We start from the raw sequence: 40740 nt of genomic DNA on the forward strand, positions 1-40740 counted from the left end.
GGTCCACGCCGACCGTTTAGCACAAAGCCACCCGCGCCCGACCCGACCAAGACGCGACCGCCGGCTGCGCACGCCCGACCCACTCGAAAAGGCTCCCCGGCGGACCCGACGAAAACACCCTGACCTGCTTCCAGGCACTGTTGGACGCCGTTGGGAGCCTCGTTCGAAAGCTCGACGGGCCAGCGCCGAGCCCGTTCCTGCCGGCGGCGCCGACGTGCCTCCAGGACGGCGGCCTCGTTATCCGAGCTGCCGCCGGCGCCGAGGTGCTTGGCGGGGTGACCTGCCTGAACCTGAACAGCATGGGCGGCCCGCCGTGCCCGTTGGCCTCTACATCACGCGGTAGTTCTCGACCATTGGGTGATTACAACGGGTGCGGGCGACCCGGGCGTCGTAGGAGTGGGATGCCATTGCGCACTTGCGGCACTCTTGGGCCGGCTCGGCGACCCCGTCCACGACGTTGGTGAAAAGCATGTCGCGGTTCGTGAGGGCACCCGGGGCGATGGATAGGGATTCCTCGACGGTCACCCGGACATGCGGTGCTTCGGGAGTTGGGCTGTGGCAGGCGTTTGCCGACAACCGGCACCGATGGCTGCAAACACGACCGTGCCCGTGACAGGCCGAACGCGTGGGGTCGTGACACCGGTGAGCTGGAGGCCTCCGAAGACATGGCCGTCGGTGCCCCGCGTGTCTGTTGGATTGGCGAAAGCACGAAGAACCGACCGGATGGCCTCGTATTTTGCCGAGGACCCGTCGCTCCGACCCGGGAATGTGCCGGGTGGGCCGTCCGGGCGCCATGGCCACACGGGGGCGGCCTCGGCAACACCCCGGTTGCCGAGGCGCCGGTATGGCACCCGACCTGCGTGGGGGCTTCATCCCGATTCGGTGGTGGCAGCCCGGCGGCCTGGGTCACGCCCCACGCGTAGGAACTTCCGTCGGAGAGGCCCGGGTTCCGACGCTCGGGCCGGGTTTTGGCTCACCTGTGTGTGGACTTCGCCTGCTCGTGTGAGGGCGAGGGGGCTGGGCTCGCCGCGACGTGCGCGGGGGCTTCGGTTGGTGGTTGGTGGGTTTGCCGTCGGCTGGGTTGGGCCGGTTCCCGGGCCGGTGTTCTTGTCGGCTCATTCTCGGGGTGTGAGGTTGGTGACGAAGGTGCGGAAGGCGGTGCGGTAGGTGGTGGGGGTGGTGCCGGTTTGGCGTTGGAAGTGCCGGCGGAGGTTGGCGGGGGTGCCGAGGCCGGTGAGGGTGGCGATGCGTTCCACCGGGTCCTCGGTGCGTTCCAGGAGCCATTGGGCTCGTTGGATTCGGGCGCGCAGGAGGTATTGGAGGGGAGTGAGGCCGGTTTCGGCGTGGAAGCGGCGGGTGAGGTGGCGGGCGCCGAGGCCGGCGTGGGCGGCGATGTCGTCGAGGGTCAGCGGGTGGCGGAGGTTGGCCTCCATCCATGCGGTGGTGGGGGCGAGGCTGCTGCCGGGTGGGGTGTAGGCGGCGCAGGTCGTGGCGGGGGTCGTGGGGTCGTGGAGTTGTAGGAACAGCTGGCGTTCGGTTTCGATGGCCACGGCCATGCCGTGGTCCAGGGTGATCAGGTCGAGGCAGAGGTCGATGCCGCCGAGGACGCCCGCGGCGCTGTGGAAGGGACCGTCCGCGACCACCGAACCCTCGGGGTCGACATCGATCCGCGGGTGGAGCCGGGCCAGTTCCGCGGTGTTGCGGCGGCTGGTCGCGGCGCGCCGGCCGTCGAGCAGGCCGGTGGCCGCGAGGGTGAACGTGCCGGTGCCGACGGCGCCGATCCGGCAGCCACGCGCGGCGGCGGCGCGGAGGGCGGCGGCGACGTCCGGTGGCGGTGGGTCCCGGAAACGCTCGTGTCCCGGCAGCAGCACCGTGTCCGTGTCGTCGAGATCGGCCAATCCGTCCAATCCCCAAGGGGTTTCGACCCGGAAGGAGGCGAGGCCGCCGGTCGCCTCGAAGCCCGGAGCGGTACAGATCCGCACGTCGTAGGCGACCGGAGGATGATGCCGGGCGGCGGTGCCGAACGCGAGGCCGGGTGCGGTGAGCTGGTGCCCGGGGACCCCGTCGAGAACGAGGACGGCGATCACTGGCATGACCGGAATCTAGCCGAGGAAGCCACTGGAACGGCCATTTCCGCGTGTGGCGCGGCGCGGAGGATGGCTGGGACGGGGACGGACACGGGGGCGTCCGGCCCTCGATGCCCGCCCCGAGCGCCCGCGCTCGCCGCCTGCTCGCGAAATCGATCGCTGCGGTCGGCGCGGCGATCGTGCTCGGTACCACGGCGACGGCCGGCAGCGCGGCGCACGGCGCCGACACCGCCGGTCTGCCGATCGTGCCGGACGGGATGGTGCGGATCGGCAGCCCGAACCGCACCGGCCCCGGCGGCACGGTCCGCAGAGTCGACAGGATTGTGATGCACCCGGGCCGCAAGCAGGACGGCCCCACCCGCACCCACACCCGCCCCTGCCCACCCCGGCGCCCCCTTCGCCCGCAACGCCCACGGCTACCGGCTCGGCCCGAGCGGACGTGACGCGAGTGGGCGGCACCGCCCCGACCCGACCCGGGTGTCCCAGGACCGACCCGACCCGGTGGCCCGGAACCGCTCGGCCTGCGTGTCCCGGGACCGCCCCGCCCGAGAGGCCCGACGCGACTGCGATCCGGCCCAGCGCACCCGGTGGCCCGGTGCAGAGCCCGCACCGGCTCGGCGCAAGCGAGCGCACGGCCGGTACCGGCACCACGCGCCACCGCACACCTCGATGCGGTCCCGTCGGACGCGGCGCGCCGATGCCGGCCGTCACCCAGTAGGGGATTCCGGCAAGGCGGTACTAGATTCCGGATATGTCAGTGATCGCCGTCCTCGCCCTCGACGGAGTCCCGGGGCATCAACTCACCACTCCCGGGCTGGTGTTCGGGGCCGCCTGCCGCGACCACCCGGGCTTGACCTACGAGATCAGGATCTGCGCGGCTCGCGGTCTGCGGGCCACCGGCGCTCCGGCCGTGCTCCGGATCGACACGCCGTTCGATCTCGACGGCCTCGCGGACGCGGACGTCGTCCTGGTTCCCGGCCACGACGGCCATCGCGACGAGCCGCCGCCCGGCGTCTCGGCCGCGCTGCGGGCGGCGGCGGCGCGCGGGAGCCGGATCGCCGCCGTCGGCACCGGGACGTTCACCCTCGCCGCGAGCGGACTTCTCGACGGGTGCCGCGCCACCACCGGATGGCGGTACCTGGAGGAACTGGCGGACCGGTATCCCGAGATCGAGGTGGACCCGCTCGGCACAGTGGTCGAGGACGGGCACTTCCTGACGGCTGCGGGCGTGTTCGGCGGCCTGGACCTCTGCCTGTACCTGCTGCGCAGCGACCACGGCCGCCGGGTGGCCGAGGAGACCGGCCGCGAACTGATCACGCCGCTGCACACGTATGCAGACGACGTCCGGGACACCATCGATCGGGAAGTCACCGAAAGTGTGGGCCTCGAACCCACCCTGCGCTGGGTGGAGGCCAACCTGCAGCACCCCCTGACCCCGGCCGCCATCGCGGACCACGCGCGAACCAGCGTCAGCAGCATTACCCGCCGCTTCCACGCCCACACCGGTCTCAGCCCGCTCCAGTACCTGCTCCGCGCCCGTCTCCACGAGGCCCGCCGCCTGTTGACCGAAACGGACGTCCCCGTCGAGCGCATCGCCGCCCGCACCGGATTCAACTCACCCGCCGCCCTGCGCCGACACTTCCGCGCCTTCACCGACACCACCCCCCGCGCCTACCGCCGAGCGCATCGCGGTTAGCGCCGACATCTCCGGCCTCCGGGCCGATGCCCTCCGGTGGCAATCAGCCGGAGGCGTCGGCCCGGTTTCCCGCTCACCCGGCGCACCCGGCCACCCGCGTCGCCGGTCGCCCGCCCGCCCGGCCGCTGGATCAGGTGGCGATCGTGGCCACAGGTTCGAGGCCGTAGGTTCGGGCGTAGCCGTTTTCGGTGCCGACCAGGAGGTCGACGATCTCGAAGTAGCGGTCCCAGAACGGGGTTTCGCGCAGTGCGTCGATCAGGAGCTGGTAGGAGTGGTGGTCTTCGGCCTCCCACACCCAGACGTCGGTGACGCGCACGGAGTAGAACTCCGTGTCGTAGAAGCGTGACCGGACGCCGGTGGTCTTGGCCTCGATGGCGGGCAGGACCTGGGTGGTGAAGGCGTGCACGCGTTCCTCGACGGTCAGGGCGAGCCACTCGGGCGTGGTCTTGACCAGCATGAACGCGGTGACCGGCGGTTCGGTCGTGGCAGTGGACATCGGGGTGCCTCCAAGGTGGCGGGTGGTTCGGATGCGCCGGGCTCGGTGTTCCGGCGCCGGGTACGGGACTTCAGGACAGGACGGCGGGCTTGAGGTGCTGCGCGCACCACTGCTCGAAGTCGGTGGGGGAGGCGGTCTCCGGGGTGCGGGCGACGCCGGCGTCCAGGCCCTCGTCCTTGGCCCGCTTCATGTCGACGATGCCCTGCACGAATGCCTCGTTGAGGCCGTAGCCGACAAGGGTGGTGTACATCTCGTCGAGCGGCTGACGTTCGTAGCGCACGGGGCGGCCGAACTGTTCGGTCATGATCCGGGCCAGGTCGTTGGGAGACAGGTCCTGCGGCCCGAGGACCGGGACGCTGCCGGTGCCGGTCCACGAGCGGTCCAGCAGCAGGCCGGCCGCGGCGGCCGCGATGTCGGCGACGGCGACGAGGGGGGCCTTGCGGTCGGCGTCGACGGAGTCGGTGAAGAAGCCGTTCTCGCGGATCGAGTCGGCCTCCTCCAGGAAGTTCTCGAAGAAGGACGGGCAGGCCAGGGCTCGGTAGGCGACGCCGCTGTCGGCGATCAGGTCGTCCATGGCGAGGGAGGTGGTGACCACGCCGGCCCGGTCGGCGAGCGGGGTGCCGCGGCCGAGTGCGGAGACGCCGACGACGTGGCCGACGCGGTGGGCGGCGAGCGCCTCGACGGCGGGGCGGCTGAAACCGAGGTAGGCGTCCTGCGGGGTCAGGGCGGCGTCCGGGGGGACGAGCCAGAAGACGGCGTCCGCGCCCTCGAAGGCCCGGTCGAGGACCTCGGCGTTCGAGTGCGAGCCGGTGACCACGTCGACGCGTCCGCGCGCCGCGTCCGGGAGCCGGGCCGGATCGCGCACGATCACGCGCAGTTCCTCGCCCGCGGCGGGGGCGGATTCCAGGAGCCGGGCGAGCAGGTGACGGCCGATGTTCCCGGTGGGAGCAGTGATGACGATCATGAAAACCTCATGGGGTCGTGCCGATTGGGTACGTCCCCGATCCTGCTCGGGGTCCGCGTACTGCCACAATGGGAACTTCGGCACGGAATCATTGACTGAAATGGAATAATGCTGGTGAGCAGCCCGGATCCGGTCATCGACGCCAATCTCGCCATCGCGCTCGAGGCCCTGCTGACCGAGCACAGCGTGACTCGTGCCGCGGCGCGTCTGCACACCTCGCCCGCCGCGATGAGCCGCAATCTCGCCCGCCTGCGCCGCATCCTCCAGGACCCCCTGCTGGTCCGGGCCGGCCAGACCATGGTCCCCACTCCACGCGCCCAGGCCCTGCGCGAGGAGGCCGTCTCCGTGGTCCGCAGCCTCGGCGCCTTGCTGAGCCCCGGTGCCAGCGTCGACCCCGCCGGTCTGCGCAGCACCTTCACCATCCAGGCCGCCGACCTGGTCGGCGCGGCACTGGCCCCCGGACTGTTGCAACTGGCCCGGCGGGAGGCGCCGGGGGTCTCGTTCCGGATCCGGGCCGAGGAGTTCGAGGCCGGGCCCGCCCTGCGCGACGGCCGGATCGACCTGGAGATCGGATCCATCGACCACGTCGACCCCGAAACCCGGGTCGACGAACTGGTCGACCTCCGCATGGTGGCCGCCGTCCGGCCCGGCCATCCGCTCACCGAAGGCACGCTGACCCCGGCCCGGCTCGCCGCCGCCCAACACGTCTCGGTCAGCCGTCGCGGCCGGTTCACCGGCCCCCTCGACACCGCCCTGGCCGAGCACAACCTCCAGCGGCGGGTCAGCGTCGTTCTGCCCAGCCATCTGGCCGCGATGACCCTCGCCGCCCGCAGCGACATCGTCTGCCTCGTACCCGCCGCACTCCCCGGCGCCGCCCCCTCGCCCCTCACCCACGATGCCGGGGCCCTCGGACTGCACCTCCTGGAGATCCCCCTGGCACTGCCGCCCGTGACCATCGGGATGGCCTGGCACCCGCGGCACACGGCCGACGGAGCCCACCGTTGGCTCCGCGACACCGTGCGCCGGACCCTGTGCGCACCGACGGAAGCCTCCGGGTGAGGATCTCGCCGGCGTCGGCTCAGGCGTCGGGGACGTCCAGTGCCGTGCCGTACAGGCGGGTGACGGCCAGTCGGATCACCACCCGGCGCTCCGCGACGGCGCCCGCGAGGAACGTCGCCTCGTCGGCCGGCCGGAACTCGGCCGGGACCATGGCCAGCAACTCGCGGCCCGTGGCGTCGCCGGGGATCGTGGTCGGCTCGGTGACCTCGGCGTCCCCCTCGGCCACCGCGAACGACCAGACGTTGCCGCCGGACACGTGCAGCGCGGCGTTGGCGTTGCGCCGGACGTGGTGCGGCTTGGCGCGGTCGGCGGTGGTGGAGAAGCGGATCACCCGGGCGGCCGGATCCCACGCGAAGAGCATGTTGGACAGGTGCGGCCGACCGTCCCGCTTGATCGTCGCGAGCGTGCCGATGCGTTCGCGGGCCAGGATCTCCAGCACCTCGTCCTCGGTGAGCGGTCGGGGCGGGGGACCGGCGGGGGCCTCCTCGGCGGGGCCGGCGGGCTCCGCGGGATCGACCGGAGTCGTTGCGGCATCGGTCGGCGCGGCTTCGTCACGGGGCGTTTCGTCGCGGGGCGTTTCGTCGGTGTTCATGGTGTCTCGTTCTCGCCTTCGTGGGTGCCTCGTTGTTCGCTGGGTCGATTCTTTGTGACCATGGCGGTTCGCGTAAGGAGGCACCTTGACGTTCCGCAGTAACACCGATGTACCCGTCCAGGTCGGCGGCGTTCCGGCCGGCCCGAATGTTGCCGAGGGCGACGGGGAGCGGGAGCCCGACGCCGATTCGGGACGCGTCACGTGGGCGAACGCGTGTCAGGTGGTCGGCACGCTCGACCACGTCGCGGGCAAGTGGAGCATCGGCATCCTGGTGTCGGTCGCCGAGGGCCCGATCCGGTTCACCGAGTTGGAACGCGCGGTACCCGGGATCAGCCGACGCGTGCTCACCCTCAACCTGCGCCGGCTGGAGCGTGACGGGCTGTTGACGCGCACCGTGTATCCGACCGTGCCGCCGAAGGTCGAGTACACGCTCACCGACGTGGCGCGCGAGTTGACCGCGTCGCTCACCGGCCTGGTCCGTTGGGCCGAGCGACACGGCCCGACCATCGAGGCGGCTCGGCAGGTGTACGACCGGGAGCAGGCTGGGCAGGAGTAGCAGGGTCGATGGGCGGGCGTACCGGACATCGAGCGGACGAGCGCAACGAAACGAGGGGTTGTTCGATGAACAGCGCGGAGCTACTGGTCGACGCGTTCGGCCGGGTGCGCGAGGTGGTGCACGAGGCGGTCGAGGGGCTGACCCCCGCACAACTGGCCGAGCGACTCGACGACGACGCGAACTCGATCGCCTGGCTGATCTGGCATCTGGCCCGGGTCCAGGACGACCACGTGTCGGACGTCGCGGCGCTGGAGCAGGTGTGGACGGCGCAGGACTGGCACGGCCGCTTCGAACTGCCCTTCCCGGTCCGGGCGATCGGATACGGGCAGGACGCCGAGGCGGTGGGCGCGGTCCGGGTCGACTCGGCGGCGCTGCTCACCGACTACTACGACGCGGTCCACGAGCAGACCATCGCCTTCGTCCGTGAACTGTCGGCCGCCGACCTGGATCGGGTGGTCGACGAGAACTGGACGCCGGCGGTCACCCTGGGCGCACGGCTGGTCAGTGTGATCGCCGACGACCTGCAACACGCGGGGCAGGCGGCGTTCATCCGGGGCATCCTGCTGCGTCGGTAGCCGCCGCCGGCCCGCTTCCGTTGCCCGTTCCGGGGTCTAGCCGCCTGTTTCGGTTCTCCGCTCCCCGGCCCAAGCCCCGCCCCCGCTCCGCGCTCCATCGTTTCCCGTGCCACCGTTTCGTGTTCCGCCGGTGAAAGGACGCCCTCCTCCATGAGCCCCGAATCCGCCTCGCACTCTCCGCTGGCACACGGCCCGGAGTCCCCGGCCGCCGCCCTGTTCGATGCCGTCGGCGCCGCGTACGAGACCGCGTTCGCGGACTTGCCCGAGCAACTGGCCGCGCTGGACTGGCTGATCGCCGAACTCCGGCCCGGCTCGAAGGTGCTCGACATCGGGTCCGGCACCGGCCGGCCGACCGCCGAAAGGCTGGTCGCGGCCGGTCATCGGGTCACCGGGATCGACGTTTCGGCAACCATGGTCGAGCTGGCTCGGGAACGGGTGGCGGGCGCCACGTTCGAGCAGTTGGACGTACGCGATCTGCTCGACGACGACGGCGCGTGGGACGCGGTGTGCGCGTTCTTCCCGTTCCTTCAGCTGCCCAGGGCCGATCTGGACGCCCAACTGGACCGGCTCGGCGCGCGCCTGGCGCCGGGCGGCCTGCTCGCGTTCGCGACGGTGCCGGCCGAGGCGGACGGCGTGGAGATCGAATGGTTGGGCCACCGGGCCCGGGTGACCAGCCACAGCACCGAGGAACTGCTCGTGCGGCTGCGCGCGGCGGGCCTGGAGATCGTCCACCACGGCGTCAGCGTGTTCCAGCCGAACCACCCGGCTGCGGGCCCCGAGGAGCAACTCTTCGTACACGCACGCAAGTCCGTGACGGGCTGAGCACGCGGGCCGGCCAAGGAGCCCTCCGGGCGACCGGTCCGGGCGGGCCGGCCGCTCGTGTCCGGTGCGGCCTCGGTAACGTGGTCCGCGAAGCGGAATGCCGTACTCGTCCGGCCCCGCGTGCCTTGTCCGTTCCCCTCGTCTCGTTCGGGATCCTGTGATGACCATGACCGAACACGACGATCCCGACGACGGCGAGCGCGCCGACGGTGCCGCCCGATCGGGCCGGCTCGCGCCGCCCGAGTGGCTCACCCTGACGCTGCGGGCCAACCCCGGCCCGGTGCCGAAGGCGGCCGCGGTGCGCGCGGCGATCGGTATCGCGACGCCGCTCGCGGTCGGGGTGGCGATCGGGGACAGCGCCTCCGGCGCGTTGGTGGCCATCGGCGCGCTCGGCGCGGTGTTCGGGGACACCGCCGACGCCTACCGGCTGCGGGTGCTCAACATCGCCGTACCGCAGATCGTCGGCGCGATCGGACTCGCGCTCGGCAGTTGGCAGTTCGGCCACGGTTGGTCGGCCGTCGCGCTGTTGACGGTGGTCGCCCTGGTCGCCGGGATGATCAGCACGATCGGCGCGGTGGCCTCCGCGTCCGGCCTGAACCTGTTGTTGATGGCGGTGATCGGGGCGGGCCTGCCGATGCCCTCGCCGTGGTGGCGGGCGCCGATGCTGACCCTGCTGGGTGCCGGGTTCGTACTGCTGCTCGCGCTGCTCGCGTGGCCCGCGCGTTCGCGCATTCCGGAGCGGGTCGCGGTGGCCGACGCGTACGACGCGACCGCGGACCTGCTGGCCTCGGCCGGTACCGCCGAGTGGGAGACGGCTCGGGCCGAGGTGACGCTGACCCTCAACCACGCGTACGACCTGCTGCTCGGCCGGCGGGCGGTGGCGCCGGGGCGCAGTCGCGGTATGTCCCGCCTGGTGGCGCTGTTGAACTCGGTCGGCCCGCTGGTCGAGGCGGCCACCGCGGTGCAGGCCGAGGACCGGTCGGTGGGCGAGCGCGATGTGGCCGCGGTGCGCGAGATCGCGGCGGCGGTACGCGGGGGCACGGTGCCGGCCGACGTGCCGGCGCCGGCCGCCGCGACCGACCCGGCCGACCGCGCGGTCGTCGCCGCGATCGCGCACGCGCGGGAGACGCTCGCCGGTGCCTATCGCACCCCCGATCGCATCGGCCGGCCCGGCGCGTTGCCCGAGCGGGTGGCCGCCGGCGCGCGCAACCTGCTGGTGTCGGCGGAGTCCTGGCGGTACGGGCTGCGGTTGACGTTGTGCATCGGGGTGGCACAGGCACTGGTGTCCGTAGTGGACGTACCACGCTCGTACTGGGTGCCGTTGACCGTCACCTTCGTGCTCAAGCCCGACTTCGGCTCGGTCTTCTCCCGGGCGTTGTTGCGTGCCTTGGGTACGGCGGCGGGGTTGGTGGTCGCGGGGGTGATCCTGGAGTTCGTGCCGCGTGGGTGGTGGGAGGTGCCGGTCGTGGTCGTGCTCGCGGCGGCGCTGCCGATACTCTCCCGGCGCGGCTACGGCTATCAGACCGCGGTGATCACACCGCTGATCCTGATCCTGTCCGACCTGCTCGGGCACCAGGGCGTCGGGCTGCTCGCGCCGCGCCTGGTGGACAGCCTGATCGGCTGCGCGATCGTGTTGGTCGCGGGATATGTGTTGTGGCCGGAGAGTTGGCACACCCGGGTGGGGGCCCGGTTGGCCACCGCGATCGAGGACACCGCGCAATACATCGAGTGCGCGTTCGACGAGCGGACCGATCAGGCCGCGCGGGCCCGGACCCGGCGGCGGATCTATCGCGATCTGTCCGATGTCCGCACCGAGTTCCAGCGCGCGTTGGGCGAGCCGCCGCCGGCCGGCGCCCGGGCCGCGGCGTGGTGGCCGCTGATCGTCGCGGTCGAGCGGGTGATCGACACCGGCACGGCGGCGGCGGTACGCACCGCGCACGGCGCGCCGCCGCCCTCGCCGGAGGCGGCCGCGCACATGGCCGCCGAACTGCGCGTCCTGGCGGCCTCGATGCGGACCGGCGAGCCGCCCGCCCGGTCGGCGGAGCCGGTCGAGGACCCGGTCGACGCGCTGACCGACGTGCGTCGGGAGGTGCGGTCGGCGCGGACGATGCTGGACGGGCCGGCGGGCGCGGAGGACGCGAGCCGGTCCTGACCCGGCCGATTCGGCGCGACCGACGCGCGGTTGCCGGGCGACGCGGCATCCACGCTCGGTAAAATTCGTCAACTTGTGGTTGACGAACCTTGATCGTCAACCTACGGTTGACGCATGGAGAATCCTGTGCGCATGACGAATCCGGTTCGGCTCGACGACCTCATCGAGACCATCAAGAAGACCCATTCCGACGCCCTCCACCAACTGTCCGACGCGGTGATCGTCTCGGACCACCTCGGCGAACTCGCCGACCACCTGATCGGCCACTTCGTGGACCAGGCGCGCCGGTCGGGGGCGTCCTGGAAGGACATCGGCACCAGCATGGGCGTCACCAAGCAGGCCGCGCAGAAGCGCTTCGTCGCCAAGCCGTTCGGCGAGGCGGACCTCGACCCCGGGCAGGGCTTCGGTCGCTTCACCGACCGGGCCCGCAACGTGGTGATGACGGCGCAGAACGAGGCCCGCGCCGTGGGCAACCCGGAGATCGGGCCGGCGCACCTGGCGCTGGGGTTGCTGGGGGAGCCCGAGGGCCTGGCGGTACGGGCGATCGTCGCCCAGGGGGTGACCCCGGAAGCCGTGCGCGAGGCGGTGCTCGGCGTGCTGCCGCCGCCGATCGACACGGTGCCCGAGCTGATTCCGTACGACCAGTCGGCGCGCAAGGTCCTGGAGCTCACCTTCCGCGAGGCGCTGCGGCTCGGCCACAACTACGTGGGCACCGAGCACATCCTGCTCGCGCTCCTGGAGTCGGAGGACGGCGCGGGTGTGCTCTCCGGCCTGGGAATCGACAAGACCGGCACCGACGAGTACGTCGTCGCCACACTCGCCACCATGTTCGCGGAGCGACACAAGCAACAATCCTGACCCACCCACGCCCGACCGGTCGCCCGGGACGACCGCGGACCACCCACCGCGAGCCCTCGCGGCGGCGCGCGGTGCCCTCGGCCTCGGACGCGTTCGAGCTCAGACGCGTTCGAGCGCGCGGTGTGGTGGTGCGGGGAGTTCGACCCGGATCCGGTCGCCCGGGCGGAGCTCGCCGCCGGTTCGGACGATGCCCATGATGCCCGCTTTGCGCACCACGTTGCCCGCCGCGTCGCGCCCGACGACGGCCTTCAACAGGCCGTCCCGGAAGGCGTTGATCTGCGGGCACGGGTTGCGCAGGCCGGTCACCTCGACCACCGCTTCCGCGCCCAGGTGCAGCAGCGTCCCGGTGGGCAGGCCGAGCAGGTCGATGCCGCGGGTGGTGACGTTCTCGCCCAACTCGCCCGCCGCGACGGTGAAGCCGGCTGCGGCCAACTCCTCGTGCAACTCGGCGTGGATCAGGTGCACCTGGCGCAGGTTGGGTCGGGTGGGATCGACCGCGACGCGCGAGCGGTGTTGCACGGTCACCCCGAGATGGGCGTCACCCTCGACGCCGAGTCCGGCCAGCAGCCGGATGGTGCCCTGGTTCGGTTTCGTGAACAGATGCTCCGAGCTCCGACTCACCGCCGTCACCGTACCGTGCACAACCACTCACATCCCTCGGTATCCATTCGATACTCACTATCCTATGACACGAGCGCGAACCCCCGCCGCTGCTCCTCCTCGTCGACCGATTCGAGGAAGCGGCGCAGGTCCGCGAGCGGCAGTTCACCGTCGCCGAACAGCACGCGGGTCGGCCTTGGTTCCTCGTCGAAGACCTCGGCGATCACCAGCGTGTGCAACGCGGGTCGGATCGCGGCGAGTTCGAGCGACCACGCCCGATGCGGCAGGACGTATCCCGTCTGGAACCCGTAGTGCCGTTCCTCGGTCGGCTCGGTCGCCCACGGTCCGTCCCGCACGCTCTCCTCGCGCTCGACCACGTCCAGGAAGCGGCGCAGCAGTGGCAGCGGCAACTCGCCCCTGCTCAGCAGTACGTGGGTCGCCCGGGTCGGATCCTCGTCGTGCACGAGCACGGTGATCAGGTGTCGGCGGTCCGGGATGCGGCCTGCGTAGAGCTCGACCGACCAGGCGTCGTCGGGAAGCGCGTACATCAGGATGTGCTCGTACACCAGGTCGTCGTGGTCCCACTGCTCGATCGGCATGCGGAAATCCTCGCAGGGGCGGGCAAGCGCGTTCTTGAGGACGGGAGCGCGCGCAGGGATGTGCGCGGGCCCGCGACCGGCTCCCTGCACGGGCGGCTCGGGGTCAGCAGGGCCTCCAGTAGGTTGGGTGGGTCGGGTGAATGGTTTCGGAGCGTGAGGAGGGTGGAGCGGGTGCCCAAGGCCAGGCTGACGTCGGTGCGCTCCAAGCAGCCCGTGACGCGGGCGCGGATCGTGCGGACGGCGACCGCGTTGACCGCCGAGGTGGGGCTGGAGGGCTGGACGATCCGGAGCCTGGCCACCGCGCTCGACTCGTGGCCGCAGGTGCTCTATCACCATGTCGGTGATCGGGACGCGGTCGCGCACGCGGTCGTGCAGGAGGTGGTGGCGCGTTTCCCGGTGCCCGACCCGGAGTTGCCGTGGCGGCCCTGGTTCCGCGAACTGTTGTTGGCCGCCCGGCCGATCCTGCGTGCCCACCCCGGCGTCGCGCGTCGACTCGCGCTGCGTGGGCCCGATGTGCCGGCCGCGTTGCCGATCATCGACCACGGCATCGCGCTGCTGGCCCGGAGCGGGTTGGGCATCGAGGCGATGGCCGCCTATCACGTGTTGTTCGCCGGGGCGATGTCGCCGATCGTGATCGAGGACGACCGGGCCGCCGCCGGTGTCTTCGTGATGGACACGGGCGCTCTCTCCGAGCAACCGGCCGCCGGCGGCGAGGGATTGCGCACCTTCGCCGACACGCTCGCGCACCTGCGCGAGGGCCCCGACCAGCGCGAGGCGTACGCCCTGCACATCTACACATACAGCCTCGATCGCAGCCTCGACGGCATCGCCGCCCGGATCGAGGCGCTGGCCGCCGGCGCCGAACCGGTGGCCCCCTTCGCCGGCTGACGTACGGAACGGACGACGGTGCGCGGGGAGCCGGGGGAAGTGGGCTCCGACGGCCCTTTTGCGCAACGCCGATTCGGCCGAAGGGCGGGTCGCGCGATAGGCATGGGTCCGTCCGCGCTTCGCCGACCGGTTCACGATCGCGGACGGGAATTCCCCGTGGGACCGGGGCCCGACGATGCGTCCGTGGAGGATTGCGATGCGTGTGCACAACTCTCGTGAACTGACCCAACTGCCGTACGCCCACCGGCTCGTGGCTTTCGAGGGCGAACTCGAACGGGACGGCGACCACGAGTTCGCACACTTCGACGGCGACGCGTTCGTGGAGTCGGTGGCCGGCGGGTCCGCCTTCACGTCGTCGGCGTTCTCGTCGGTGACGTTCACCGGGGGCCGGTATCGGCGCGCCCGGTTCGACGACGTATGGCTGCACAGCGTGCGTGTCGTGGGAAGCGACCTGGTGGACACCTCGTGGATGGACGCCGAGTTCGCCGCGAGCGTGCTGGCCGGGATCGAGGCGTTCGGCGCGACGATGCGACGAGTGGTCTTCCACCACTGCAAGTTCGACTCGGTCAACCTGCGCAAGACCAGGCTCCGCGAGGTCTCCTTCGTGGACTGCCTGCTGCGTGACGTGGACCTCGCCGGCGCGACGCTGACCGACGTGACCTTCCCGGGCTCGACCCTGGAGCGGATCCGGCTCGACAACGCGCAACTGAGCAGGGTCGACCTCCGCGACGCGGGCGCCCTGGACATCGCCTCGGGCATCGACGCCCTGCGCGGCGCGACCATCGATTCCGCCCAACTCCTGGACCTGGCCCCGGCCCTGGCCCAGTTGCTCGGCCTGATCGTCAAGGACCGCTGACCCCGACCGCCGACCGCGCACCTCACCACCGCACGCCGGGCGGTCGCCGCCGTGCGGTGATTTCGGCGTACCCCTGGCGTGGATGCTTAGGTGAGGCTAACCTACTTGATCACTGATCAAATATCGGAGCCGAGCGGAACGTGCCCATGGTCGGCGACTCGCTCGGCAATGACCCGGGCACACCCGATAGCAGGTCGTCCATCCCCGACGCGTGAGGTCGTTCGTCCACATGGCCAAGCCCATATCCCCCCTCCCGTCGCCCGCCGACGCGACGCCGTCGGACCCGGCAGCGCCCGGCTCCGCGCCCGGAGGCCGCTGGCCGACCGTCCTGGTCAGCGGCGCCGGCATCCTGATGACCCTCGACGTGACCATCGTCAACGTCGCGCTGCCCGACATCGCCGACGATCTCGGCGCACGTCTGGGCGGCCTGCAATGGGTGGTCAGCGCCTACACGTTGGCCTTCGCCGCGCTGCTGCTCGCGGCCGGTTCGGTGTCCGACCGGATCGGTCGGCGCCGGGTGTTCGGCGCGGGCGTCGCACTGTTCACCCTCGCCTCGGCGGCGTGTGCGATCGCGCCGAACGTCGGCCTGCTCGTCACCTTCCGCGGTGTGCAGGGCGTCGGCGCGGCGATGGTGATGGCCACCTCGTTGGCGCTGTTGGCGTCCGCCTACGCGGGTGCCGCCCGACAGACCGCGATCGGCGTCTATTCGGGCCTGAGCGGCGCCGCCGCGGCGCTGGGTCCACTGGTCGGCGGCGCGCTGGTGGACGGGCTCGGCTGGCGGTGGATCTTCCTGATCAACCTCCCGGTGGGCGCCCTGGTCGTGCTCGGGGCGCGGTTCCGGTTGCCGGACGACGCCACCGCCTCGGCCGGTCGCGGCCGGATCGACCTGGCCGGTGTACTGCTCGCGATCACCGGCCTGTTCGCGCTCAACTACGCGGTGCTCAGGGCGCCCGAACAGGGTTGGACGGACACGATCGTGCTCGGCACGCTCATCGGCGGGGCGGTCCTGGTGATCGCGTTCGTCGTGGTGGAGATGCTCCGGCCGCGGATCGCGCTGCTGGACCTGCGGCTGTTTCGCATCCCGTCGTTCAGCGGGGCCATCCTGGCCTCCCTGTTCGCCCGGATCACCTCGTTCGGGCTGTTGCCCTTCCTGATCCTGTGGTTGCAGGGCATGCTCGGCAACTCGCCGTTCCAGACCGGCGTGAAGATGTTGGCGCTCACCGGGCCGATCCTGCTGATCGCGCCGCTGAGCGGACTGGTGCTGCGGGTGCTGACGCCGGGGCAGGCGATCGGTCTGGGCTTCGCGGTGGCCGGCGTCGGCGTGTTGACCATGACCCGGGTGGACGCGGACAGTTCGTGGACGGTCATGTTGCCCGGCTTCGTGCTGCTGGGCATCTCCGGGGGATTGAGCTTCCCGCCGCTGATGGGCGTGGCGGTGGGCGTGGTGCCGGCCGAGCGGGCCGGGATGGCGTCCGGGGCGACCAACATGTTCTTCCCCCTGGGTACGTCGATCGGGATCGCGGCCGGCGGCGCGTTGTTGACCGCGCGGGTCGGCGACGACCTGGGCGGTGACGTGTTGGCGCGCGGCGGGGTGCCGTCGGAGGCCGTCGATCAGGTCCGGGACGGCGTGGTCTCCGGCCGGTTCGCGCCGTTGGCCGAGCATCCGGCCGCGCTGGCCGATGCCCGGGAGGCGTTCACCTCGGGGTTGGCGCAGGTGTGCCTGCTGATGTCCGTACTGGCGTTCGTGGCGGCCGTGTTGTGTACATGGCTGATCCGGGACGGCGACCGGCACGAGGCGGCGGAGGCCACGACGCGCTAGCCGCCGGGAGTTGCTTCACCCACCCGGGCGGCCCTCGGCGCGTTCGTACCCGGGGGCGGCGGGTGTCGACGATGATTGTCGTCGGCGGCCCCGGCCGCCTCGCGGGCGGCGCGACCTGTGAGGATGTGCGCTTGTGGGGGAGTCGACAGTGGGCGAGACGCACGAGCCGGAACGCACGTACGCCGAGGGGGACCCGGCGGCCGACTTCGGCCTGCCGCTGCACCCGCGCGGGCTCGTCGACCTGCGCGGACGCGAGCGCGGGCCCGCCGTGTTGGGCTATCCCAGCGGTGCCGTCGTGGTGGTCTCCGGCCTGCCCGGCAGCGGCAAGAGCACGCTGATCGACCGCTGGTCCCGCTCGGCGACGGTGGTCGACCCGCGCACGGCGCACGTCGAGTATCAGGCGCGGATGCCGCGCTGGTTGCCGTACGCGGTGTATCGCCCGTGGGTGCGGCTGCAACACGTGCGGCGGCTGCGCGCGCACGTGCGCGACGGGGGACCGGTGCTGGTGCACGACTGCGGCAGTCGGCCGTGGATGCGCCGGTGGCTGGCCCGATCCGCCGGTCGGCAGCGGCGCGAACTGCACCTGGTGCTGCTCGCGGTGGATCCGGCCGACGCGCTGGCGGGCCAGGAGAAGCGCGGGCGCTGGGTGCCCGGACGGGTCTTCGACCGACACCGGCGCGGTCTCGCCCAGTTGTTGTTGGCGCTGTCCGTACAGGGCGGCGCGGTGGTGCCGGAGGCGGCCTCGGTCGTCCTGCTCGACCGCACCCTGCGCGAACACGTGGTCGCCCTGGAGTTCGGCCCGGGTCGGTCCCCGCGTCCGCTGCCCCAGCCGCTGCCGGAGCCCACCGAGCCGCCCCCGATCCTGCCCACCGGCACCGCCCGAGTGCTCCCCCGTCGCGATCCGCGCACCCCCGAACCCACGCCCTGACGCCTTCTTTCCCCGCCCCGCCCGTCGACGTCGGGCGGTCCACCCTTTCGGGTCGCCCCGCTTGTGGCTCGCGGTGGGCGCGTCGAGCGTGGAGAGGTACGACATACGGCAACCCATACGGCAATTAAGGGGCGGTTCATGTCGCAGGAGCACGTCGTCGCGCTGAATCCGATCTTCGCCCGTCCCGGCGAGACGGTCGCCGTCGAGCGATATCGGATGCCGATCGGCGAGATGTTGCCGGAGGCCGCCTACCGGATCGTGCACGACGAGATGATGCTCGACGGCAACGCCCGGATGAATCTGGCCACCTTCGTCGGCACCTGGATGGACGACTACGCGGGCCGGCTGTACGCCGAATCGGTCGACAAGAACATGATCGACAAGGACGAGTACCCGCACACCGCGGCCATCGAGGACCGCTGCTGGAAGATCCTGGCCGAACTGTGGAACGCGCCCGACCCGCAGCACACGATCGGCACCTCCGCGATCGGCTCGTCCGAGGCGTGCATGCTCGCCGGGCTCGCCTTCAAGCGCCGCTGGCAGCACGCCCGCCGCGCGGCCGGCAAGCCCACCGATCGGCCGAACCTGGTGATGAGCTCGGCCGTCCAGGTGGTGTGGGAGAAGTTCTGCAACTACTGGGACGTCGAGGCGCGACTGGTGCCGATCAGCGAGGAGCACCGCACGCTGGACGGCCACGACCTGGCCTCCTACGTGGACGAGAACACGATCGGCGTGGTCGCGATCCTGGGCGTCACCTACACCGGGGCCTACGAGCCGGTGGCGCGGATCGCCCGAGCCCTGGACGAGATCCAGCGCGACACCGGGCTGGACGTGCCGATCCACGTCGACGGTGCCTCCGGTGCGATGATCGCGCCGTTCCTGCATTCCGACCTGGAGTGGGACTTCCGGCTGGAGCGGGTGCACTCGATCAACACGTCCGGGCACAAGTACGGACTGGTCTACCCCGGTCTGGGCTGGGTGGTGTGGCGCAGCGCGGATCTGCTTCCCGAGGATCTGATCTTCCGGGTCAGCTACCTCGGCGGGGTCACCCCCAGCCTGGCGCTGAACTTCTCCCGCCCCGGCGCCCAGGTCCTGCTCCAGTACTACCAATTCCTGCGACTGGGCCGCAGCGGCTACCGCGCCGTGCAGAAGTCGTCCCAGGACGTGGCCCGCCGGCTCGCCGAGGGCATTGCCGGGATGGACGCGTTCGAACTGTGGAGCGACGGCTCGGACATCCCGGTGTTCGCCTGGCGACTCAAGGCCGGCCACACCGAGAACTGGAACCTGTACGACCTGTCCGACCGGCTGCGGATGAAGGGTTGGCAGGTACCGGCCTACCCGATGCCCGACGACCTCGCCGACCTGACGGTGCAGCGGATCGTGGTCCGCAACGGCCTCGGCATGGACCTGGCCCGCGACCTCCTGGACGACATCCGCGAGGCGACCACCTTCCTGGACCGGCTCGGCGGACCGATGCCGACCGAGGCCCGGGCGCCGGGCTTCCACCACTGAGCCGCCACCCGCTCAGCGCGCCGTCGAGCCCGCTCCCGTCCCCGACCCCGGTGCCAACCCCAACTCCCGTTCGCCCAGCGGCGCGAAGAACGCCTCGACCTCGGCCGCGCCGACCTGTGCCAACGTCGCGGGCGACCAGCGCGGATCGCGGTCCTTGTCGACCACCTGTGCCCGGATGCCCTCGACCAGGTCGGCCGTGGCCAACGACGCGCACGAGACCCGGTATTCCTGGTCCAGCACGAGCGCGAGCGAATCCAGCGCCCGAGCCCGACGCAGCGCGGCCAGGGTGACCTTGAGCGAGGTCGGCGACTTCGCCGCGATCAGTTCGGCGGCCTCCTTCGCCGCCGGTTCGCCGCTGCCGAGCAGCCGATCCACGATCTCCTCGACGGTGTCCGCCGCGTAGCACGCGTCGATCCACCCACGCCGCTCGGCGAGTTCGCCCGCAGGCGCGGCCTCGGCGAAGCGTGCGGCGGCGTCGGCCGGGGCCTCGACGGCGAGCGCGTCGAGCAGGGCCGGCAGGCGGTCGGCCGGTACGAAATGGTCGGCGAGCCCGCACAGGATCGAGTCGGCGGCGCCGATCGCCCCGGCGGTCAGGGCCAGGTGGGTGCCCAGTTCGCCGGGGGCGCGGGAGAGCAGGTATGTGCCGCCGACATCGGGTACGAAGCCGATTCCGGTCTCCGGCATCGCGACGGTCGAGCGCTCGGTGACGATGCGGACGTCGCCGTGGGCGGAGATGCCGACCCCGCCGCCCATCACCACGCCGTCCATGATCGCCACGTACGGCTTCGGATAGGCCGCGATCCGCGCGTTGAGCAGATATTCGTCGCGCCAGAACGCGCGCGCCGCCTGCCCGCCCCGGAGCGCGTCCGCGCGAATCGCCCGGATGTCGCCGCCCGCACACAACCCACGCTCGCCCGCGCCGGTCACCAACACCGCCGCGACCTCGTCGTCGTCCGCCCAGTCGACGAGCGCGGCCCGCATCCGGCGCACCATCGGGTGGTCGAGCGCGTTGATCGCGCGTGGGCGGTTGAGCGTGATCCGGCCGAGTCGGCCGCCCGGGCCGACCCGGTCGAGCAGCACGGTGTCCTCGTGCGGTGGCTGCGCCCGCTCCGGTTGCTGCGGCTGCTCGGGCTGCTCCGGTTGCGAGGTCATGGGCCGCTCGTTCCCTTCGCGGTGCGATCGGATTCGGTACGTCCGTGCACCGTACCCGGCCGCCCGGGCTACGCCTTCGACGGCTGCCAGGTCGGCGCCCGGCCGGCCAGGGCCACCACCCGGTCGAGCAGCGGGGCGTCGGCGGGCACAGGCAGCGGGCGGGCGAACAGGGTCTGCTCGTCGGGGGTGTCCTCGGCATCCGGCGCCGGGGTCAGGAACGCCAGCGAGGTCTCCAGATTCGCCGGGTCCACCGTGTAGTCGCGGCCCAGCGCGCGGGCCAGGTCCCAACCGTGCAGCACCAGCTCGTTGTGGGCCACCAGCCCCATGATCTCGGCCGGCAGGGTCACCCCACCGGCCTGGGTGACGCCCGTCCACGCGTCCGGCTCGTGCCAGGTCTCCACCAGCTCGTCCAGTTGTCGGGGCAGGACCGTGCGCCAGTCCGCGCCGAGCGGGGGCATCTCGGCGCCGGGGGCGGTCTCGGTCAGCGCGCCGAGTTCCTTGCGCCCCGCGGCGCGGAAGGCGGCGGTCAGGCCGACCAGGTGGGAGAGCAGATCGCGGATCGTGTAGTGCGTGCACGGAGTCGGATCGTCGAGCCGGGAGTCGTCGAGTCCGACCACGAGCGCGGCGATGGTCGTGGCGGGCGGTTGCAGATCCGGTGTCATGGGGTGATTCCTTTGCGCGTCGTCGTCGCGGTCCATGAGGGGTGGACTGCGGCGGGCCGGAAAACTCATCGGGACTACCCGACCTCGACGGCGCGCATGCGGGACGCGATGTGGACCGGGTGCGCCGGCCGGACCCCCGTACCGGCCGGCGCACCCGGGCCCGTTCAGTCCGAGGCACGCTCCGTGCGGTAGGTGATCAGCCGTACGGCCGGCGCCGAGACGATCTGGACGACACCGGTACCGGGGATGTCCAGGTGCGCGAAGCCGCCCTCGACGGCCACTCGGACGGCCGGCACCGAAGCGGTGGCCGTGCCGTCGGCGTCGATCACCGAATAGCCGTCCACGAGTTCGACGGACGCGTCGTGCCAGGTGCGGTTCATGCGGGGGCTCCGATCGTGGTGGTGCGTTGGGCCGAGGCGGCTTGTTCGCCGTCGGTGGTGGCTCGGGGGCTTTCGGTGGCCGGGTCCGTGCCCGTGGCTCTTCGGCTGCCTTCGGTCGGGCCCGTGCCTTCGGTCACGCCGGTACCTCCGGGAAGTCCAGCTCCGGTCGGGCCAGGTGGTTGTAGTAGTTGGAGAGCGTGTTCAGCGCGATGTGCGCGACGATCTCGGCCTGCTCGGCGTCGGTGACGCCGGCGGTGTGGGCCGCCGCCCGGTCCGCGTCGGTGACCCGGCCGCCGGTGCGCATGATCGCGAGGGCCAGGCGCAGGACCCCGTCCGTGTGCGGGTCCGTGTCGTGGCCCTCGCGGGTGGCCCGGAGCTGCTCCTCGGTCAGCCCGATCAGGCCGCCGCGGAGGGAGTGCGCGCTGACGCAGTAGGTGCACTCGTTCTCCTGTGCGATCAGCAACGCGAGTTGCTCGCGCAGACGCGCGCGCAGCACACCCCGGGTGAGCCGGTCGCGCATCGCGAGGTAGCCCTCCAGGGCGGCCGGGCCGCTCGCGAGCGCCGCGTAGAGGTTGGGCACCCGGCCGAGTTGCCTGGCGACCCGGGCGAGGAGGTCCTCGGTGTCGGGCTGGGCGGGGGCGACCGCCGGAGCGGTGGCCGGGGCGGGTGTGGACGACATGCGGACCCCCGTGGGTGTGGCGCGGAAACAGAAACGGTACCGATCGGTGCCGTTTTCCAGACGGTACTGATCGGTACCGTTTCCGGTCAAGGGGGGTTAGGATTCCGAACGTGCCCGTCAAAGCCCGAGACCGCCTGCTCGCCACCGCCGAGGAACTCTTCTACGCCGAGGGGATCCGCGCCGTCGGCATCGAGCGCATCCTGGCCGAGTCGGGCGTCGGTCGGGCGTCGTTGTATCGGCACTTCCCGAGCAAGGACGACCTCGTGGTCGCCGTGCTGGAGGCGCGCGACCGGCGCTGGCGGAGTTGGCTCGCCGAGCGGGTCGAGGCGCTCGGTGGCCGGCCGCTCGCCGTCTTCGACGCGCTTGCCGAGCGCTTCGTCCGCAACGACTTCCGGGGCTGCGCGTTCATCAACACGATGATCGAGTCCGCCGACCCGGACAGTCCCGCGCATCGGGTCGCGGCGGCGCACAAGGAATCCGTGGTCGGCTACCTCGAACAGCTCCTGACCGCCGCCGAGGTCGCCGAACCTGCCCTACTCGCAAGGCAGTTCGTCCTTCTGATGGACGGCGCCGTGGTCACCGCCCTGCGCGAGCGCACCGCCGCCCCGGCCGAACGAGCCCGCCGGCTGGCCGAAACCCTGCTCGCGGCGGCCGGTTCCACCGCCTGAACCCGCCCGGCCGCGCCGTTGCCGGTCGCCGGCGCCGCATGGGGACGGTCGTCCGGTGCCGGGGACGGGCGTTTGCGATGGTCAGCCGTGTGGCGTAGCTGGACGGAGGGTGGATCGGGAAAGGGGTGGGAGGGCCGATCTGCACGGCCCCTTGCGGGTGAACCAGGGTGGTGGCTTCCCGATGAGCGAGACCCCGGCGGTCGGCGGGGGCGGTGGCCGGCCGATGCGGCGGCTGATCCCGCTGTTGCCGGCGCTGCTGTACATCGTGATCGTGGCGGTCGACTTCGGCACACCCGACGAGTTTCGGACCGACACGATGTTGTGTCTGGTGCCGATGACCGCGTCGAGCCTGACCACGGTGCGCGCGACCACCGTTTACGCGGTGCTGGCGACGTTGACGTTCCTGGTGTTGGATCCGTGGCTGGCGCCGAGCGGCTACACGCACGACTGGGCCGGGTTCGTGGTGGTGGTGTTGGGCGGCGCGATCGCGGTGGCCACGGTGTTGTTGCGGACCCGATTGCAGGATCGGGTGTCGCGGCTGGGCAATGTGGTCGAGCACGTGCAGCGCGCGTTGTTGCCGCCGGCGCCGCCGGTGGTGGGCGGGGTCCGGGTCGACCGCAGCTACCTGGCGGCCGAGCGCGACGCCGAGGTGGGCGGGGACGTGTACGACGTGGTGGCCACGCGGTACGGGACGCGCGCGTTCATCGCCGACGTGCAGGGCAAGGGCATGACCGCCGTCGGCGCCGGTGCGGCGTTGGTCGGCACCTTCGACGAGGCCGCGTTCACCGAGCCGGAGTTGCACCGGGTCGGGGATCGTATGGGCGAGGCCCTGGAGCGGTTCGGCCGCAACCAGGTGCTGCTCGGTGGGCCGGACACGGACTGGTTCGCCACGGCGCTGCTCGCCCGGTTCGGCCCGGACGGGCTGGTCGAATTGGTCAACCACGGCCACGAGGCGCCCGCCCTGATCGGCCCGTCCGGGGTGCGCTGGATCGACGTACCGACCGAGTTGCCGCTCGGGTTGGCCGGGTTGCTCCCCGCCGAGGAGCGGGCGCCGGCCCATCGTTTTCGGATGGCACCGGACGAGTTGTTGCTGCTGTACACGGACGGCACCACCGAGGCCCGGGACGCCGAGGGGCGGTTCTTCCCGCTGCGCGAATGGCTCGCCCGGCATGCCGATCCGAGGATGTCCGGAGCCGAGCTGCTCGGCCTGCTGCAACGGGCGCTGCTGGCGCATGGCGGCGGCCGACTCACCGACGACGCCGCGCTGATGGTGCTGCGCCCGGAGCCGGCGGCCCCGGCCGGCGCCGGGTCGTCGGGATAGGGGTTGCGGAAGGGGTCGAACTCCCTTTCCGCTCCGCTATGTTCGCAGCATGTCGATTCCGGGAGAACCGCCTCGGCCGGTCCCATCGCACGGATATCCGCAGTCGGCCCCGCCGCCCGGTCCGTACGGTCCGGCGTCGGCGCCGCTGGGGCCCTACCAACCCGGCTCGTTCCCCTCGTCGGCCGACGTCGGGCCGGGGTTCGGACCGGCGGGTGGACCCTATGGTCGCCCGCCGGGATCCGTGGATGGGCGCGGCCGAGGGTGGTTGTGGGCCCTGGCCGGAGCGGGGGTCGCGTCGGCGGTGTGGGCGGGCACGCTGTTCGCCACCGGTGGATTCGGGGGTGGGGACGACGGGCCCGGTCAGGCCGGCTACCGCTATACCGCGGACCTGTGCGCGGCGACCGATGCGGAGGTCTTCACCGGTTACGTGGTGACCGACGATCCCAAGCCGAAGGCCACTGGCATACGGGAGCCCAACCTCGAAACCATGGGCTGCAGCCTTCCGTTCGATCCGAAGGACGCGGTCGGCGCCTCCAGCCCGACGGCTTGGATCACCGAGACGGTGACGCTGCACAAGAAGACCGATCCCAAGGCCGAGTTCGGCCCGTCCCTGCGCTCCTTCGAGGCGCAGAAGACGGAACAGACGCACTACACGATCGACCGGGTGCGCAACCTGGGCAGCGAGGCGTACCTGGTGGTCCAGGTCCCCGAACCGGGCAAGGGGGACACCGGGTTGGTGTGGGTGTTGCTGGCGGTGCGCGAGGGCGGCATGACCTACCAGACCACGTGGGTGAGTACCGGCACCGGAGGCGACGGCGCACCGAGAACCACGCCCAAGCAGGCCGGCGACATGCTGGTGGCCAGTGCCAAGGCGACGTTGGCGAAGCTCAGGGTCTGACTCCGGCGGGAATCGGTGTCTGGTTGCCCGCCGCCCGCCCGAGGCCGAGCAGGGGGTGGTGCGCGGCGGGTCGGTGAGCGCCGCGCAAAGGCGCTGGGCAGAGCCGCTGCGCCATGCCGTCGCGCGCAGCCGTTCTGTGAGCCTTCCGCCCGGTTCCGCACCGTTTCGCTCGCGGCGGTAGCCCCGGTCCCGCCGCGACCACTCGAACGAGTTCGCGTTGCGCTCTAGCCTTGATACCGACCGGTCGGTACCGTGACAGGCACAGTAAGAATCCCGCTCCGCCGCTTCCGCCGCAATGCACATACCGACCGGTCGGCACTTCGTCGATCGGACGCGCGGGTCGGCTCCTCGGACGGTGGGGCGCGGTATTCGCCGGCCGACCTCGTGACCAGTGACGACCCGGAGGATCCAGCACCCATGACCGAGACAACCCCCGCGCCCGCGACCACACCGCGAGTGGCCGTGGTGACCGGCGCCGCGCGCGGCATCGGTGCCGCCACCGCGCGCCGGCTCGCCGCCGAGGGCATGGCCGTGGCCGTGCTCGACCTGGACGAGGCCGCCTGCGCCGACACCGTGGCCGCGATCGTCGCGGCCGGCGGCAACGCGCTCGCCGTCGGCGCGGACGTCACCGTCGGCGAGCAGGTGGACGCCGCCGTCGCGCGCGTGGCCGACACGCTCGGCGCGCCGACCGTGCTCGTCAACAACGCGGGCGTGATCCGCGACAACCTGCTGTTCAAGATGTCCGACGGCGACTGGGACACGGTCATCGACGTACACCTGCGCGGCGCGTTCCTGATGAGCCGTGCGGTCCAGGCGCACATGACCGCGGCCGGCTGGGGCCGGATCGTCAACCTCTCCAGTTCGTCCGCGCTGGGCAACCGCGGCCAGGCGAACTACTCGGCGGCCAAGGCCGGACTCCAGGGCTTCACCAAGACGCTGGCCTTCGAGCTGGGCAGGTTCGGCGTGACCGCGAACGCGGTGGCACCCGGGTTCATCGTCACCGACATGACCGCCGCCACCGCGGCCCGGGTCGGTATGGAGTTCGAGGCCTTCCAGCAGGCCGCGGCCGAGCAGATTCCGGTCCGCCGGGTCGGCCGGCCGGAGGACATCGCGCACACCATCGCGTTCCTGACGAGCGAGGGCGCGGGCTTCGTGTCCGGCCAGGTCATCTACGTGGCCGGCGGCCCGCTGTGCTGACGGCGGCCGAACTGGACGCGAGGGTAGGCGAGTTCATCGAAGCTCACCCGGACACCGACGACGCGCTCGGCTATTTGCGGGCGCGCTTCGACGCCGGACTGGCCTGGGTGCACCACCCGGTCGGGCTGGGTGGGCTGGACGCGCCGCGAGCCTTGCAGGCCGCCGTGGACGCGCGGTTCGTCGCCGCCGGTGCGCCGAGCAACGACCCGGGGCGGATCGGCATCGGGCTGGGCATGGCCGCGCCGACCGTGCTCGCGTACGGCACCGAGGAGCAACGCGCGCGCTGGTTGCGGCCGTTGTGGACCGGCGAGGAGGTGTGGTGCCAGCTGTTCAGCGAGCCCGGGGCCGGCTCCGACCTGGCCGCGCTGGGCACCCGCGCGATCCGGGACGGCGACGAGTGGGTGGTGGACGGCCAGAAGGTGTGGACGTCGATGGCGCACGAGGCGCGCTGGGCCATCCTGATCACCCGAACCCACCCCGAACTGCCCAAGCACCAGGGGATGACCTACTTCGTCTGCGACATGAGCGCGCCCGGCGTCGAGGTGCGTCCGCTGCGCCAGGCCACCGGCGAAGCCGAGTTCAACGAGGTCTTCCTGACCGGCGTGCGCATCCCCGACGCGCACCGGCTGGGCGAGGTCGGCGACGGGTGGAGCGTGGCGCGCACCACGCTGATGAACGAACGGGTGGCCATCGGCGGCGCGGCCGGACCGCGCGAGGGCGGCATGATCGGCATCGTCGCCGACACCTGGCGCACCCGCCCGGAACTGCGCGGCGCCGGGCTGCACGACCGGCTGTTGCGGCTGTGGGTGGAGGCCGAGGCGGCCCGACTCACCGGCGAGCGGCTGCGTTTGCAGTCGGCGGCGGGCGAACCCGGCCCCGAGGGCTCGGCGGCCAAGCTCGCCTTCGCCCGGCTCAACCAGGACATCTCCGGCCTGGAACTGGACCTGTTGGCCGAGGAGGGCCTGCGCCACGACGAGTGGACCATGCGCCGCCCCGCGTCGGTGGACTTCACCACCCGCTCGCCCGGCTACCGCTACCTGCGCGCCAAGGGCAACTCGATCGAGGGCGGCACCTCGGAGATCCTGCTCAATGTGATCGCCGAGCGCGTCCTGGGTCTGCCCGCGGAACCTCGGGTGGACAAGGACACCGCGTGGAAGGACCTGCCCCGATGAGCGTCACCGAGCACCTCCTCTACACCGAGGACGAGAACGAACTGCGCTCCGCCGTCCGGGATCTGCTCACCGAGCGGGTGACGCTGACCGCGCTGCTCGCGCGGATCGAGACGAACGAGCCGTACGACCCGAAGTTGTGGCGCGTGTTGACCGAGCAGATCGGCGTCGCCGGGCTCGCGATCGACGAGGCGCACGGCGGCAGCGGCGCCTCCTGGCGGGAAGCCGCGGTGGTCATGGAGGAGTTGGGCCGCTCGGTCGCGCCGACCCCGTTCCTGGGCAGCGCGGTGTTGGCGACCGCGGCGCTGCGAGCGGTGCCTGCCGACGCGTTGCTCGCCGACCTGGCCGGCGGCCGGCGCAGCGCGACCCTGGCGGTCTCCTTCGCCGCCGTGCCCGGTGCGGAACTCCCCTACCCGGTGCGGGCCGACGCGAACGTGCTGACCGGCACCACGACCTCGGTCGTGGACGCCGGCGGCGCCGACGTGCTCGTCGTCCCGGCCGATACCGCGCACGGGCCGGTGCTCTACGCGGTCGAGGCCGAGCAGGCCGGCGTGGAACGACGCCCGGTGGTCTCGCTCGACCTGACCCGGCCGCTGACCGACCTGGTGTTCACCGGCGCGATCGGCACCGTGCTGGCTCGCGGCGAGCGGGCCGCGGCGGCGTACGCGACGGCGCTCACCACCGGCGCCGCGCTGTTGGCGTCCGAGCAGCTCGGCCTCGCCGAACACTGCCTGGAGAGCACCGTCGCCTACCTGAAGACCCGGCAACAGTTCGGCCGCCCGGTCGGCTCGTTCCAGGGGCCCAAGCATCGGCTGGCCGCGCTGTGGGTGTCGATCACCCAGGCCCGCGCGGTGGCCCGGCACGCTGCGGCCTGTGTGGCCGCCGACGACCCGGACAGCGCGATCGCCGTCGCCGTCGCGCAGGCGCACTGCTCGGAGATCGCCGTCCGGGCCGCAGAGGAATGCGTGCAACTGCACGGCGGCATCGGCTTCACCTGGGAACACCACCCGCACCTCTACCTCAAGCGCGCCAAGGCCGACGCGCTCGCGTTCGGCACCCCCGACCGGCACCGCACGATCCTCGCCCGGTTGGTCGACCTGCCCGCCTGACCCGGCCCGGGGGCGGCGCACCCGCCCCCGGATCCCGCCGACGCCACCACGAAGGAGCATCATGCGCGTCTTCGAGACCATCCCCGAGGTGTTCGCCGCCCGGGGCGAACCGCTGGGCACCAGCGCCTGGTTGACCGTCGACCAGGACCGGATCGACACGTTCGCCCAGGCCACCGGGGACCACCAGTGGATCCACGTGGACGTCGAGCGGGCCAAGGCCGGGCCGTTCGGCACCACCATCGCGCACGGCTACCTGACCCTGTCGCTGATCCCGGTGTTGTCCGCCGACCTGTTCACCGTGCGCGGAGTGCGGATGGGCGTCAACTACGGCTCGGACAAGGTGCGTTTCCCCGCGCCGGTCCCGGCCGGCGCCCGCGTGCGCGACCACGCCGTGCTGATCGACGTGGCGGAGACCGCGCAGGGTGTGCGGTTGACGGTGCGGCACACCGTCGAGATCGAGGGCGTCGCCAAGCCCGCGTGCGTCGCGGACACCCTCTCCCTGCTCGTTCCCTGAACACCCGTTTCCCGCTCGTCCCCGGAACGTTGTTTCCTGCTTGTCCCCGGGCCGCCGTTCCCCGACGGCCGGCCACCCCGGCACCTCGACCAGGTAAGGATCACGAGTGAGCTTCAACCTCGCCGTCATGCTGCGCGAGTCCCGCCTCGCGACCCCCGACACGGCATGTCTGATCTACCAGGGCAGGCCGATCACCTACCGCGAACTCGACGACCTCAGCACCCGGTTCGCCCGAGGGTTGCGGGCGAGCGGGCTCGGTCGCGACGACGTGGTGGCGATCTGCCTGCCCAACGTGCCCGAGTTCGTGGTGGCCTACTTCGGCGCGCTCAAGGCCGGCGTCACGGTGATGCCGCTGAGCCCGCTGCTCAAGGCGACCGAGATCGAGTTCCACCTCACCGACTCCGGCGCCCGGACGCTGATCGCCTTCGACGTGTTCGCCGCCGAGGCCCAGGGCGCCGCGGCAGCCGTACCCGGCACCACCGTCCACATCGTCACCCTGGCCGAGGACGGCCCGGTGCCGCAGGACACCCACGCGTTCGGCCTGCTGCTGCCGGACGGCCCGCCGGATCGGGCCGAGTCGATCCGGGGCGACATCGAGCCGACGGCCGGCGACGACACCGCGGTCCTGCTGTACACGAGCGGCACCACCGGCCGTCCCAAGGGCGCCGAACTGACGCACTTCCAGCTCTACTTGAACTGCACCACCTCGGGCGACCTGTTCGACGTGCTGCCCGGCGACGTCTCGCTCGGCGCGCTGCCGTTCTTTCACGTCTACGGCCTGTCCAGTGTGCTGAACGTGTGTGTGCGCTACGGCGGAACGGTCTCCCTGGTGCTGCGCTTCGAGGCGCAGGAGGTGCTGGACCAGATGGTCCGCGACCGGGTGAGCGTGATCGTGGGCGTGCCCACGATGTATGTCGCGCTGCTGGCCGCCGACCGCACCGGGCGGGATCTGTCCAGGCTGCGGGTGGGCAGTTCGGGCGGGGCGTCGATGCCCGGCGAGGTGATCCGCGAGTTCGAGAAGGAGTTCGACATAGTGATCCTGGAGGGCTACGGCCTCTCCGAGAGCGCGAGTACCGCGACGTTCAATCGCAGCGTCGACGACCGGCGGGTGTTGTCGGTGGGCAAGCCGATCTGGGGCGTCGAACTGCGGATCGGGGACCCGGACGACCTGCCGCTGCCGCCCGGCGCCGAGCACGTGGGCGAGATCCTGCTGCGCGGGCACAACATCATCACCCGCTACCGCGACAACCCCGAGGCCACCACCGAGGCGTTCCGCAACGGCTGGTTCCACACCGGCGACCTCGGGTACCTGGACGAGGACGGCTTCCTGTTCGTCGTGGACCGCAAGAAGGATCTGGTGATCCGGGGCGGCTACAACGTGTATCCGCGCGAGGTGGAGGAAGTGCTGTACACGCACCCGGCGATCGCCGAGGCCGCGGTGATCGGCAAGGCGGACGAGCGGCTCGGCGAGGAGGTGGTCGCGGTGGTGGCCCTGCGTCCCGGCCGGGCGGCCGAGCCGGAGGAGATCATCGCGTTCTGCCGCGAACGCATGGCCGCGTACAAGTACCCGCGCGTGGTACGCATCCTGGACGAACTGCCCAAGGGCCTATCCGGCAAGATCATCAAGAAGGAGTTGCGTTCCGAATGACGATGGCCGCCGGCGAGCCGCTGCCCGCCGACCTGAGCAACCGACAGATCCGGCTGGCCGCACGCCCGTTCGGCCTGCCCAAGCCCACCGACTGGGAGCTGGTCACGGAACCGGTGGGCGAACCGGCGGACGGCCGGCTGCTGGTGGAGGTCTCGCACATCTCGCTCGATCCGGCGATGCGCGGATGGATGAACGACGTGCGTTCGTACATCCCGCCGGTGCGGATCGGCGAGGTGATGCGAGCCGGCGCGATCGGCCGGGTGCTCGCCTCCCGGCATCCGGACTTCGCCGTCGGCGAGCATGTGTACGGTCCGTTCGGCGTGCAGGAATACGCCGACTCGGACGGGCAGGGGCTGCGCCGGGTGGATCCGCAGGTGGCGCCGTTGTCGACTTACCTGGGCGCCCTGGGCGTCACCGGACTGACCGCGTACTTCGGGCTGTTCGACATCGGCGACCCGCAGCCGGGACAGACCGTGCTGGTGTCCGGCGCGGCCGGCGCGGTGGGCAGCGTGGTCGGGCAACTCGCCGCGCTCAAGGGTTGCCGTACCGTCGGCATCGCGGGCGGCCCGGACAAATGCCGGGTCCTGGTCGAGGAGTTCGGCTTCGACGCGGCCATCGACTATCGGAACGAGGACGTCGGGGCGGCGCTGCGCAAGCATTGCCCGGACGGCGTGGACGTCTACTTCGACAACGTCGGCGGCGAGATCCTGGACGCGGCGCTCGCCCGGTTGGCCCGGGGCGCCCGGGTGGTGATCTGCGGCGCCATCTCGCAGTACAACAACACCGAACCCGCTCCGGGGCCGGCCAACTACCTTTCCCTGCTGGTGAATCGGGCGTCGATGACCGGGATGGTGGTGTTCGACTACGCCGATCGCTACGCCGAGGCGAGTGCCGAACTGGCCGGGTGGCTCGCGGACGGTCGGTTGCGCTCGCGCGAGGACGTCGTCGAGGGCGATGTGACCGCGTTTCCCCAGACGTTGTTGCGACTGTTCTCCGGCGCGAACACCGGAAAGCTGGTGTTGCGGATCCGGTGACCGACCGGCCCGCGGCGGCTGCCGAGCCGGTGGCACGGCCCCGTCGCGGTCCACGTCGCCGCCGGGGGATCAGGTGTGGTGCAGGGTGGCGAGTTCGCGGCCGAAGGCGATCACCAGGCGGTTGCCGGGGGCCACGGTCAGGGCGTCCACGGGCAGCGGGAAGAGCAGGCAGGGGCCGAGCGGGGCGCGGGCGGCCAGGTCCCACACGCGGACCGTGCCGCGCTCGTCGGTGGCGCCGGTGGAGCCGCCGATCGCCGCGACCGGCCGACCGTCGAGCAGTCCGGTGGCCACCGCGGAGGCCCGGCCGGCGAGGGGTTCGCCGATCGGCTCGCGCGTGGCCAGGTCCCACACCCGCGCCGCGTCCCGGCCGCCGGTCACCGCGACCGGGCGGTCCCGCACGACGGCCGTGGCCACCCCCGTGACCGCGCCGGTGTGCCCGGTCAGGGGTGCGCCGAGTTCGGCCCCGGTGGTCAGGTCGAACACCCGTACCGCGTCCGCGCCGGCCACCACGACCGGGCGCCCGTCCAGTACGGCCGTCGCCACCGCCCACACCGCGTCGGTCAGCGGTTCGCCGACCGGCAGGCCGGTGGCCGGATCCCACACCCGGACGCCGGCCGCGTCGCCGGTCACCGCGACCGGGCGGCCCGCCACCACGGCCCGGGCCGCGCCCACCCACGCGGTCCGGCCGACCAGGGGGCGGCACAACTGGTGCCCACCGTCGAGGTCGAACACGCGCACCGTCGCACCCCACCCGGCGGTGCCCGCGACCACGACCGTACGGCCGCCGACCCGCGCCGTGGTCACCGCGCCCACCCGCCCGTCGTGTCCGACCAGCGGCTCGCCGATCGGCTGCTCGGGCACCAGCGCTCGCACCCTCGGCACGGCATCCGGGTCGCCGACAGCGGTCGGGTACGCACCCGCCGACACGATGGGACGGTCGGCCGCCGCCCACGGGCCGGTCACCCAGTCCAACCGCCACCGCGAGGGGAGTTCACGCCCGACGGGGTGGTCCGCCGACGCCGACCCCGTCACGGTGCCGTCGTCGTCGCGGACGTTCCCGACGTCGCCCGTCGCGAGCCTGGACACGAGCCCGGGCCCGAGCCAGGAAATATCGCCCTGCGCAACATTGGACATATCACCATTGTGCCCGTCTTCACCCCCCGGTCGCACGGCCGCCGGGCCGGACCGCACCCGAGAAATCGACGCCCGGACCACCGTCCCGTCCACCCGCCGCTCCCCACTCGCAACGGCCGGGCAGGCCCAGGGGCCGGGTGCCGGAGGCCGAGCGGGCGGACCAGGCCGCGTTTCGCCCCGGCTACACGGTCAACACCACCTTCCCCTCCGCCGTGCGATTCTCCAGCGCGGCATGCGCGTCCGCCGCCCGGGCCAGCGGGAAGCGGGTGATGGTCGGGACCAGCCGACCCGAGGCCGCCTCGTCCAGCGCCCGGGTGATCAACGCGCGCCGACCGCCCGGCGGCACCATGTTCGGGCCGATCGCCCAGGTCGCGCTCAGTTGCCGCTCGACCAGGTCGCGGGTGCCGATCTCGGTCGGCTCGCCGGACGCCCACCCGTACATCAGGAACCGCCCGCCGGGCCCGAGCAGTTCCAGCGCCTGCCGGCCCAAGGCACCGCCGACGCCGTCCAGGACGACGCCGACCTCGTGCCCGGCCAGGGCCTCGCGCACCCGCTCGGGCCAGTCCGGCACGCGGTAGTCCACCGCGACATCGGCGCCCAGCGTCCGCACCCGATCCACCTTCGCCCGGCCGCCCGCGACCCCCACCACCAGCGCGCCCGCGGCCCGCCCGGCCTGCACGAACAGGCTGCCCAGGCCGCCGGCGGCGGACATCACCAGCACCACGTCCCGCTCGGTCAACCCGGCCACGCCGAGGATGCCCTGCGCCGTGGCACCGGTGGTGATCGCCGCCACCGCGACCTCGTCGGCCAATTCCTCGGACAGCGGGTACAGCGCGCCCACGTCGGCGAGCGCCTGTTCGGCGTACCCGCCCTCACCCACCTGGGCGACGACCCGGCGGCCCAGCCAGTCCGCGGCCACTCCGGGGCCGACCGCCCCCACCACACCGGCCACTTCGGCACCGGGTGTGATCGGCAACGGCGGCGGTCGATGCGGGCCGACCGCGATCCCGCGCCGGAGTCGGGCCTCGATCAGGTGCACGCCGCTCACCCGAACGTCGATGCGTACCTGCCCCTCGGCGGGCGCCGGGTCGGCGACCTCCTCCAGGCGGAGGTTTTCGGCCGGACCGAAGGTGTGCAGTCGGATCGCGCGCATGACGGTGTCTCCCGAGTTCGACGGTGGGCGGTGGCGGGCCGGACGGTCCGCGAGCGCCGGGTACGGGGGACCACTATCGAACTTCAAGCCGACTTGAAGTCAACCCTTCCTCGGCCGTCGCGTCGCCGATCCCGGGCACGGGTGGGGCGCGCAAGTGCGGTGGGCCCGACGCGAGATGATCACCGCATGAACCAGATTATTCTGATGAGCGATCCGCGCGTGGCGGCCATCCCGGTGCGCGACTGTGCCGAGGCTCTCGTGGACGTCCGTGCGGACGGCTCGCTGCCGGTGGACCTGCGCGAGGCGGAAGGCAGCGCGGCGTTCTCGTTTCTGCGCGTGGGCGTGCTCGACCGGTTGATCAAGGCCCAGACGGCGCTGCCGCACGGGCTGCGACTGCTGTTCGTCGAGGGGTATCGGAAACCGTCCCTGCAACGGCACTACTTCGAGGAGTATGCGGCCGAGCTGCGCGCCGCCAACCCCGACTGGTCCGCCGACCGCGTCCACGTCGCGGCCAGCCGCTACGTCTCGCCGCCCGAGATCGCCCCGCACAGCGCCGGGGCGGCGGTCGACCTGACCCTGGTGGACCCGGACGGGCGCGAACTCGACCTCGGCACCCCGATGAACGCCAGCCCCGAGCAGAGCGACGGTGCGTGCTACACCGGCGCCGCGAACATCACCGCCACCGCGCGGGCCAACCGCGACGTGCTGGGCGCCGCGCTGACCGCCGCCGGTCTGGTCAACTACCCCACCGAGTGGTGGCACTGGTCCTACGGCGACCGCTACTGGGCGCTGGCCACCGGCGCGGAGGCCGCCCTGTACGGCCCGCGCGAACTCGACTGACGTCGACGTCGGGCGGCCGAGGACGGCGACGGGCGCCGAATAGGCGGCGGACGGTGGCGAGTCCGTTACCATCGGCGATCATCGGCGTGGTGATTCGAGGCGTTTTTCGGCATCTGCGCGGGTGTTGAACGGACATCCGGTCGTACACGACACGTCATCCGTTCTTCGCCCCCTGGTTCCCGCAGGGCTGATGAACTCTGCTCCGTCGGCAAGGCGTCGACCCAGAAGGAGGAGAAATGCCGGATCTGCGTTTGTCCCGCCGTCATCTCGCGTGGGGTGCGGCCGCCGTCCTGGCCGTCGGCGTCGCCGTACCCGGCGCGGCGTCGGCGTTCGGTCAGGCGGATCAAGCACGGCACGCGATCAAGGACGGGTCGGCCAGGAACGTCATCCTGCTCATCGGTGACGGCATGGGCGACTCCGAGATCACCCTGGCGCGGAACTACTCGGTCGGCGCGGCCGGCCGGCTGAACATGGACCGCTTCCCGCTGACCGGCGCGTACACGACGTACGCGGTGGACAAGGAGAACCGCCCCGACTACGTCACCGACTCGGCCGCGAGCGGCACCGGGTGGGCGACCGGCCGCAAGACGGTCAACGGGCGCATTTCCAAGACCCCGGACACCGATCGGGCCATACCGACCATCCTGGAACTGGCCCAGCGCAACGGCTACGCCACCGGCAGTGTCACCACGGCGGAGCTGACCGACGCGACCCCGGCGGTGCTGGCCGCGCACGCCACGGACCGAAGCTGCGCGGGTCCGGCGGACATGGCCAAGTGCCCCACCGACACGATCGGCGCCGGCGGCCCCGGTTCGATCGCCGAGCAGAGCGTCGCGCACAAGGTGGACGTGCTCCTGGGCGGCGGCAAGGCGCGCTTCGACCAGACGATCACGCAGGGCCCGTTCGCGGGGAAGACGGTCACCCAGCAGGCCCAGGCCCAGGGCTACCAGGTGGTCACCGACGCCGACTCGCTCAAGGCCGCCAAGGCCGGCAAGCCGGTACTCGGCCTGTTCGCGCCGGTCAACGTGCCGGTCGAGTGGACCGGCAAGGCGGCTGCCGTGGGCGGTACCGAGCCGCAGCGCTGCGTGACCGCCAACCCGGCGCGGCCCGCCGGCACGCCGAGCCTGGTGCAGTCCACCACCAAGGCGCTGGAGCTGTTGGAAGCCAGGCAGTCCGGCCGCGGTCACGACCGCGACAAGGGCTTCTTCCTCCAGGTCGAGGGTGCCTCGATCGACAAGCAGGACCACGCCGCCGATCCGTGCGGCCAGATCGGCGAGACCGTCGCGTTCGACCAGGCGGTCAAGCTGGCCCGCGAGTACGCGGCCAAGCACCCCGACACGCTCGTGGTGACCACCGCGGACCACGGCCACACCAGCCAGATCGTGCCGCTGGAGGCCACCCCGCCGGGCCTGTCCTCGACGCTGGTCACCAACGAGGGTGGGCAGTTGAAGGTCAACTACTCGACCAACACCCCCGGCAAGTCGCAGGAGCACACCGGCACCGAGGTAAGGATCGCGGCGCAGGGCCCGCAGGCGTTCCGGGTGCTGGGCGTCACCGACCAGACGGAGCTGTTCACCACGCTGCGCACGGCGCTTCGACTGCGCTGACGCGGCGACGCACGACCCGACGAGCGGCCTCGGCCGCCGCCCCGGCCCGCAGGCCCACCCGCCTGCGGGCCGCGGTGCGTTCGGGGGCGTGTGGGTCGAGCCGTCGGCGCGGGCGAACGCCCGGATAGGGTGCGGCTTTCGGCTCATCCAAGGAGGCGGCACGTGGTCGACATCGGCAGGCTCACACCGGCGGACCGGGCGGACTGGCAGCTTCTGTTCGAGGGCTACAACACCTTCTACGAGCGCACCCTGGCCCCGGAGTTGTTCGACCGGGCGTGGACCGCGTTCCAGGAGGACACCCGGATGCACGCGTTGGGCGCGAAGGTGGACGGCCGACTGGTCGGCATCACCCACTTCCTGGTCCATGCCAGCACCACGACGCCCGACGTGTGCTACCTCCAAGACCTGTTCACCGCGCCGGAGGCCCGGGGTCGGGGCGTGGCCGGGGCACTGATCGCCGCGGTGGCCGACTGGGCCCGCGAACGGGAGTGCTCGCGGGTGTACTGGTCGACGCACCAGGACAACACCACCGCCCGTCGGCTCTACGACCGGGTGGGGCTGAACCGGGGCTTCGTGCTGTACCAGATCGGTCTCTGACCGGCGCCCTCCCGGATCGCCGCCACCCTCGGCGACTGCCCCGGTCAGCGGGCCAGTTGCGCGGCCAGCAGGGCGGGGGCCTCGGCCAGCGACGGGCCGTACCAGGTGAGGTGGCGTCCGCTGACGAGGGCGGTCGCGATGCCCGGGAACGCCTCGGGGCCGTCCTCGGCGGTGAACGCGTAGGGCTCGTCCGGGAGGACCACCAAGTCCGGCTCAGTGGCCAGGAGTTCGTCCAGGGAGAGCTTGGGCCAGCGCTCCGCGTGGGTGCCGAGCACGTTCTCGACGCCGAAGCGGGAGAGGACGTCGGCGGCGAAGGTGTCCCGACCCGCCGCCATCCACGGCCGCCGCCACACCGGGATGATCGCCCGTCTCGGCCGGGCCGGCGGCAACGCGGTCCACGCGGCCCGGCACCGGTCGAGCCACGGCGGGGCGGGCAGCCGGCAACCGAGCACGAGCATGCGCTCCAGCGCCGTGAACGCCTCGTCCAGACCACGAACCCGGGTCACCCACACGGCGATTCCGGCGGCGCGCAGGGCGGCCAGGTCGACCGCGCGATTCTCCTCCTCGTTGGCCAGCACCAGGTCCGGGGCGAGCGCGCGGATCGTGTCCGGGTCCGGATTCTTGGTGCCGCGGACCCGGACCACGTCCAGGTCGGCGGGGTGCGAGCACCAGTCGGTGGCACCGACCAGCAGACCGGGCGCAGTCGCCGCGACCGCCTCGGTGAGCGAGGGGACGAGCGAGACCACCCGGCGCACGTCGGCCGGCACGGACACGGTGAGGTCGAGGTCGTCGCGCATGCTTCGACCCTACGACTCGTGGGACTGCGCCGCGGTGGCGATCATGCCGTCTCCTAGGGTGGCGTCATGACGAGCACGGAAAACGGCGGTACGGGCAACGTCGGCGATATCGACGACCCCCTCGACCCCGGCCTGTTCGACGCGCTGCGCGCGGACGCGATAACCGATCTCACGGGCCTGGGCGAACTGTACGAGCAACCCGGCGCGGCGGCGGCCGCCAAGGAGATGGACCGGCTCACCGAGCAGACCCGGGCCCTGGTCGGCTGTGCGTCGCTGGTCTTCGTGGCCAGTGTGGACGCTCGGGGCCGCTGCGACGTGACCCCGCGCGGCGGGCCGGCCGGCTTCGTCACCGTGCTGGACGATCGCACGCTGGTCATCCCGGACGCCACCGGCAACAAGCGCCTGGACACGCTGCGCAACGTGCTGGAGACGGGCCGGGTCGGGCTGTTGTTCGTGATCCCCGGCCGGACCACGACGCTGCGCGCGAACGGCCGCGCGTGCGTGTCCGCGCGACCCGAGTTGTTGGCGCAACTGACCGCCGTGGGCAAGCCGCCGGTGAGCGCGCTCGTGGTGGAGCTGGACGAGGTCTACCCGCACTGCCCCAAGGCCCTGCTGCGCAGCTCGGCCTGGAAGCCCGAGGGCTGGCTGCCCGCCGACGCGCAGCCGAGTTCGGCCGAGGTGACGCTGGCCCAGTTGCGGATGCCGGGGCTGACCATCGACGACATCCGGCGGGCGGAGGAGGAGTCGATCAAGTACCGCTACGAATAGCCGAGGCGATGCGATCCGGCGCAGCGGACCACCGGGTTCGTGACGCCGGCGAACCGGTGAAATGCCGCCGAGATTCCTGGAGTACGCACCTGTGAATGCCCTGCCGCCCGCCGACCCCACGGTGCTGCACCCGATGCCCGAGCAGCCGCGCGTGGTCCTGCTCAAGCCGTTGGTGACCTCGCCGCTGATCGAGGTCGGCGAATTCTCCTACTACGACGACCCGGACGATCCGACCGCGTTCGAGACCCGCAACGTGCTCTACCACTACGGCCCGGAGCGGCTGGTGATCGGCCGGTTCTGCGCGTTGGGCGAGGGCGTGCGGTTCATCATGAACGGTGCCAACCACCGGATGGACGGGCCCTCGACGTTCCCGTTCCCGATCATGGGCGGATCCTGGGCCGAACACTTCGACCTGATCGCCGGCTTGCCGGGGCGTGGCGACACGGTGGTCGGCCACGACGTGTGGTTCGGCTATCGGTCCACCGTGATGCCCGGCGTCCGGATCGGCCACGGCGCGATCGTCGCGTCCGGCGCGGTCGTGGTGGACGACGTCCCGGACTACACGATCGTCGGCGGCAATCCGGCCCGCCCGATCCGCCCCCGACACAGCCCGGAGGACATCGCCCGCCTGCTCGAACTGGCCTGGTGGGACTGGCCCATCGAACACATCACCCGACACGTACGGACCATCATGTCCGGCACCGTCGACGACCTGGCGGCGATCGCCCCGGAGGTGGGCACGCGGTAGCGCGGGCGCCCCGGCCCCGGTCGACACGCCGGGCCCGCCCGGAGGGCAGGGGCGCCACTCGACGCCACACGGGGCGTCACCCGATCGACACGTACCGCGAGGTGTCCTGCCCGCCGCCGTGCCATCGTGGCCGGGAACCCATCCCCCCTCGGAACGGAGTTCCCTCATGGGCATCAAGGACGAGATTCAGGCGAAGGCCCGGCAGACCAAGCAGAAGGCGCAGCCGCGGCAGGACGGGGCGAGCGAGCAGGAGCGGCTGCGGCAGCGCGCGGACGCGGCGCAGCCCAGGCTGAACGGGGCCGGCGAGCAGGAGCGGCTGCGGCAGCGGGCGGACGGGGTACGGCCCCGGCAGGACGGGGCGAGCGAACAGGAGCGGCTGCGGCAGCGCGCGGAAGAGGCCCGCCGGTCGGGTCGACGGAACATCGACGACGTCGAGGACGAGTTGGAGTCCCGGCGCTGACATCCCCGCGCAGACGTGGGCCCGCTGCACCGCATCGGTGTCGCGGGCCCACACCCGTGAGCCGCCGTGGGTGCAGGCGGGCCGATGCCACGCCACCGCCCGAGTCGGGCGAGTCGGCGTTCGAGGCCGGGGGTATCGCCGGGCCGGTCGCGCCGATGCGGGTCAGCGGTAGCCGGTCTGGCCGGCGGGCAGGCCCGGGTCCTGGACCTCGACCAGGTAGCGCCACGCGTCGGGTCGGCTGCCGTCCAGGTCGGTGAAGCCGTACACGCCCGCGAGTTGTCCACTGGACAGGGATCGGCCGTTCCAGCGGGCCACTTCGGGATCGGCCGCCAGCGCCACCACGGCTCGGCCGACGTAGGCGGGGGATTCGGAGATGCCGAAGTGCGGTTGGATCCGCGTCGCCTCCCGCCAATTCCGCTCGGTCACCCCGTAGTTGTCGAGCATCATCTCCGAGCGCAGCCACCCGGGAGTCAGCGCGACGGCGGTGGCGCCGCGCGGACCCAGTTCGTGGCCGAGCGCGAAGGCCATCCGCAACACCGCCGACTTGGCCAGGTCGTAGAAGAAGGACACCCGGTAGTTGTCCCGGTTGTACTCCTCGGTGCCGTCGGTCATCTCCACCACCAGGCCGCCGGGCGTACGCAACAACAGGGGCAACGCGTGGTGGTTGGTGATCGCGTGCGTGTCCACCGCGAGCCGCAGCAGGCGCAATCCGTCGTCCAGGTCGTGCTCCCACACCGGGGTGTCCCACGCGAACAACTTCTCGCCACCCCAGATGTCGTTGACGAGCACGTCCAGCCGACCCTGCTCGGCCTCGATCCGGGCGACCAGGGCCCGTACCCGGTCCGAATCCAGATGGTCCGTGGGCACCGCGATGCCCCGTCCGCCCGCCGCGGTGACCAACTCGGCGGTCTCCTCGATGGTCTCCGGCCGGTTGTACTCCGAGCGCCGCTCGCGGGTGCTGCGCCCGCTCACGTACACGGTCGCGCCCGCCGCGCCGAGTTGCACCGCGACCCCGCGCCCGGCACCTCGGGTGGCGCCGGCGACGAGGGCGACGCGGCCCCGGAGGGTGCTCGTCGACATGTGGTTGCCCCCTTCGATGCGTCGGCCGCCCCGTTCGGCAGGTGCTCGGGCGCGATGCACCTGCCG

Annotated in this window: 42 protein-coding genes; 28 read left to right on the plus strand and 14 right to left on the minus strand. The window is 72.1% G+C overall.

Annotated elements, in window-relative coordinates; genetic code table 11:
• Positions 1 to 1115: 1115 nt before the first annotated feature.
• Positions 1116 to 2093, minus strand: coding sequence for a helix-turn-helix domain-containing protein (locus ACFXMF_RS27480; protein ID WP_360321914.1), 978 nt, complete (start codon positions 2091 to 2093; stop codon positions 1116 to 1118).
• 104 nt (positions 2094 to 2197) lie between these two features.
• Here ACFXMF_RS27480 and ACFXMF_RS27485 point away from each other — a divergent pair, with 104 nt between their 5' ends.
• Both ACFXMF_RS27485 and ACFXMF_RS27490 read left to right on the plus strand, forming a co-directional pair.
• Positions 2198 to 2530, plus strand: a complete 333-nt coding sequence (locus tag ACFXMF_RS27485) for a hypothetical protein (RefSeq protein ID WP_379990183.1) — start codon at positions 2198 to 2200, stop codon at positions 2528 to 2530.
• Positions 2531 to 2838: 308 nt separating this feature from the next.
• A complete protein-coding gene (locus tag ACFXMF_RS27490) occupies positions 2839 to 3783 on the plus strand; it encodes a GlxA family transcriptional regulator (protein ID WP_379990184.1) in 945 nt (314 codons plus the stop codon).
• A 130-nt stretch (positions 3784 to 3913) separates the two neighbouring features.
• Here ACFXMF_RS27490 and ACFXMF_RS27495 read toward each other — a convergent pair whose 3' ends face one another.
• Both ACFXMF_RS27495 and ACFXMF_RS27500 read right to left on the minus strand, forming a co-directional pair.
• Positions 3914 to 4279, minus strand: a complete 366-nt coding sequence (locus ACFXMF_RS27495) for a darcynin family protein (protein ID WP_379990185.1) — start codon at positions 4277 to 4279, stop codon at positions 3914 to 3916.
• 70 nt (positions 4280 to 4349) lie between these two features.
• Positions 4350 to 5243, minus strand: a complete 894-nt coding sequence (locus tag ACFXMF_RS27500) for an NAD(P)H-binding protein (RefSeq protein WP_360321906.1) — start codon at positions 5241 to 5243, stop codon at positions 4350 to 4352.
• Between the two features lie 108 nt (positions 5244 to 5351).
• Between ACFXMF_RS27500 and ACFXMF_RS27505 the strand changes: the two genes are divergently transcribed.
• Complete coding sequence (locus tag ACFXMF_RS27505) at positions 5352 to 6302, plus strand: LysR family transcriptional regulator (RefSeq protein ID WP_379990187.1); 951 nt, start codon at positions 5352 to 5354, stop codon at positions 6300 to 6302.
• A 19-nt stretch (positions 6303 to 6321) separates the two neighbouring features.
• On the opposite strand, the gene ACFXMF_RS27510 is transcribed toward ACFXMF_RS27505, so the two are convergent.
• On the minus strand, positions 6322 to 6894 hold the full coding sequence (locus ACFXMF_RS27510; protein WP_379990188.1) for a pyridoxamine 5'-phosphate oxidase family protein: 573 nt from the start codon (positions 6892 to 6894) through the stop codon (positions 6322 to 6324).
• Between the two features lie 220 nt (positions 6895 to 7114).
• On the opposite strand from ACFXMF_RS27510, the gene ACFXMF_RS27515 reads away from it, so the two are divergent.
• From ACFXMF_RS27515 to ACFXMF_RS27535, 5 genes are all read left to right on the plus strand, one after another.
• Positions 7115 to 7450 carry a helix-turn-helix domain-containing protein gene (locus ACFXMF_RS27515; RefSeq protein WP_360321919.1) on the plus strand — a complete coding sequence of 112 codons (336 nt, stop codon included), beginning with the start codon at positions 7115 to 7117 and terminating at the stop codon, positions 7448 to 7450.
• Positions 7451 to 7515: 65 nt separating this feature from the next.
• On the plus strand, positions 7516 to 8025 hold the full coding sequence (locus ACFXMF_RS27520; RefSeq protein WP_360321897.1) for a DUF664 domain-containing protein: 510 nt from the start codon (positions 7516 to 7518) through the stop codon (positions 8023 to 8025).
• 150 nt (positions 8026 to 8175) lie between these two features.
• Complete coding sequence (locus tag ACFXMF_RS27525; protein ID WP_379990190.1) at positions 8176 to 8847, plus strand: class I SAM-dependent DNA methyltransferase; 672 nt, start codon at positions 8176 to 8178, stop codon at positions 8845 to 8847.
• A gap of 160 nt (positions 8848 to 9007) precedes the next feature.
• Positions 9008 to 10999, plus strand: coding sequence for an FUSC family protein (locus ACFXMF_RS27530; protein WP_379990191.1), 1992 nt, complete (start codon positions 9008 to 9010; stop codon positions 10997 to 10999).
• Positions 11000 to 11113: 114 nt separating this feature from the next.
• Complete coding sequence (locus ACFXMF_RS27535; protein WP_360321888.1) at positions 11114 to 11857, plus strand: Clp protease N-terminal domain-containing protein; 744 nt, start codon at positions 11114 to 11116, stop codon at positions 11855 to 11857.
• Positions 11858 to 11956: 99 nt separating this feature from the next.
• Here ACFXMF_RS27535 and ACFXMF_RS27540 read toward each other — a convergent pair whose 3' ends face one another.
• Together ACFXMF_RS27540 and ACFXMF_RS27545 are read right to left on the minus strand one after the other, a co-directional pair.
• A complete protein-coding gene (locus ACFXMF_RS27540; protein WP_379990197.1) occupies positions 11957 to 12487 on the minus strand; it encodes an MOSC domain-containing protein in 531 nt (176 codons plus the stop codon).
• Between the two features lie 53 nt (positions 12488 to 12540).
• A complete protein-coding gene (locus tag ACFXMF_RS27545) occupies positions 12541 to 13056 on the minus strand; it encodes a hypothetical protein (protein WP_379990192.1) in 516 nt (171 codons plus the stop codon).
• A 153-nt stretch (positions 13057 to 13209) separates the two neighbouring features.
• Between ACFXMF_RS27545 and ACFXMF_RS27550 the strand changes: the two genes are divergently transcribed.
• The 5 genes from ACFXMF_RS27550 to ACFXMF_RS27570 all read left to right on the plus strand — a co-directional run bounded on the left by ACFXMF_RS27550 (position 13210) and on the right by ACFXMF_RS27570 (position 19059).
• Positions 13210 to 13944, plus strand: a complete 735-nt coding sequence (locus ACFXMF_RS27550; protein WP_379990193.1) for a TetR/AcrR family transcriptional regulator — start codon at positions 13210 to 13212, stop codon at positions 13942 to 13944.
• Between the two features lie 196 nt (positions 13945 to 14140).
• Positions 14141 to 14800: a pentapeptide repeat-containing protein gene (locus ACFXMF_RS27555; RefSeq protein WP_360321879.1), complete on the plus strand. Its 660-nt coding sequence runs from the start codon at positions 14141 to 14143 to the stop codon at positions 14798 to 14800.
• A 229-nt stretch (positions 14801 to 15029) separates the two neighbouring features.
• Positions 15030 to 16619 (plus strand): MFS transporter, encoded by a 1590-nt coding sequence (locus ACFXMF_RS27560; RefSeq protein ID WP_379990194.1) that lies wholly within the window; start codon positions 15030 to 15032, stop codon positions 16617 to 16619.
• 133 nt (positions 16620 to 16752) lie between these two features.
• Positions 16753 to 17547, plus strand: coding sequence for an AAA family ATPase (locus ACFXMF_RS27565; protein ID WP_379990195.1), 795 nt, complete (start codon positions 16753 to 16755; stop codon positions 17545 to 17547).
• Between the two features lie 138 nt (positions 17548 to 17685).
• The gene (locus ACFXMF_RS27570) at positions 17686 to 19059 is read left to right on the plus strand and encodes a glutamate decarboxylase (RefSeq protein ID WP_360321870.1); all 1374 of its coding nucleotides are present in this window, start codon (positions 17686 to 17688) and stop codon (positions 19057 to 19059) included.
• 12 nt (positions 19060 to 19071) lie between these two features.
• On the opposite strand, the gene ACFXMF_RS27575 is transcribed toward ACFXMF_RS27570, so the two are convergent.
• From ACFXMF_RS27575 to ACFXMF_RS27590, 4 genes are all read right to left on the minus strand, one after another.
• Entirely contained in the window at positions 19072 to 20211 is a 1140-nt protein-coding gene (locus tag ACFXMF_RS27575) for an enoyl-CoA hydratase/isomerase family protein (protein ID WP_379990196.1), read from the minus strand.
• A gap of 68 nt (positions 20212 to 20279) precedes the next feature.
• Entirely contained in the window at positions 20280 to 20873 is a 594-nt protein-coding gene (locus ACFXMF_RS27580; protein ID WP_360321864.1) for a TIGR03086 family metal-binding protein, read from the minus strand.
• A gap of 164 nt (positions 20874 to 21037) precedes the next feature.
• Positions 21038 to 21253, minus strand: coding sequence for a hypothetical protein (locus ACFXMF_RS27585; RefSeq protein ID WP_360321861.1), 216 nt, complete (start codon positions 21251 to 21253; stop codon positions 21038 to 21040).
• A 133-nt stretch (positions 21254 to 21386) separates the two neighbouring features.
• The gene (locus ACFXMF_RS27590; protein WP_360321858.1) at positions 21387 to 21932 is read right to left on the minus strand and encodes a carboxymuconolactone decarboxylase family protein; all 546 of its coding nucleotides are present in this window, start codon (positions 21930 to 21932) and stop codon (positions 21387 to 21389) included.
• Between the two features lie 110 nt (positions 21933 to 22042).
• Here ACFXMF_RS27590 and ACFXMF_RS27595 point away from each other — a divergent pair, with 110 nt between their 5' ends.
• The 9 genes from ACFXMF_RS27595 to ACFXMF_RS27635 all read left to right on the plus strand — a co-directional run bounded on the left by ACFXMF_RS27595 (position 22043) and on the right by ACFXMF_RS27635 (position 31490).
• Positions 22043 to 22600 carry a TetR family transcriptional regulator gene (locus ACFXMF_RS27595; RefSeq protein WP_360321855.1) on the plus strand — a complete coding sequence of 186 codons (558 nt, stop codon included), beginning with the start codon at positions 22043 to 22045 and terminating at the stop codon, positions 22598 to 22600.
• A 181-nt stretch (positions 22601 to 22781) separates the two neighbouring features.
• Positions 22782 to 23921, plus strand: a complete 1140-nt coding sequence (locus ACFXMF_RS27600; RefSeq protein WP_379990573.1) for a PP2C family protein-serine/threonine phosphatase — start codon at positions 22782 to 22784, stop codon at positions 23919 to 23921.
• 241 nt (positions 23922 to 24162) lie between these two features.
• Complete coding sequence (locus ACFXMF_RS27605) at positions 24163 to 24819, plus strand: hypothetical protein (RefSeq protein WP_360321849.1); 657 nt, start codon at positions 24163 to 24165, stop codon at positions 24817 to 24819.
• 417 nt (positions 24820 to 25236) lie between these two features.
• Positions 25237 to 26016, plus strand: a complete 780-nt coding sequence (gene fabG, locus ACFXMF_RS27610) for a 3-oxoacyl-ACP reductase FabG (protein ID WP_360321846.1) — start codon at positions 25237 to 25239, stop codon at positions 26014 to 26016.
• Entirely contained in the window at positions 26010 to 27188 is a 1179-nt protein-coding gene (locus ACFXMF_RS27615) for an acyl-CoA dehydrogenase family protein (RefSeq protein WP_379990572.1), read from the plus strand. The genes fabG and ACFXMF_RS27615 overlap by 7 nt, the downstream gene beginning before the upstream one ends.
• Positions 27185 to 28294: an acyl-CoA dehydrogenase family protein gene (locus tag ACFXMF_RS27620; RefSeq protein WP_360321840.1), complete on the plus strand. Its 1110-nt coding sequence runs from the start codon at positions 27185 to 27187 to the stop codon at positions 28292 to 28294. Before ACFXMF_RS27615 ends, ACFXMF_RS27620 begins: the two co-directional genes overlap by 4 nt.
• A gap of 61 nt (positions 28295 to 28355) precedes the next feature.
• The gene (locus ACFXMF_RS27625; RefSeq protein WP_360321837.1) at positions 28356 to 28808 is read left to right on the plus strand and encodes a MaoC family dehydratase; all 453 of its coding nucleotides are present in this window, start codon (positions 28356 to 28358) and stop codon (positions 28806 to 28808) included.
• Between the two features lie 106 nt (positions 28809 to 28914).
• On the plus strand, positions 28915 to 30456 hold the full coding sequence (locus tag ACFXMF_RS27630; RefSeq protein ID WP_360321834.1) for a long-chain fatty acid--CoA ligase: 1542 nt from the start codon (positions 28915 to 28917) through the stop codon (positions 30454 to 30456).
• A complete protein-coding gene (locus tag ACFXMF_RS27635) occupies positions 30453 to 31490 on the plus strand; it encodes an NADP-dependent oxidoreductase (protein WP_360321831.1) in 1038 nt (345 codons plus the stop codon). Before ACFXMF_RS27630 ends, ACFXMF_RS27635 begins: the two co-directional genes overlap by 4 nt.
• Before the next feature lie 69 nt (positions 31491 to 31559).
• On the opposite strand, the gene ACFXMF_RS27640 is transcribed toward ACFXMF_RS27635, so the two are convergent.
• Complete coding sequence (locus tag ACFXMF_RS27640; RefSeq protein ID WP_379990571.1) at positions 31560 to 32624, minus strand: hypothetical protein; 1065 nt, start codon at positions 32622 to 32624, stop codon at positions 31560 to 31562.
• A 181-nt stretch (positions 32625 to 32805) separates the two neighbouring features.
• Positions 32806 to 33777: a zinc-binding dehydrogenase gene (locus tag ACFXMF_RS27645; protein WP_379990570.1), complete on the minus strand. Its 972-nt coding sequence runs from the start codon at positions 33775 to 33777 to the stop codon at positions 32806 to 32808.
• Positions 33778 to 33963: 186 nt separating this feature from the next.
• On the opposite strand from ACFXMF_RS27645, the gene ACFXMF_RS27650 reads away from it, so the two are divergent.
• The 3 genes from ACFXMF_RS27650 to ACFXMF_RS27660 all read left to right on the plus strand — a co-directional run bounded on the left by ACFXMF_RS27650 (position 33964) and on the right by ACFXMF_RS27660 (position 36821).
• On the plus strand, positions 33964 to 34617 hold the full coding sequence (locus ACFXMF_RS27650; RefSeq protein WP_360321822.1) for a M15 family metallopeptidase: 654 nt from the start codon (positions 33964 to 33966) through the stop codon (positions 34615 to 34617).
• Between the two features lie 236 nt (positions 34618 to 34853).
• The gene (locus ACFXMF_RS27655) at positions 34854 to 36224 is read left to right on the plus strand and encodes an alkaline phosphatase (RefSeq protein ID WP_379990569.1); all 1371 of its coding nucleotides are present in this window, start codon (positions 34854 to 34856) and stop codon (positions 36222 to 36224) included.
• A 162-nt stretch (positions 36225 to 36386) separates the two neighbouring features.
• Positions 36387 to 36821, plus strand: a complete 435-nt coding sequence (locus ACFXMF_RS27660; protein WP_360321816.1) for a GNAT family N-acetyltransferase — start codon at positions 36387 to 36389, stop codon at positions 36819 to 36821.
• A gap of 44 nt (positions 36822 to 36865) precedes the next feature.
• On the opposite strand, the gene ACFXMF_RS27665 is transcribed toward ACFXMF_RS27660, so the two are convergent.
• Entirely contained in the window at positions 36866 to 37618 is a 753-nt protein-coding gene (locus ACFXMF_RS27665) for a helical backbone metal receptor (RefSeq protein WP_360321813.1), read from the minus strand.
• Positions 37619 to 37684: 66 nt separating this feature from the next.
• Between ACFXMF_RS27665 and ACFXMF_RS27670 the strand changes: the two genes are divergently transcribed.
• From ACFXMF_RS27670 to ACFXMF_RS27680, 3 genes are all read left to right on the plus strand, one after another.
• Positions 37685 to 38386 carry an MSMEG_1061 family FMN-dependent PPOX-type flavoprotein gene (locus ACFXMF_RS27670; RefSeq protein ID WP_360321810.1) on the plus strand — a complete coding sequence of 234 codons (702 nt, stop codon included), beginning with the start codon at positions 37685 to 37687 and terminating at the stop codon, positions 38384 to 38386.
• Between the two features lie 61 nt (positions 38387 to 38447).
• A complete protein-coding gene (locus ACFXMF_RS27675; protein ID WP_379990568.1) occupies positions 38448 to 39134 on the plus strand; it encodes a CatB-related O-acetyltransferase in 687 nt (228 codons plus the stop codon).
• Positions 39135 to 39300: 166 nt separating this feature from the next.
• Positions 39301 to 39594: a hypothetical protein gene (locus ACFXMF_RS27680; protein WP_360321804.1), complete on the plus strand. Its 294-nt coding sequence runs from the start codon at positions 39301 to 39303 to the stop codon at positions 39592 to 39594.
• A gap of 162 nt (positions 39595 to 39756) precedes the next feature.
• Here ACFXMF_RS27680 and ACFXMF_RS27685 read toward each other — a convergent pair whose 3' ends face one another.
• Positions 39757 to 40674 carry an SDR family oxidoreductase gene (locus tag ACFXMF_RS27685; RefSeq protein ID WP_379990567.1) on the minus strand — a complete coding sequence of 306 codons (918 nt, stop codon included), beginning with the start codon at positions 40672 to 40674 and terminating at the stop codon, positions 39757 to 39759.
• Positions 40675 to 40740: the final 66 nt, after the last annotated feature.

This window comes from Embleya sp. NPDC059213 (assembly GCF_042754445.1).
GTDB lineage: Bacteria > Actinomycetota > Actinomycetes > Streptomycetales > Streptomycetaceae > Embleya.

What these genes read in the sequence shown, in the direction of transcription:
- ACFXMF_RS27510 (WP_379990188.1), bottom strand. Translation starts at nt 6,894, where the DNA reads ATGAACACCGACGAAACGCCCCGCGACGAAACGCCCCGTGACGAAGCC.
- ACFXMF_RS27585 (WP_360321861.1), bottom strand. Translation starts at nt 21,253, where the DNA reads ATGAACCGCACCTGGCACGACGCGTCCGTCGAACTCGTGGACGGCTAT.
- ACFXMF_RS27670 (WP_360321810.1), top strand. Translation starts at nt 37,685, where the DNA reads ATGACGAGCACGGAAAACGGCGGTACGGGCAACGTCGGCGATATCGAC.
- ACFXMF_RS27590 (WP_360321858.1), bottom strand. Translation starts at nt 21,932, where the DNA reads ATGTCGTCCACACCCGCCCCGGCCACCGCTCCGGCGGTCGCCCCCGCC.
- ACFXMF_RS27535 (WP_360321888.1), top strand. Translation starts at nt 11,114, where the DNA reads ATGGAGAATCCTGTGCGCATGACGAATCCGGTTCGGCTCGACGACCTC.
- ACFXMF_RS27480 (WP_360321914.1), bottom strand. Translation starts at nt 2,093, where the DNA reads ATGCCAGTGATCGCCGTCCTCGTTCTCGACGGGGTCCCCGGGCACCAG.
- ACFXMF_RS27485 (WP_379990183.1), top strand. Translation starts at nt 2,198, where the DNA reads ATGCCCGCCCCGAGCGCCCGCGCTCGCCGCCTGCTCGCGAAATCGATC.
- ACFXMF_RS27570 (WP_360321870.1), top strand. Translation starts at nt 17,686, where the DNA reads ATGTCGCAGGAGCACGTCGTCGCGCTGAATCCGATCTTCGCCCGTCCC.
- ACFXMF_RS27555 (WP_360321879.1), top strand. Translation starts at nt 14,141, where the DNA reads ATGCGTGTGCACAACTCTCGTGAACTGACCCAACTGCCGTACGCCCAC.
- ACFXMF_RS27490 (WP_379990184.1), top strand. Translation starts at nt 2,839, where the DNA reads ATGTCAGTGATCGCCGTCCTCGCCCTCGACGGAGTCCCGGGGCATCAA.
- ACFXMF_RS27675 (WP_379990568.1), top strand. Translation starts at nt 38,448, where the DNA reads ATGCCGCCGAGATTCCTGGAGTACGCACCTGTGAATGCCCTGCCGCCC.
- fabG (WP_360321846.1), top strand. Translation starts at nt 25,237, where the DNA reads ATGACCGAGACAACCCCCGCGCCCGCGACCACACCGCGAGTGGCCGTG.
- ACFXMF_RS27625 (WP_360321837.1), top strand. Translation starts at nt 28,356, where the DNA reads ATGCGCGTCTTCGAGACCATCCCCGAGGTGTTCGCCGCCCGGGGCGAA.
- ACFXMF_RS27600 (WP_379990573.1), top strand. Translation starts at nt 22,782, where the DNA reads ATGAGCGAGACCCCGGCGGTCGGCGGGGGCGGTGGCCGGCCGATGCGG.
- ACFXMF_RS27560 (WP_379990194.1), top strand. Translation starts at nt 15,030, where the DNA reads ATGGCCAAGCCCATATCCCCCCTCCCGTCGCCCGCCGACGCGACGCCG.
- ACFXMF_RS27650 (WP_360321822.1), top strand. Translation starts at nt 33,964, where the DNA reads ATGAACCAGATTATTCTGATGAGCGATCCGCGCGTGGCGGCCATCCCG.
- ACFXMF_RS27635 (WP_360321831.1), top strand. Translation starts at nt 30,453, where the DNA reads ATGACGATGGCCGCCGGCGAGCCGCTGCCCGCCGACCTGAGCAACCGA.
- ACFXMF_RS27580 (WP_360321864.1), bottom strand. Translation starts at nt 20,873, where the DNA reads ATGACACCGGATCTGCAACCGCCCGCCACGACCATCGCCGCGCTCGTG.
- ACFXMF_RS27525 (WP_379990190.1), top strand. Translation starts at nt 8,176, where the DNA reads ATGAGCCCCGAATCCGCCTCGCACTCTCCGCTGGCACACGGCCCGGAG.
- ACFXMF_RS27505 (WP_379990187.1), top strand. Translation starts at nt 5,352, where the DNA reads ATGCTGGTGAGCAGCCCGGATCCGGTCATCGACGCCAATCTCGCCATC.
- ACFXMF_RS27500 (WP_360321906.1), bottom strand. Translation starts at nt 5,243, where the DNA reads ATGATCGTCATCACTGCTCCCACCGGGAACATCGGCCGTCACCTGCTC.
- ACFXMF_RS27665 (WP_360321813.1), bottom strand. Translation starts at nt 37,618, where the DNA reads ATGCGCGACGACCTCGACCTCACCGTGTCCGTGCCGGCCGACGTGCGC.
- ACFXMF_RS27655 (WP_379990569.1), top strand. Translation starts at nt 34,854, where the DNA reads ATGCCGGATCTGCGTTTGTCCCGCCGTCATCTCGCGTGGGGTGCGGCC.
- ACFXMF_RS27520 (WP_360321897.1), top strand. Translation starts at nt 7,516, where the DNA reads ATGAACAGCGCGGAGCTACTGGTCGACGCGTTCGGCCGGGTGCGCGAG.
- ACFXMF_RS27545 (WP_379990192.1), bottom strand. Translation starts at nt 13,056, where the DNA reads ATGCCGATCGAGCAGTGGGACCACGACGACCTGGTGTACGAGCACATC.
- ACFXMF_RS27620 (WP_360321840.1), top strand. Translation starts at nt 27,185, where the DNA reads ATGAGCGTCACCGAGCACCTCCTCTACACCGAGGACGAGAACGAACTG.
- ACFXMF_RS27680 (WP_360321804.1), top strand. Translation starts at nt 39,301, where the DNA reads ATGGGCATCAAGGACGAGATTCAGGCGAAGGCCCGGCAGACCAAGCAG.
- ACFXMF_RS27575 (WP_379990196.1), bottom strand. Translation starts at nt 20,211, where the DNA reads ATGACCTCGCAACCGGAGCAGCCCGAGCAGCCGCAGCAACCGGAGCGG.
- ACFXMF_RS27640 (WP_379990571.1), bottom strand. Translation starts at nt 32,624, where the DNA reads ATGTCCAATGTTGCGCAGGGCGATATTTCCTGGCTCGGGCCCGGGCTC.
- ACFXMF_RS27645 (WP_379990570.1), bottom strand. Translation starts at nt 33,777, where the DNA reads ATGCGCGCGATCCGACTGCACACCTTCGGTCCGGCCGAAAACCTCCGC.
- ACFXMF_RS27685 (WP_379990567.1), bottom strand. Translation starts at nt 40,674, where the DNA reads ATGTCGACGAGCACCCTCCGGGGCCGCGTCGCCCTCGTCGCCGGCGCC.
- ACFXMF_RS27495 (WP_379990185.1), bottom strand. Translation starts at nt 4,279, where the DNA reads ATGTCCACTGCCACGACCGAACCGCCGGTCACCGCGTTCATGCTGGTC.
- ACFXMF_RS27530 (WP_379990191.1), top strand. Translation starts at nt 9,008, where the DNA reads ATGACCATGACCGAACACGACGATCCCGACGACGGCGAGCGCGCCGAC.